The sequence below is a fragment of the Sulfurimonas sediminis genome, assembly GCF_014905115.1.
In the GTDB taxonomy this organism is placed as follows: Bacteria; Campylobacterota; Campylobacteria; order Campylobacterales; family Sulfurimonadaceae; genus Sulfurimonas; species Sulfurimonas sediminis.
The window spans coordinates 2,240,707-2,298,252 of sequence record NZ_CP041235.1; the positions used below are offsets into that span (position 1 = coordinate 2,240,707).

60 protein-coding genes, 1 tRNA gene and 3 rRNA genes (2 of these 64 cut by a window edge) are annotated in these 57,546 nt (G+C 38.4%); 26 read left to right on the plus strand and 38 right to left on the minus strand.

Annotation, left to right across the window (positions count from 1 at the left end; all coding sequences use genetic code 11):
• The 4 genes from FJR45_RS11910 to FJR45_RS11925 form a co-directional block, all read right to left on the minus strand.
• Window positions 1–583, minus strand: the 5' portion of a protein-coding gene (locus tag FJR45_RS11910; RefSeq protein WP_193150717.1) for a TrmH family RNA methyltransferase. 194 nt of this gene lie to the left of the window's left edge; only the first 583 of its 777 coding nucleotides appear in the window; its start codon is at window positions 581–583; its stop codon lies beyond the left edge, outside the window.
• 23 nt (window positions 584–606) lie between these two features.
• Window positions 607–1,206 (minus strand): 2OG-Fe(II) oxygenase, encoded by a 600-nt coding sequence (locus FJR45_RS11915; protein ID WP_193150718.1) that lies wholly within the window; start codon window positions 1,204–1,206, stop codon window positions 607–609.
• A 56-nt stretch (window positions 1,207–1,262) separates the two neighbouring features.
• Window positions 1,263–2,243 (minus strand): iron-sulfur cluster assembly scaffold protein, encoded by a 981-nt coding sequence (locus FJR45_RS11920; protein ID WP_193150719.1) that lies wholly within the window; start codon window positions 2,241–2,243, stop codon window positions 1,263–1,265.
• A gap of 254 nt (window positions 2,244–2,497) precedes the next feature.
• Window positions 2,498–3,721 (minus strand): NifS family cysteine desulfurase, encoded by a 1,224-nt coding sequence (locus tag FJR45_RS11925; protein WP_193150720.1) that lies wholly within the window; start codon window positions 3,719–3,721, stop codon window positions 2,498–2,500.
• Between the two features lie 178 nt (window positions 3,722–3,899).
• On the opposite strand from FJR45_RS11925, the gene FJR45_RS11930 reads away from it, so the two are divergent.
• The 16 genes from FJR45_RS11930 to FJR45_RS12005 all read left to right on the plus strand — a co-directional run bounded on the left by FJR45_RS11930 (window position 3,900) and on the right by FJR45_RS12005 (window position 15,209).
• Window positions 3,900–4,403, plus strand: coding sequence for a hypothetical protein (locus tag FJR45_RS11930; protein WP_193150721.1), 504 nt, complete (start codon window positions 3,900–3,902; stop codon window positions 4,401–4,403).
• Window positions 4,404–4,478: 75 nt separating this feature from the next.
• Window positions 4,479–5,738: a 3-isopropylmalate dehydratase large subunit gene (gene leuC / locus FJR45_RS11935; protein WP_193150722.1), complete on the plus strand. Its 1,260-nt coding sequence runs from the start codon at window positions 4,479–4,481 to the stop codon at window positions 5,736–5,738.
• Window positions 5,739–6,320, plus strand: coding sequence for a molybdenum cofactor guanylyltransferase MobA (mobA, locus tag FJR45_RS11940; RefSeq protein WP_193150723.1), 582 nt, complete (start codon window positions 5,739–5,741; stop codon window positions 6,318–6,320).
• A gap of 53 nt (window positions 6,321–6,373) precedes the next feature.
• A complete protein-coding gene (gene moaC, locus FJR45_RS11945) occupies window positions 6,374–6,844 on the plus strand; it encodes a cyclic pyranopterin monophosphate synthase MoaC (protein ID WP_193150724.1) in 471 nt (156 codons plus the stop codon).
• A complete protein-coding gene (locus FJR45_RS11950; protein WP_193150725.1) occupies window positions 6,825–7,100 on the plus strand; it encodes an HP0495 family protein in 276 nt (91 codons plus the stop codon). The genes moaC and FJR45_RS11950 overlap by 20 nt, the downstream gene beginning before the upstream one ends.
• Before the next feature lie 9 nt (window positions 7,101–7,109).
• Window positions 7,110–8,093: a DUF6781 family protein gene (locus FJR45_RS11955; protein ID WP_193150726.1), complete on the plus strand. Its 984-nt coding sequence runs from the start codon at window positions 7,110–7,112 to the stop codon at window positions 8,091–8,093.
• A 95-nt stretch (window positions 8,094–8,188) separates the two neighbouring features.
• Window positions 8,189–8,791: a DUF2231 domain-containing protein gene (locus FJR45_RS11960; protein WP_193150727.1), complete on the plus strand. Its 603-nt coding sequence runs from the start codon at window positions 8,189–8,191 to the stop codon at window positions 8,789–8,791.
• A 3-nt stretch (window positions 8,792–8,794) separates the two neighbouring features.
• Window positions 8,795–8,932: a hypothetical protein gene (locus tag FJR45_RS11965; RefSeq protein ID WP_193150728.1), complete on the plus strand. Its 138-nt coding sequence runs from the start codon at window positions 8,795–8,797 to the stop codon at window positions 8,930–8,932.
• Entirely contained in the window at window positions 8,932–9,201 is a 270-nt protein-coding gene (locus FJR45_RS11970; RefSeq protein WP_193150729.1) for a hypothetical protein, read from the plus strand. The genes FJR45_RS11965 and FJR45_RS11970 overlap by 1 nt, the downstream gene beginning before the upstream one ends.
• A 277-nt stretch (window positions 9,202–9,478) precedes the next feature.
• Window positions 9,479–10,855 carry a sulfite dehydrogenase gene (soxC, locus tag FJR45_RS11975; protein ID WP_193150730.1) on the plus strand — a complete coding sequence of 459 codons (1,377 nt, stop codon included), beginning with the start codon at window positions 9,479–9,481 and terminating at the stop codon, window positions 10,853–10,855.
• The gene (locus tag FJR45_RS11980) at window positions 10,855–12,012 is read left to right on the plus strand and encodes a c-type cytochrome (RefSeq protein WP_226966435.1); all 1,158 of its coding nucleotides are present in this window, start codon (window positions 10,855–10,857) and stop codon (window positions 12,010–12,012) included. The genes soxC and FJR45_RS11980 overlap by 1 nt, the downstream gene beginning before the upstream one ends.
• A 17-nt stretch (window positions 12,013–12,029) precedes the next feature.
• A complete protein-coding gene (locus tag FJR45_RS11985) occupies window positions 12,030–12,482 on the plus strand; it encodes a thiosulfate oxidation carrier protein SoxY (protein ID WP_193150731.1) in 453 nt (150 codons plus the stop codon).
• 48 nt (window positions 12,483–12,530) lie between these two features.
• Window positions 12,531–12,845, plus strand: coding sequence for a thiosulfate oxidation carrier complex protein SoxZ (gene soxZ, locus FJR45_RS11990; protein WP_193150732.1), 315 nt, complete (start codon window positions 12,531–12,533; stop codon window positions 12,843–12,845).
• A 97-nt stretch (window positions 12,846–12,942) separates the two neighbouring features.
• The gene (locus FJR45_RS11995) at window positions 12,943–13,386 is read left to right on the plus strand and encodes an MOSC domain-containing protein (RefSeq protein WP_193150733.1); all 444 of its coding nucleotides are present in this window, start codon (window positions 12,943–12,945) and stop codon (window positions 13,384–13,386) included.
• 91 nt (window positions 13,387–13,477) lie between these two features.
• Window positions 13,478–14,446: a DUF302 domain-containing protein gene (locus FJR45_RS12000; RefSeq protein WP_193150734.1), complete on the plus strand. Its 969-nt coding sequence runs from the start codon at window positions 13,478–13,480 to the stop codon at window positions 14,444–14,446.
• A gap of 22 nt (window positions 14,447–14,468) precedes the next feature.
• Entirely contained in the window at window positions 14,469–15,209 is a 741-nt protein-coding gene (locus tag FJR45_RS12005; protein WP_193150735.1) for a DUF4395 domain-containing protein, read from the plus strand.
• A 3-nt stretch (window positions 15,210–15,212) separates the two neighbouring features.
• On the opposite strand, the gene aroC is transcribed toward FJR45_RS12005, so the two are convergent.
• From aroC to FJR45_RS12065, 12 genes are all read right to left on the minus strand, one after another.
• Complete coding sequence (gene aroC, locus FJR45_RS12010) at window positions 15,213–16,286, minus strand: chorismate synthase (RefSeq protein WP_193150736.1); 1,074 nt, start codon at window positions 16,284–16,286, stop codon at window positions 15,213–15,215.
• Window positions 16,283–16,966, minus strand: coding sequence for a ribonuclease III (gene rnc / locus FJR45_RS12015; protein WP_151899297.1), 684 nt, complete (start codon window positions 16,964–16,966; stop codon window positions 16,283–16,285). The genes aroC and rnc overlap by 4 nt, the downstream gene beginning before the upstream one ends.
• 16 nt (window positions 16,967–16,982) lie before the next feature.
• On the minus strand, window positions 16,983–17,414 hold the full coding sequence (gene rnhA, locus FJR45_RS12020; protein ID WP_193150737.1) for a ribonuclease HI: 432 nt from the start codon (window positions 17,412–17,414) through the stop codon (window positions 16,983–16,985).
• A complete protein-coding gene (locus FJR45_RS12025; RefSeq protein WP_193150738.1) occupies window positions 17,389–18,435 on the minus strand; it encodes a tetratricopeptide repeat protein in 1,047 nt (348 codons plus the stop codon). Before FJR45_RS12025 ends, rnhA begins: the two co-directional genes overlap by 26 nt.
• Entirely contained in the window at window positions 18,432–18,902 is a 471-nt protein-coding gene (locus FJR45_RS12030) for a hypothetical protein (RefSeq protein WP_193150739.1), read from the minus strand. The genes FJR45_RS12025 and FJR45_RS12030 overlap by 4 nt, the downstream gene beginning before the upstream one ends.
• A gap of 94 nt (window positions 18,903–18,996) precedes the next feature.
• Complete coding sequence (locus FJR45_RS12035) at window positions 18,997–20,061, minus strand: YeiH family protein (RefSeq protein ID WP_193150740.1); 1,065 nt, start codon at window positions 20,059–20,061, stop codon at window positions 18,997–18,999.
• Between the two features lie 134 nt (window positions 20,062–20,195).
• A complete protein-coding gene (gene ccoG / locus FJR45_RS12040; RefSeq protein ID WP_193150741.1) occupies window positions 20,196–21,641 on the minus strand; it encodes a cytochrome c oxidase accessory protein CcoG in 1,446 nt (481 codons plus the stop codon).
• 16 nt (window positions 21,642–21,657) lie between these two features.
• Window positions 21,658–22,293, minus strand: a complete 636-nt coding sequence (locus FJR45_RS12045) for a recombinase family protein (RefSeq protein ID WP_193150742.1) — start codon at window positions 22,291–22,293, stop codon at window positions 21,658–21,660.
• A 112-nt stretch (window positions 22,294–22,405) separates the two neighbouring features.
• Complete coding sequence (locus tag FJR45_RS12050) at window positions 22,406–23,605, minus strand: PorV/PorQ family protein (RefSeq protein WP_193150743.1); 1,200 nt, start codon at window positions 23,603–23,605, stop codon at window positions 22,406–22,408.
• A 13-nt stretch (window positions 23,606–23,618) separates the two neighbouring features.
• The gene (locus FJR45_RS12055; protein ID WP_193150744.1) at window positions 23,619–24,704 is read right to left on the minus strand and encodes a hypothetical protein; all 1,086 of its coding nucleotides are present in this window, start codon (window positions 24,702–24,704) and stop codon (window positions 23,619–23,621) included.
• A 105-nt stretch (window positions 24,705–24,809) separates the two neighbouring features.
• Entirely contained in the window at window positions 24,810–25,391 is a 582-nt protein-coding gene (locus tag FJR45_RS12060; protein WP_347402233.1) for a transposase, read from the minus strand.
• Complete coding sequence (locus FJR45_RS12065) at window positions 25,372–25,974, minus strand: ISAs1 family transposase (protein ID WP_193149934.1); 603 nt, start codon at window positions 25,972–25,974, stop codon at window positions 25,372–25,374. Before FJR45_RS12065 ends, FJR45_RS12060 begins: the two co-directional genes overlap by 20 nt.
• Window positions 25,975–26,139: 165 nt before the next feature.
• Here FJR45_RS12065 and metH point away from each other — a divergent pair, with 165 nt between their 5' ends.
• Entirely contained in the window at window positions 26,140–29,628 is a 3,489-nt protein-coding gene (gene metH, locus FJR45_RS12070) for a methionine synthase (RefSeq protein ID WP_193150745.1), read from the plus strand.
• A gap of 90 nt (window positions 29,629–29,718) precedes the next feature.
• Here the strand turns inward: metH and FJR45_RS12075 are convergent, their stop codons facing one another.
• The 9 genes from FJR45_RS12075 to glmM form a co-directional block, all read right to left on the minus strand.
• Complete coding sequence (locus FJR45_RS12075) at window positions 29,719–30,402, minus strand: glucosaminidase domain-containing protein (RefSeq protein ID WP_226966436.1); 684 nt, start codon at window positions 30,400–30,402, stop codon at window positions 29,719–29,721.
• Window positions 30,399–30,650 (minus strand): hypothetical protein, encoded by a 252-nt coding sequence (locus FJR45_RS12080; RefSeq protein WP_193150746.1) that lies wholly within the window; start codon window positions 30,648–30,650, stop codon window positions 30,399–30,401. Before FJR45_RS12080 ends, FJR45_RS12075 begins: the two co-directional genes overlap by 4 nt.
• 101 nt (window positions 30,651–30,751) lie before the next feature.
• The gene (locus FJR45_RS12085) at window positions 30,752–32,260 is read right to left on the minus strand and encodes a YifB family Mg chelatase-like AAA ATPase (RefSeq protein ID WP_193150747.1); all 1,509 of its coding nucleotides are present in this window, start codon (window positions 32,258–32,260) and stop codon (window positions 30,752–30,754) included.
• Between the two features lie 77 nt (window positions 32,261–32,337).
• Entirely contained in the window at window positions 32,338–32,862 is a 525-nt protein-coding gene (gene def, locus FJR45_RS12090) for a peptide deformylase (protein WP_193150748.1), read from the minus strand.
• 22 nt (window positions 32,863–32,884) lie between these two features.
• Window positions 32,885–33,922: a GGDEF domain-containing protein gene (locus FJR45_RS12095; protein WP_193150749.1), complete on the minus strand. Its 1,038-nt coding sequence runs from the start codon at window positions 33,920–33,922 to the stop codon at window positions 32,885–32,887.
• A gap of 9 nt (window positions 33,923–33,931) precedes the next feature.
• Window positions 33,932–34,522 carry an ATP-dependent Clp endopeptidase proteolytic subunit ClpP gene (gene clpP, locus FJR45_RS12100; RefSeq protein ID WP_193150750.1) on the minus strand — a complete coding sequence of 197 codons (591 nt, stop codon included), beginning with the start codon at window positions 34,520–34,522 and terminating at the stop codon, window positions 33,932–33,934.
• A gap of 3 nt (window positions 34,523–34,525) precedes the next feature.
• Window positions 34,526–35,824, minus strand: a complete 1,299-nt coding sequence (gene tig / locus FJR45_RS12105) for a trigger factor (protein ID WP_193150751.1) — start codon at window positions 35,822–35,824, stop codon at window positions 34,526–34,528.
• 72 nt (window positions 35,825–35,896) lie between these two features.
• Complete coding sequence (lspA, locus tag FJR45_RS12110; RefSeq protein ID WP_193150752.1) at window positions 35,897–36,358, minus strand: signal peptidase II; 462 nt, start codon at window positions 36,356–36,358, stop codon at window positions 35,897–35,899.
• A complete protein-coding gene (gene glmM / locus FJR45_RS12115) occupies window positions 36,351–37,691 on the minus strand; it encodes a phosphoglucosamine mutase (RefSeq protein ID WP_193150753.1) in 1,341 nt (446 codons plus the stop codon). The genes lspA and glmM overlap by 8 nt, the downstream gene beginning before the upstream one ends.
• 226 nt (window positions 37,692–37,917) lie before the next feature.
• Here glmM and rpsT point away from each other — a divergent pair, with 226 nt between their 5' ends.
• Window positions 37,918–38,178 (plus strand): 30S ribosomal protein S20, encoded by a 261-nt coding sequence (gene rpsT, locus FJR45_RS12120; RefSeq protein WP_151899280.1) that lies wholly within the window; start codon window positions 37,918–37,920, stop codon window positions 38,176–38,178.
• A 12-nt stretch (window positions 38,179–38,190) separates the two neighbouring features.
• On the plus strand, window positions 38,191–39,258 hold the full coding sequence (prfA, locus tag FJR45_RS12125; RefSeq protein WP_193150754.1) for a peptide chain release factor 1: 1,068 nt from the start codon (window positions 38,191–38,193) through the stop codon (window positions 39,256–39,258).
• Between the two features lie 6 nt (window positions 39,259–39,264).
• Here the strand turns inward: prfA and dapF are convergent, their stop codons facing one another.
• From dapF to FJR45_RS12140, 3 genes are read right to left on the minus strand one after another with little or no spacing between them, the layout of a single operon-like run.
• Complete coding sequence (dapF, locus tag FJR45_RS12130; RefSeq protein ID WP_193150755.1) at window positions 39,265–40,023, minus strand: diaminopimelate epimerase; 759 nt, start codon at window positions 40,021–40,023, stop codon at window positions 39,265–39,267.
• Window positions 40,020–40,616, minus strand: coding sequence for a dephospho-CoA kinase (gene coaE / locus FJR45_RS12135; protein ID WP_193150756.1), 597 nt, complete (start codon window positions 40,614–40,616; stop codon window positions 40,020–40,022). The genes dapF and coaE overlap by 4 nt, the downstream gene beginning before the upstream one ends.
• On the minus strand, window positions 40,616–41,167 hold the full coding sequence (locus tag FJR45_RS12140) for a spermine/spermidine synthase domain-containing protein (RefSeq protein ID WP_193150757.1): 552 nt from the start codon (window positions 41,165–41,167) through the stop codon (window positions 40,616–40,618). Before FJR45_RS12140 ends, coaE begins: the two co-directional genes overlap by 1 nt.
• A gap of 122 nt (window positions 41,168–41,289) precedes the next feature.
• On the opposite strand from FJR45_RS12140, the gene FJR45_RS12145 reads away from it, so the two are divergent.
• Both FJR45_RS12145 and purM read left to right on the plus strand, forming a co-directional pair.
• Window positions 41,290–41,490 carry a YgaP family membrane protein gene (locus FJR45_RS12145; protein WP_151899275.1) on the plus strand — a complete coding sequence of 67 codons (201 nt, stop codon included), beginning with the start codon at window positions 41,290–41,292 and terminating at the stop codon, window positions 41,488–41,490.
• Window positions 41,490–42,488: a phosphoribosylformylglycinamidine cyclo-ligase gene (gene purM, locus FJR45_RS12150; RefSeq protein ID WP_193150758.1), complete on the plus strand. Its 999-nt coding sequence runs from the start codon at window positions 41,490–41,492 to the stop codon at window positions 42,486–42,488. The genes FJR45_RS12145 and purM overlap by 1 nt, the downstream gene beginning before the upstream one ends.
• Before the next feature lie 270 nt (window positions 42,489–42,758).
• On the opposite strand, the gene FJR45_RS12155 is transcribed toward purM, so the two are convergent.
• The 5 genes from FJR45_RS12155 to FJR45_RS12175 form a co-directional block, all read right to left on the minus strand.
• Complete coding sequence (locus FJR45_RS12155; protein ID WP_193150759.1) at window positions 42,759–44,012, minus strand: OmpP1/FadL family transporter; 1,254 nt, start codon at window positions 44,010–44,012, stop codon at window positions 42,759–42,761.
• A 435-nt stretch (window positions 44,013–44,447) separates the two neighbouring features.
• Window positions 44,448–44,564: ribosomal RNA gene (gene rrf, locus FJR45_RS12160) — 5S ribosomal RNA — on the minus strand.
• 297 nt (window positions 44,565–44,861) lie between these two features.
• Window positions 44,862–47,755 (minus strand): 23S ribosomal RNA (locus FJR45_RS12165).
• 331 nt (window positions 47,756–48,086) lie between these two features.
• Window positions 48,087–48,163: transfer RNA gene (locus tag FJR45_RS12170), tRNA-Ile, on the minus strand.
• Between the two features lie 131 nt (window positions 48,164–48,294).
• A 16S ribosomal RNA gene (locus FJR45_RS12175) occupies window positions 48,295–49,815 on the minus strand.
• Together the 16S, 23S and 5S rRNA genes with 1 tRNA gene alongside form the textbook arrangement of a ribosomal RNA operon.
• A 695-nt stretch (window positions 49,816–50,510) precedes the next feature.
• Here FJR45_RS12175 and FJR45_RS12180 point away from each other — a divergent pair.
• Together FJR45_RS12180 and FJR45_RS12185 are read left to right on the plus strand one after the other, a co-directional pair.
• Window positions 50,511–51,209, plus strand: coding sequence for a Bax inhibitor-1/YccA family protein (locus FJR45_RS12180; RefSeq protein WP_193150760.1), 699 nt, complete (start codon window positions 50,511–50,513; stop codon window positions 51,207–51,209).
• Entirely contained in the window at window positions 51,199–51,606 is a 408-nt protein-coding gene (locus tag FJR45_RS12185) for a thiamine-phosphate pyrophosphorylase (protein ID WP_193150761.1), read from the plus strand. The genes FJR45_RS12180 and FJR45_RS12185 overlap by 11 nt, the downstream gene beginning before the upstream one ends.
• Here the strand turns inward: FJR45_RS12185 and FJR45_RS12190 are convergent.
• The 4 genes from FJR45_RS12190 to FJR45_RS12205 are packed head-to-tail and all read right to left on the minus strand — an operon-like array spanning window position 51,596 to window position 54,789.
• The gene (locus FJR45_RS12190) at window positions 51,596–52,276 is read right to left on the minus strand and encodes a methyltransferase domain-containing protein (RefSeq protein WP_193150762.1); all 681 of its coding nucleotides are present in this window, start codon (window positions 52,274–52,276) and stop codon (window positions 51,596–51,598) included. The two genes, FJR45_RS12185 and FJR45_RS12190, sit on opposite strands and share 11 nt — an antisense overlap.
• Before the next feature lie 10 nt (window positions 52,277–52,286).
• Window positions 52,287–53,084, minus strand: coding sequence for a metal ABC transporter permease (locus tag FJR45_RS12195; RefSeq protein WP_193150763.1), 798 nt, complete (start codon window positions 53,082–53,084; stop codon window positions 52,287–52,289).
• An 8-nt stretch (window positions 53,085–53,092) separates the two neighbouring features.
• Entirely contained in the window at window positions 53,093–53,857 is a 765-nt protein-coding gene (locus FJR45_RS12200) for a metal ABC transporter ATP-binding protein (RefSeq protein ID WP_193150764.1), read from the minus strand.
• On the minus strand, window positions 53,854–54,789 hold the full coding sequence (locus FJR45_RS12205; protein ID WP_193150765.1) for a metal ABC transporter substrate-binding protein: 936 nt from the start codon (window positions 54,787–54,789) through the stop codon (window positions 53,854–53,856). Before FJR45_RS12205 ends, FJR45_RS12200 begins: the two co-directional genes overlap by 4 nt.
• A 301-nt stretch (window positions 54,790–55,090) precedes the next feature.
• On the opposite strand from FJR45_RS12205, the gene secG reads away from it, so the two are divergent.
• The 3 genes from secG to pyrE are packed head-to-tail and all read left to right on the plus strand — an operon-like array spanning window position 55,091 to window position 56,612.
• Window positions 55,091–55,420, plus strand: coding sequence for a preprotein translocase subunit SecG (secG, locus tag FJR45_RS12210; protein WP_193150766.1), 330 nt, complete (start codon window positions 55,091–55,093; stop codon window positions 55,418–55,420).
• A 22-nt stretch (window positions 55,421–55,442) separates the two neighbouring features.
• Window positions 55,443–56,000 (plus strand): ribosome recycling factor, encoded by a 558-nt coding sequence (gene frr / locus FJR45_RS12215; protein WP_193150767.1) that lies wholly within the window; start codon window positions 55,443–55,445, stop codon window positions 55,998–56,000.
• 3 nt (window positions 56,001–56,003) lie between these two features.
• On the plus strand, window positions 56,004–56,612 hold the full coding sequence (gene pyrE, locus FJR45_RS12220; RefSeq protein ID WP_193150768.1) for an orotate phosphoribosyltransferase: 609 nt from the start codon (window positions 56,004–56,006) through the stop codon (window positions 56,610–56,612).
• 11 nt (window positions 56,613–56,623) lie between these two features.
• Here pyrE and FJR45_RS12225 read toward each other — a convergent pair whose 3' ends face one another.
• On the minus strand, window positions 56,624–57,546 hold the 3' portion of the coding sequence (locus FJR45_RS12225; RefSeq protein WP_193150769.1) for a cation:proton antiporter. The gene runs 700 nt beyond the window's last position; the window shows 923 of its 1,623 coding nt (coding positions 701–1,623); its start codon lies beyond the right edge, outside the window — the gene reads right to left on this strand; it ends in the stop codon at window positions 56,624–56,626.

Genomic DNA, 57,546 nt, shown 5'->3' on the forward strand with positions numbered 1-57,546 from the left:
AATCCTCCGTAACCTCTGCAGCATAGACTCGATAACCGGCAGATTTTAAAGCAGCAATCGTCTCAAAAATATCCTTATAGATATATATGCCCAGCCTGTGTGCATAGCCCATAGAGACCCGTAAGGCACGCCTGTTAAACGGGTGAGGGGAAGATTTTGGCAAAAAATAGCTCGTTACGCCAAGTGCAGCAGCACTTCTGGCAATCGAGCCTACATTTTCACTTGAAGTGATATTATCAAGCATAATGATACACTCACCTGCCCCCTCCAAAGCAATATCATCAGGGCGTATGCCGTGTGCCATGCAGTTATGGTGTATCTTATGTCCGACAATCCTACTCATCTCCTCTTTTGTTGTAAGATAAACTTTTGGAATATTTTTTGATTGGACCAAAGGCATGAACTCATCATAATACTCCTGCGTCGCAAGTATGCTTTTTATCTCTAAATCACTCTCAAGCAAAAGATTGACAACTTTTGGACTGTCGGCTATAAAACTTCTGTCACTTCGAAAAGCATTCTCTCTGAGTTCTTTGTAAATCTGTAGTTCGTCTGTATTAATATCATCAACTTTTATAATCATTTCATTATTTCTAAATAACCCACTCAAACACTCAACCCTTTTTCATCAACTCTAAACCAACCGGCAATAGAATACCTCTCTTTGTTGGAAATAAAAACTTCATGTGGAAACACTTCACTTAAAAATACAACCATGGTATTTATATGTGGAGTGATTTTTTGTATTTGTATATCGTTTTTATCATATATAACAAGCTCTCCCCCATCGCTATTTTCCCAATCCTCATTGAGATAGTACACAGTGGTCACAACACGATTTTTCGAGTTTTTAAAAGCATCAAGATGTTTTTCGTAAAAATCATTCGCTTCATACAATGCAAAATGCGACTCATAATATTTCAGTCCCAAATAAAGATGGCGGTTAAGATAATTTTGCAGTCCTTTTGTAAATGAAAGATACTTACATGTAACTGCATCATCTTCATTCAGCCAATAAATCTTATCTTTTCTTCGATTTCTATCTAAAGTCGATTTGTGGGAAATTCCAGCATTTTTATACTTTGTAATATTTTTTGATATTTGAGAGAGTTCTTGGCTTAATGCAGGTTCAAGAGCATTTTCTATAACAATATAACCATCTTCAACTAAAGCATCCGTTATTTTTGAATAAAGTTTATCATACATGTAGATATTGTAGCAAGAAGAAGACTCTCCGTCAAGAGGAGAGTCAAAGAAGAGAATTAGATAGGCAATACTCTTATTTTTTGTGAAAGTTTTTCTTTAAGTGTTGATTCAATTGCGTAAAGTGTCCCTGTAGCAGATGAGGCACAGCCATCACATGCACCAAGATAACGGATATAAATATCAATGTTGTCATCATTCTTTTTAATGTCTATAATTTCTACATTGCCGCCATCCATAATCAAGAACTGTCTTACGCTCTCATCAATGACAGCATCAACAGCTTTTATCTGCTGCACAAGTGTCATCTCTTCAAAATTTCCGCCACCGGCACTCATCGCATCCGCGGCTGCTTTCATTTTTTCTGCTTCCATCTCTTTACGAGTCTGCTCCAAAATGTCAACCAGATACCATTCTCTGTCTTCATGACCGCCCGGTTTGATACAAGATTTACAAAAACCGCCGGCTTTTGTATAATCTGTAATCTCTTCTACCGTTTTCAAGTCATTCAGCTTGATGACTTCCTGAATTGTTCCAAGTGAAACACGTGCACATTCACATACAATGATTTCATCTTCAAAACTCTCTTCATCAACACCAAGGTATAATGAAGCCGCTTTTTTGATAACATCATATGCCATTACCGAACAGTGCATTTTTTGCGGTGGAACAGCCGGAGTATCCGGATCATCACGCAGTGCTTTTTCCACATCAATATTTGTAATTTTTACCGCTTCTTGTACCGTTTTGCCGATACAAAGTTCTGTCATAACATCACTTGAAGCGATAGCAGTACCACATCCGAATGATTTAAATTTAGAGTTTACAATTTTGTCTGTTTTTGGATCAATTTCCCAGTAAAGTCTTACTGCATCTCCACAACTCTCCGCTCCAAAATCTGCAACGATGAGCTTGTTTCCGTGCGCTTCAGCTTCTTCTGGTGTAATTTCCCCTTGATGCTGGGGATTGTTCATTAATGTAGTTACTTTATTTGAATACGCGTCCCATAGAGACTCGCCTAACATATCTGCTTTTGCCATACTTTCTTTCCTTTTTTTTATTTCATAAAAATAAGGGAACCTTTTTTATTCCCTTTTTGTCACGCCAAAGGGAGTAATCCCTCTGGCTACGCTAACGCTTGGTTTCACCCTAGAGGGCACTTACGTCCTCAGCGCAAGGCTCGCGCAACTCGTTGCTTTACCATAATGTTTTTCTCTGTAAAATGGAGAGGCTCAGACCGTAGGGAGGATTCGCCCTCGGAATTTTATAGAGAAAAACATGGCAACACTACTTCTTAATGTGCCATATGGTGAGGAATGTGACACTCCCCTGCTTCACCGCCTGGAGTCGGTGCTACTTTTGCAAACGAACTCGATATGGCACGAAGTCTTGCCACCGCACTTTTAAAATGCTCTATGGTGTAGTCTATCTCTTCATCTGTTGTAAAACGCGAAAGAGATAATCTGATACCTGTGTGTGCAAGTTCATTGTCAGCACCGATTGCAAGCATAACAGAGTTCGCTTCCAAATCTTCAGAAGCACATGCTGAACCCGTAGATGCCCCGATTTGACCGTTATTTAAGTCCCAAAGCATACCTTCACCTTCAACACCTCTTATAGAGATAAGAATTGTATTTGGTGTACGGTTTTCACGGCTGCCGACAACAAAAGTATCACTGAGTTCCAAGAGTGCATCTTCAAGTCTGTCACGTTTTGCACGAATAGAAGCCATTGTCTCTTCAATGTTTGTTGTAGCGAGTTCGATAGCTTTTCCCATACCTACTATATAGGGAACATTCAATGTTCCCGAACGACGGTGACCCATCTGCTCTCCACCGTGAAACAGCGGAGTCAAAGGCTGTGAATCTTTAATATAAAGTGCTCCGACACCTTTTGGACCATGAAACTTGTGTGCAGACATACTTAAAAAATCTACATGGACATCTTGTAAGTCAACTGGAATTTTTCCGACTGCCTGAACAGCATCCGAATGAAAAAGAACCCCTTTTTCTTTACAAATCTCGCCAATCTCTTTAATAGGAAAAATCATCCCTGTCTCATTTGAAGCCCACATAACACTGACAAGTGCAGTTTTGTCTGTGATGAAACTTTTTACCGTATGTGCTTCAACAATTCCTTCTTCATTTACAGGAAGGTATGTCACTTTTACACCTTGCTCTTCAAGCCATCTACATGTAGCAAGCACTGATGGGTGTTCAACTTCTGTTGTAATAATATGGTCTTTTTCCCCATTGACAATTTTGTCAAAATAGATGGACTTTAATACCCAGTTGTTTGATTCTGTTGCACATGATGTGAATACGATGTCATCATTGTCACTCGCATTGAGTGCTGTATAAACCTGGTCGATTGCTTTTCTTAGGTATGGATGAGACGCTGTACCAAACTTGTGAAGTGAATTGGGATTTCCGTAAATTTCACTAAAGAATGGTTGCATTACTTCTACTACCTGCGGGTCACACATTGTAGTAGCGTTATTGTCTAAATAAACTTGCATATTTTTACCTCTTAATTGGGTTAAATTTTAAATCAGACTATTTTTGTCTTCTTTTACTTCTGACATCATAATAGTTTTGTTATTATGATTTGCTTAAGCCAAACTGAGTTTAGATTTCGTTTAAGAATTCAAACAGCCAATAATAATGCTATAATAACAAATTAACAAGGAAAAAACAATGTGTAACTTTAACAATCTAGACCAAAAGAAAAAAGAATTTTTACATCTTTTTTTAACAGATGCAGCCAAAAACATAGGTGGCGTAAACTATTTACTTGCACTCATTGAAGCCATGCGTGCAAAAAAACCGCATTCACTTATGCAAAAAAACTGCCAAATTGCTTCAAACAATACAATCATAAAATGGAATAAAGTAGTTTTCAAAGATAAAGTTGATCTGATTCAAAATATTCTCGTTGCACACAGAGAGGCTGAAGAAAAAAATTTCAATATCTTACACGGAGCAAATTCAAAAGTAAAAAAGAACATCATCAATATGTCACGGGCACTTGCACCTTTGAAGTTTGTCATCACTCCCCAAAATCCCAATGACGGAGAAGGTTTCAGTTTTACTGTTTTTGAAACACTTGAAGATGATGTTATCATCTTCAATCCTATTTTTATTGCTCTATTCTTCTGTTCAACCGAATTTACTAAAAAAGCTATTAAATATCAAATCTAGCATCTCCTGAAATATCATTTTAAATCTCTTATGCTATAATCACAAAATTAATTATATTATAAGAGGTTAACCATAATGGGTCAAACTATAACTGAAAAAATTTTTTCACAACATATCGGTCGCGAAGTAAAAGCGGGTGAAATTATCCGTTGTGATATCGATATGGTAATCGGTAACGACATTACTACGCCTATTTCTATTAAAGCGTTTGAAGAGAGTGGTGCTGAAAAATTGGCAAATCCAGATGGATTTTCTATTGTTTTAGACCATTTTATCCCTGCAAAGGATATCGCTTCAGCAAATCAGGCAAGAATTTCACGCGATTTTGCAAAAAAACATCAACTCAAAAACTATTTTGATGAAAAAGATATGGGCATCGAGCATGCTTTACTACCAGAAAAAGGATTAGTTGTCCCGGGTGATGTTATCATCGGTGCAGATTCACATACATGTACGCATGGGGCACTCGGTGCATTTTCGACAGGAATGGGTTCTACTGACCTTGCTTTTGCAATGATTACCGGCGGAAATTGGTTCAAAGTTCCAGAATCTATAAAAGTTATTCTTACAGGAAAACCTGGAAAATATACAACAGGCAAGGATATCATCCTGGAGATTATCCGTCTTATCGGTGTCGACGGTGCACTGTACAAAACCTTGGAGTTTACAGGAAGTACGATTAAACACCTAACGATAGATGACAGATTTTCTATGTGTAATATGGCGATTGAAGCCGGTGCAAAAAACGGTATCGTAGCTTATGATGAAATTACAGCAGAGTTTTTGGCAGACAAAAACCTCGCTCGTGAACCTCGCATTCACTACTCTGATGAAGATGCAGAGTATGTTCAGGTTTTAGAGATTGATGTTGCAAACCTTGACCCTGTTATTGCCTATCCTTTTTTGCCATCAAACGGTCACTCGGTCAAAAAAGCCGTCGAAGATAAAATCAAAGTGGACCAGTCCTTTATCGGAAGCTGTACAAACGGTCGACTTGCTGACCTCAAAGTAGCCGCTGAGATACTCAAAGGACAAAAAGTCCATCCTGATGTTCGTCTTATTGTCACACCGGGAACACAAAAAATCCTGCGTGAAGCAAACCATTTGGGATATATTGACATCATTGTCGATGCCGGAGGTGTTGTAAGCAATCCGACATGCGGAGCCTGTCTTGGTGGATATATGGGTATTTTAGGGGATGAAGAAGTAGCCATCAGCACAACAAACAGAAACTTTGTCGGTCGTATGGGAAGTCGTTCTTCAAAAGTCTACCTGGCCAACTCAGCCGTTGCCGCAGCATCTGCAATTACAGGCTATATTACAGATCCAAGATAGATGATAGACATGCCCTGTGTCATCTTTGCAGGTGGCAAAAGCAGCAGAATGGGAAAGAACAAAGCACTTCTCCCTTTTGCCGGTTTTAATACACTTGCAGAGTATCAATACAAAAGACTCTCTAAAATCTTCTCAAATGTTTCTATCTCCTGCAAAGACAAATCAGTTTTTTCTTTTGATGCAAACTTTATAGAAGATAAAAAAGTTTCTTCTGTTTTCGCTCCTACTCTTGGGTTTGTCACAGTATTTGATACACTCGGTACAGAAAAAATATTTGTTCTGAGTGTTGATACCCCCTTTGTCTCCCAAAGAGAAATAGAAAAAATCATACTTGCCGACAACGCTGCTGCTGATGCGGTTATTGCCAAAACAGATGAGGGTGTTCAGCCATTATGCGGTATCTACTCCAAAAATTTACAAGCAAAATTTTTACAGATGCTTCATGAAAACAATCATAAACTCGGCTATCTTTTAAAAAACTCCAAAACAACATATGTTTATTTTCCTGATTCAAAACCCTTTTTAAATATGAATCATCCAAAAGATTATCAAAAAGCTCTCAAAATTCTCACACATTATTAACAGCACTTTGCTATAATAGGCTAAAACAATTTAAAAAAAGAGAATTTTACCTTATGAATTTAACACATCTTGATGAAAACCAAAGACCTAAAATGGTTGACGTAAGTGATAAGAACAATACAACAAGAGTAGCAATAGCAAGCGGTATCATAAAAATGAGTCAAGATGCCTACGATGCTATAGTCAGCGAAAAGACAAAAAAAGGTCCTGTATTGCAAACAGCCGTTATTGCAGCTATTATGGGGACGAAAAAAACCAGCGAACTCATTCCTATGTGTCATCCTTTAAATTTAAGCGGCATTAACTGTGATGTAGAGGAATTGGCACAGCTTCCGGGATTTAAGCTTACAGTTACAGCGAAACTCACAGGACAGACAGGTGTTGAGATGGAAGCATTAACCGGAGTCAGCATCGGGCTTTTGACAATTTATGACATGGTAAAGGCTATCGACAAAGGAATGGTGATACAGAATGTTCAACTTGAATCTAAATCAGGAGGAAAAAGTGGAGACTTTAAACGATAAACTAAACGAAAAACAACTAGAACTTGAATATCCTTGCAACTGGTGCTACAAAGTCATTGCAAGTGAGAAAGAGGCTCTGCAAAATGCCATAAAAGAGGTCATTGATGAACGCTCACACAAACTTACAGACTCAAACAAGTCTAAAACAGGCAAATATGTCAGTATGAACCTTGATTTACTTGTTCATAACGAAGATGACAGAAAATTTATATATGATGCTTTGAAAAATCATCAAGATATTAAAATGGTACTTTAGGAGTAACCCATGAATCAAAATCAAACCCTGCAAACAAAACTCAAAAATATAAACCTTGATAATCTCTCTTTAGAGGAGATGAGAACATTCGTAAACAGTCTTATCGAGGAAGAAACGCACTCTTTAAAAGAAGATGTTGAAAAACTCTTAGAACAAAAAGAAACTATCGAAAGAGCTTTGCATAAAAAATCAGAAGAGCTGCAAATAGCAAAATATGAGGTTTTCAATGCTATTGAAGAGCAACTCAAAGATGACAAAGCTGTTCATATGCTCCATCAAATCAAACTGCAGTCCATTGATCTGTATGATATGCTCAGCGAAATGGTGGAATCAGCCATTATTACAGCATTGGAAAAAGATACATACGGTGATGTAAACGAATCAATCAAAGAGGTTATAAAAGATATTACCTTTGAGTCTATAAAAGAAGGTTCTCTCAATACAATACGTGTGAGAAAAATCCTCTCCACAATTCTTGCAACAACTATAGAAGTTGCAGAAGCAACACCGACAAGAGCCGAAGAGATTCTCTCTGCCACACTCAAAGGTATGCGAAGCGGATTGATCAAATCTATTGACAGATTTAAACAAAGAGTTGCCTTTATGCCTGTAGAAGCCAAACATATACTTATCGAAGATTATGATACTATCATAGAAGATTTGCATCAGACAGATACACTTTTTTCACAGATAATCATCACACAGGCTTCCCAAAGTTCACAATACATTAAAAAAATTCTTCTCGAACTTAACAAAGAGATGCGTTATGATCTCGAAGAGCTTATTCTTATTTCCAAAGAAACAGCTGAAGTTATCAAAGAAAAGTTTTCTACCTTTGCAAAAATTGCAGCCAAGAAAGCAGACAGTGCCCTGCATTCGCCAAAGGCTCAAGAAGCCAAAAAAATGGGAATACAGGCATGGGAAGTTGCCCGGGCAGCACTTGGCAGTGCAATAAAGTCAGCAAAAGATGCGATGGAAAAAAAAGATAGATAAATTCCATCTTAAGATAATATATTATTATAATTAACTAAAAAATAAATTTGAATGTTGTAATATAATTTTCTAAACTCAAATACAAAGGATTTACTATGATGTTACACCCTGCGACCGTACACTTTGCGATGGCTTTACCTGTAGTTGCTTCCGTTTTTGGACTTGTTTATCTTTACAGCAAAAGTGAAATGATGTCGAAAACTTCTCTTATAATGACAATTGCAGCAGCACTTGCAATGACAGTAGCCTGGTATACAGGAAATCAAGCCGGACCGGAAATTTTTGATTATCTGAGTAAAGCAGGCAAAGAAGAACTGCTCGAACACAAAGAACTTGGTCTGTATCTGGCAATAGCAACAGGTATTATCGCATTGGTACAGATAGTCGGATATAAAATGAAAAAATTTGCTGTACAGGCATTGGCTATTCTTCTTTTACTTGCAGCAACAGCAACAACACTTTTGCAAGGAAAACACGGTGGAGAAATAGTTTACAACTACGGTATGCCTTTTAAAGCCTATATGATAGAAGATTCTCTTCATGAAGCAACAGCTAATGCTGAAGCCACTGAGGACTGTGATGAAAAAGTGGAAGCATATGAAGATGCCATAGATGAGATCAGTTCACTTTCAGAAGAAGTAGATGCCATTTATGGCAATACACCAAAAACCCAAGAAGAAGAAGATGATGACGAGTAGATAATGCAAAAAATCAATGAAGATGCAAAAAAAAAGATGCAAGAGGCATTTGAAAAGTACAAACAGGACAAGAACTCTGTAAAAGAGTTCTATCCTTGCACACAAAAACTTTCAAACTGGCTCAAAGAAAAGGCCAAATAATGCAAATACTGTGCACTGACCTGTTTGAAAAACAGCTACAGGATATTTTGCAAGAACTTGCAAAAGAAGATTTTAATGCAACAAAAAACTTTAAAATCTATTTGGACACTGTCATAATCAATATTCCGACAAAAGCACAAAAATACAAACAGTCTGTCTATTTTAATGATGAAAATATAAAAGACCTTGAACACCAGGGATTTGTAATACCGTTTTTCATTGACAAAGCCTCTGAAACCTATCTTGTGCTGGGTATAGTTGAAAAATAATTTTTATTATCTAATAAGTTTATGTTATTCTAAAAATAACCTGTGTAAATATTATTTTTAGTTATATATAGAGAGTGTTTCAATAAGTAACCAATTAGTGCATTTTAGGTGCTAATATCACATTTTTGTCTCATTTTTTTGTATAATATCTTTTGCTATGTATTTATAATTTAAGCATACAATGGCATAATACAAATCAGCAATTATTTGTATTGCCTGGAAATTAATGAGATATTAAAAGTATTAAACAGAATAACAACTTACCAAGGAGAACATTGTGGATATAAAAAAATCTCAACAAGATGTAGAGTCTGCTACTGACAACAGTAAAGACTCAAGTCTTGGCAGAAGAGACTTTTTCAGAAAAACAGCTGCATTATCTGTAACTGCACTTGCTGGAACTTCTCTGCTGGCATCAGAAGAAGCAGGCGATCCTGCCATTTTAGAACCTACACCGTGGGGAACAAAATGGGGAGATCCTGTAACAAAAAATCTTTACGGAATGCCATCTAAGTATGAGCACAACGTAACAAGAAGATACACGAAGCTCCTTGCCTCGGGTAACTTCAGAGCATCTATTGCGGTTACACCTTTACAAGAGTCAAGCGGAATCATCACACCAAACGGCCTCTTTTTCAGTCGTTGTCACGGTGGTGTAGCACATATTGACCCGAATGAGCACAGACTTATGATTACCGGTCTGGTTGAAAAGCCTCTGGTTCTTACTATGAAGCAGCTTAAGCGCTACCCAAGTGTAACACGCACTCACTTTATTGAGTGTCCTGCAAACGGCGGTCAAGAATGGAGAGGTCCACAATACAATTCTTTACAGTTTGCAAAAGGCTTTATGTCTTGCGCGGAATGGACAGGTGTTTACATTAAAGACATCCTCAAAGACTTGGGTGTAAAAAAAGAAGCACTTTGGATGCTTGCAGAAGGCGGAGATTCCTCAAAAATGGGTCGAACCATTCCAATGGAAAAAGTCTGGGATGATGCCATGATTGTATGGGGTCAAAATGGTGAAGCATTACGTCCAGAACAAGGATATCCGATTCGCTTACTTGTTCCGGGCTGGGAAGGAAACCTCTGTGTGAAATGGCTAAGACGCTTAGATTTTGCAAGTGAACCTTGGTACTGTAAAGAAGAAACTTCGAAATACACAGTCTTGAAACCAACAGGAAAGGCCATCCAACACTTCTATGCAAATGAAGTAAACTCAACAGTGACTTCTCCGTCTCCGGAAATTGACTGGACAGACCTGGAAGATGGTGACATTGTAGAGATAGAAGGTCTTGCATGGTCTGGAATGGGAACAATTACAGGTGTAGACCTCTCTTTTGATGGTGGAAAAAACTATGTTGAAGCGAAACTCAAAGGTTTGGTTCTTCCTAAATGCTGGACACGCTGGAGCTATATGCATACATACAAAAAAGGGCAGGAACTCTTCCTTACTTCTCGTGCAAGAGATGATGCAGGATACATCCAACCGACAGTTGATCAAGAAATTCTTACTGTAGGTGTAGAAGCTGTGTACCATAGAAATGCAGTGGAAACATGGAAAGTTGAAAAAGACGGAAAAATAACTCACGTTGAAGTGCGTTCTCAATTAGGGCGTAAAGCTAATGGCGAGTTAGTAATAGAAGGAAAAGCGTAATGATGTTTACATTAAATAAAAAATTATTAATTTCAATTTCTACTGCAGCTGTATTGTCACTGGGACTTTCTGCATGTATGGAAAATGCTTCACCTGCAGGTTCAAATGTGCCTACAAAAGCTTCTATTGACGGTGGAGTGGATTATCCGGTTGTAAACGGAAAAACAGGACCATATTATGTAAATACAAATGCACATAATGCAGATGTAAAATATGGCCGTACTCCGACAAAAGCGGAATATGACGAATGGAATTCTGATGTCATGGCTGATGGTACAGGTTTACCCGAAGGGCAAGGAAGCGTCGAAGAAGGTGAAGAAATTTACGAAGCAAAGTGTGTCATGTGTCATGGTGACTTTGGTTCAGGCGGTGGTGGTTATCCGGCACTTGCAAAAGGAAATGCCTATGAATTGCATGAAACACTGAAATACCAAAGAATCAAACCTGATACTGACGGTCCTGTACGTGTTTTTGGTACGTACTGGCCACAGGCAAGTACTCTATGGTGGTACATTAAAGATGCGATGCCTCATCCGTTAACTGACAGTCTCAGTGATGATGAAGTGTATGCTTTGGTTGCATATATATTAAATGCAAATGAAATGGAAATAGACGGCGTGGAAGTTGATGATGAGTATGTACTTAATCGTGAAAAATTTCTAAAAATAAAAATGCCAAACAGAGACGGATTTGAACCGGATATCGCTGGTCCGAATGGTCCTGAAAATGTACGTAAGTATTATGCAAATGCAAAAAACTTTGGCGGACAGAAATATGATGTCAAAAATCCTGCATCAAGATGTATGAAAAACTGCCAGGAACCGACTGCGAAAGTTGTTTATATAAAAGGTGCCGGTATCAGTGACTTTCATCCACCTTTGTCTGCAGTAAGAGATCTTCCAAAAGAGAAAGAAGAAAGCAGTTTTGATGCGAAAAAAGCATATGCTGCAAACTGTGCAATGTGCCATGATACAGGTGCTGCTCCAGCACCTGGAGACAAGTCTGCATGGGCACCGTTACTTGCAAAAGGAATGGATAAAGTATATAAAAACGGTTTAAAAGGGACTGATACAGGAATGCCTCCCAAAGGTGGTGCATCGCTCTCTGACAAACAATTCAAATCAGTTGTTGACTACATAGTCAATCAAAGTAAATAAACAAAAAGGATAAAATGATGGAAAGAAGAAAATTTTTAAGCATGACTTTAGGTGCATTGGCGTTAGCTGTTGTACCTGCTAGTGTAAGAGCAGAAGACTATAGAAAACTTAAACCGAGTGTATGGACAGCACATACTGTTGAGGATGCAATAAAAGCAATGTATGGTTCAAATGCATTAACAATGGAAGGCGTGAAACTTACTGCTCCTGATGTCGCAAGTAACGGTGGTGCAATTCCGGTTGATTTTTCAACTGACAAAGATGTAAAAACAATTTCTGTATTTCAAGATGCAAATCCGGAAGCAGCAGTACTTGTTGTAGAAACAAACAAGTACAGTGTAAACAAATATTCTATTAAAATCAAAATGGCTAAATCCGGTACGATAACAATCGTTGCTGAGGGTAAAGACGGCAAACTATACGCTGCTAAGAAAACTCTTGATGTTGCTCTTGGTGGATGTGAAGGATAATTCCTTCTCATTTCGATACAGAAAAAATAAAATAAATAAGGAAATACAATGGCTGGAATTAAAGTAAAAGCAAAATTAAAAGGCGGTGTTGTTAAAGTTAAAGCAATGGTAAAACACCCAATGATGACTTACAATATGGCAGAAAAGAAAACAGGGAGCAGAGATAATGCAAACTTTGTTACTCATTTAACTGCTACAGTCAACGGCGAGACTGTTTTAGATATGTCTACTTCACAGTTCTTATCGAAAAACCCTATTTTCAAATTTCAATTTAAAGGAATTGGTAAAAAAGGTGATAAGGTTGAAATGTTAGCAGTTGACCTTAAAGGTAAAACTTACAAAGGCAAAGGTAAAATTAAATAATTTTACCCTCTTTTTTAAGAGCCAATGACTACATTGGCTCTCATACTCTCAATTTTTTACAATAACTACAACAAATACAAATAATGAGCAAAAACAGATGAAGAAAAACCTGCAAGGTAAAGTTCTGAAATTATTCATCACAAAAAATGATACTGATAAAACAAGAATAAGCACCTCTCATATAGATGCCGACGAATACGGAATTCTAAATGATAAATTTTACAATAAAAATGTTCAAAGAGCTATTTTAATTACCTCTATCCAAAGCTACAATATGGCATCTGAGACAAATATAAACCTTTCAGACGGAGCACTGGGCGAAAATATTTTAATTGATATCAACCCCTACCATTTAAATGCAGGGGACACCTTTGTAATAGGTGATACCACATTGGAAATAACACAAAACTGCACGCTATGTAAAGGTTTGTCCATCATAAATCCAAAGTTACCTAAACTGCTAAAAAACGACAGAGGTATATTTGCAAAAATAATAAGTGGTCCTTGCGTAATTAAAGTCGGAGATACAGTAAGTATTTGACTCTATTAATATTATTTATATAACAATAATGATAAAGTTACACAGTAGAAATTTAATCCGTATTATGCAATAGAAAACTCAAGGAGACTAAGTGAAAAAGATATACACTCTGATAATGGTTGTTTTAGCAACGCTGTCTATAAACGGCTGTAACGGTACATATGCCTCAACACCTTCCAAACCTGTCCAAATTCAGGATGTGCAGGTTTTTACAACACACAATACAAACAAAAAGGTTACTCCCAAAACAATAGAAGCTGCTTTTGATGCCATTGGACTGAGTGTTCCCGGAAACAATGATATGAATAAGCCGTTTAAAACCAGATTTGGCAAAGTGCATTATAAAATTTACAATCTTGCTATGTATATTAACAGTGAACTCACATATAAAATTATTAGGAAGTATCCTAAATTTGGTGCATTGACACCTTTAACTATGTCTATCTGGGAAGACAAAGACGGCAATATGAATATAGCAACCCTGACACTCAACGGAATGTCAAGAGCGACAGGTGTTCCCAAATATGATCCGGATCTCGTAAAATATGCTGCTTTGATACAAACAGGACTGAAAAAAGCAATGCCAGACGGACATTTTAAAGACTTAAATCACACTGTAAAATTTCCAAAAAAATCATTTGCAATCGACTTGGTAATGGAAGTAGATCCTGAAGTTTCAATGGAAGATTTTATAGAAGACTTTGAAGCAGAATTTGAAGGTGAATTAGAGCCTTTGGGATTTTTATTTCCAAACTATACAAATCTGCAAGAAGAAATATTTGATGATTACGATTTTCATGCATATGATTTTTTTCATACATATTCTATTTGCAAATTTGATGTAATATACCCTGTTTCAAAACTGCATCCCGAAGCAGGTGCCTGGGCACCGTGCTCTTTCTATCTTTACAAGAAAAAAAATGAAACAAAGATGTATATGGGATTTTTGGGTGTTGAAAACTGGATAAATACACTCGACATACAAGACGAAGAATCTATACGTCCGTTAAAAGAAGCCCAGGGGATGATTGTCAAAATTTTAAAAGAAATGACAGAATAATTATTACAACGAAAGGTATTTTATGAATTTAAAAAGTTTTTTACTAGACTACGGAGAAAGAGTTCCGGGTTATGATGTAACCGTCATTAACGAGCGTGAGGCAAGAGCTGCCGCTGGTATACTTGGCTTGCTGGGAATGCTTGTAATTTTTATAGGAATAGGATTTGGACATGTCATCGTAGCAAGAGTCTACTTGACATTTTTATTTATTGACTTTACAGCAAGAATGATTTCTCCCAAATACTCGCCCTCTTTACTGCTGGGTAAACTGGCTGTACAAAATCAAAAACCGGAATATGTAGGCGGACTCCAAAAACGCTTTGCCTGGACTCTTGGCTGGCTCATATCGTTGCCTATGATGCAATGGTTTGTACTCAACTGGGATATTACTTTTTACAAAGTGCTCATCTGCGTACTGTGTCTTGCATTAATGTTTCTCGAAAGTGCTTTTTCGATATGTGTAGGCTGTATGATTTACAAATTTATAACAAGAAAAAGTCCAACACTCTGCCCGGGCGGAACCTGTGAAATGCGAATAAAAGAGCCTATACAAAGATTTAATCCTATACAAAAAGCAGTAGCAGGTATAACTATTATTGCCCTTATCAGCGGTATTTATCTTGCTTTGGCAAAATTAGAACCAAAGACATTTTTCGGTGCGTTTCTTCATGAAGCCGTCTTAACAAAACAACAGCTCCAAAAAGAAGAAGAATTAAAGTATCAAAAAGCAATGGAAAAAGAATTTGGAGATGATGATTTTTAAATATTATTTATAATATTTAATGACACCATCCATTTTTGAACCCATATTGAGCAGTATCATATCAGCTATAACCAAAGCGGCCATTGATTCACATACAACAGTACCGCGAATAGCAACACAGGGATCATGCCTGCCTTTGAGTGAAAAATCAACTTCCTCATTTGCCGTTGTAACAGTATGCTGCTCTTTGAAAATAGATGGCGTAGGTTTAAAATAGACATTAAGCACTATATCTTCCCCGTTACTGATACCACCGAGTATTCCACCCGAATGATTGGATTCAAATCCGTTTGCACGTATCTGATCATTGTTTTGAGAACCGTGTACCTTGGCACTCAATACCCCATCCCCAATCTCAACAGCTTTTACAGCATTGATACCCATCATAGCATCAGCTAAAACAGCGTCTAGTTTATAGTAAAGAGGCTGTCCCAAACCTACGGGTGTGCCTTTGATGACAACACGCGAAACACCACCGACAGAATCATGCGCCTCTTTTGCTTTGAGTATTGCTGCTTTTTGTGCTTCTTCTTTATTGACATCAAGTGCATAAATTACACTTTTCTTCGCACCTTCATAATTAAAATCTTCTGCCTGTATGCCTGCAACTTCACTGATACCGCTAAGCACTGTAATGCCAAGTTCTTGAAGCATTAGCTTTGCAATAGCCCCTGCTGCTACTCTTGCAGCAGTTTCTCTCGCAGAGCTGCGCCCTCCGCCTCTGTAGTCTCGTATACCATATTTGTGAAAATAGGTAAAATCTGCATGTCCGGGACGAAACACATCTTTGATATTTGTATAGTCTTTGGATTTTTGGTTTGTATTGTAGATAACCATTGCAATTGGAGTACCTGTACTTTTCCCCTCAAACACACCGCTTAAGATTTCAACCTTATCTGCTTCTTTTCTGGCGGTTTCAAATTTACTCTTTCCGGGTTTTCTTCTGTCAAGTTCACTTTGAATATATTCTTCATCAATATTCAAGCCCGCGGGAACACCATCCAAAAGACAACCTAATGCTTTTCCATGAGACTCTCCAAATGTTGAAAATCGTAATTTCATTCCAAAACTGTTCACTTTTTTTCCTTATTTAGCATATCTACAGCAACTCTCGCAGCCTCTTGTTGCGCAATTTTTTTACTCTTTCCCTTTGCTCTGGCATACTCTTTGTCTTCTATAAATACACCCACTTCAAATTCTTTTTGATGATCAGGACCGCGTGATGCCAAAACTTTATACTCCGGCGTTATCCCGAAGCGGGCCTGTGTCAATTCCTGAAGTGTTGTTTTAAAATCACGAAACAAAGAATCCAAAGAGATCTCATCATGATTTTTTTCTATTAAATCAATGGCTATTCTTCGCACTTCTGCCAAACCGGCTTCCAAATATATTGCACCCATTATAGCTTCAAAAGCATTTGAAAGCAGAGAAGATTTTTCACGCCCGCCATTATTGTCTTCAGCATTTGAAAGCAGTATGTAATCACCCAGATTCAAAGCCCGTGCCAGTTTGTCAAAACCTGTTTCATTGACCAGTGATGCCCGGATTTTGGAGAGTTTTCCTTCATCAGATGTCCGAAACTTTTTAAAAAGATACTCTCCGACCACAAGGTCCAGTACGGCATCACCCAAAAACTCCAATCGCTCATTATCGTAGGGCTGCTTATAGCTTTTATGTGTCAGCGCTTCGATAATGAGCTTTTTGTCACGAAACTCATATCCTAATTTTTCTTCCAATGTCTTTATATTTTTATGCATAAATACCTTCTCCTCATTATGTTAAAGCTTCTTTGGCTTTTTGCGCCGCTTCTTTCGCCAATACATCGCATCGCTCATTTTCTTCATGACCGTCATGTCCCCGTACCCATATGGCATGAATCTTATGCGGTTTGGCCACTTCTATATATTCTTTCCACAAATCAGGGTTCTTGACTTTTTTAAAATCTCTTTTAATCCAGTTTTGCAACCACTCATTGATTCCTTTTACCACATAAGAGGAATCAGAAATTATATCGACCTCACAAGGCTCTTTTAGAGCACGAAGTCCTTCTATTGCACCTTTGAGTTCCATTCTGTTATTTGTAGTATGAAGTTCCGAGCCTGAAAGCTCTTTTTCACTTGTACCATATCGCAAAATAACGCCATAACCTCCCGGCCCTGGATTTCCCAAGGCACTGCCGTCACTGAAAAGAGTTATTTTCTTCACTGAATTCCTTACCGTAATCTTTACTTAAACTGTATTCCACTCTTGCTGTATCTATCGCATGGCATGAACTGCAACGGCTAAAAGCAAAAGGATATGTCCCTTTGCAGTTATCACACACATACTCAAAACTGAGTGTTGCATTTGATTTTCCCTCAAGTTTTATCAGCACATCAAGCTCAAATATACTGCTGTTGTATGCAAGTTTCACATCACCTCTTGCAGTATAAAGTTCCCGCAGATAGCCATTGTCTGTAATTATATCCAAATTCAAATCTTTTGAATCACATCGCCAGAAGAGTTCTGTCAAAAGTTCACTTTTAGAGATGTCAATATTTTCCCAGGCAAGTTGCGGATTTACTTGAAAAATATAATCAAATATCAAATAAGCCAGACGATGAGCATTTTTATAGATCTCCAACAACTTTTGGACTTTTTCTTCTTTTGTCATATTCGGCGAATCAAGAGCTTCCAAAACATGTAGATACGCACGTTCAAGAATAACATCTTCTTGAAGTTCATCCAATGGCTCTAAAACTTCCAAAGCAGATTTGTAATCTTTCATATATTCATATACAAGAAGCAAATAATGTAAAGCTTCCGGTGTACGAGGATTCTTTTTCAAAATTTCTAAAAAAACATGCTTGGAACGTTCTAAAAACCCTGCTTTAAAATATGTTTTTCCAAGTAAAAACATTGTTTCTCTCGTATTTCTTTTATTTCCAAGTTTTAATATTTCATTATATATCTCTATACTTTTTTCATAATCACCGTTTTTATAGTATGCACTTGCAAGAAGCAGCCATGATTTTTCAGACAGCCCTCCTTCAGCTATTAAAATTTTCAATTCGTTATGTGATGGCAAGGTACGAAACTGTTCCAAAAATTTACTTATCTGTTTAGAGTCCTCTTTTCTTTTATATCTCCCCCACCAATAAGAAAAAAAAGTAATTATAAATATAATGGTAAAGAAAATAATAATGGAAAAAAGAGGGTCTCGAAACTCTATAAAAAAAGTATTCATGAATTATATACCACCAATCCGTAATCATTTTTCAAATTATAAAATGTTGCATCCGAAGATATTTCCAAATCCTTGATTTTCCCTAACTGTACAATGGAGTTTTTATTGACTTTAATGCCATATTCTCTGAAAAATCTTTTTACATTTACAAATTTTACATCTTCGACAAACTTATACTCAAACTCTGTATGAAGTGCCATTTTGTTGCTTACGAACAAGTGTTCATTTACATGTAACTGATCTGATGCATATTTGATTGGCAAATAACCCGAAAGATCTGTCAGAATGTTTTCAACATATTCATGTTTTTTTGGAAGTGTCTGTTTTTGAATAAAAATATATTTATTATTCAGCTTTAGTGTTGGAGTGTTTTTCCAATATTTATAGGCAGGATTAGAAATCCCCAGTTTTACATAAACCTCTTTCCAAAGCCAAAAAGAGTTTAATGTATTTGGAATATAGGACAAAATTAAACTCCTTTGTGAACTAGTATAAATATTATATAATATTTATTTAAATAGATTTATTAAGAAGCTTAAAGTGCCAAATCTGTAACAGCTCCTACAGAGCAGCTGTTACAAACTTCGTCACCACAAAACCACCTATAACCAGCCATGCAAACATCGCACCGGCAGTATACAGCGGTGCCAAACCAAGACCTTTGAATTTGGAAAAGATTGTTCCCATACCCAGTGCTGTCATTGCCATCGTTAAAAGAAAAGTATCAATTGTATTGATAGTATCAACAATAGCATGCGGTACCAAATCTAAAGAGTTAAATCCGGCCATACCTATAAAATATACTGCAAACCAAGGGATAACAAGCTGTAATTTACCACCGGATTTTCCCTCTTTTTTTGCCTGCATAGACAAATAAATTCCCAAAACAATAAGCATTGGCGCAATCATAATAACACGAGTCATTTTAACAATCACTGCAGAGTTTGCCATAATTTCAGGTGCACCCGGAATAGAAGCAGGTACAGCCACAACCTGTGCCACTTCATGAATAGTCCCGCCCGTATAGATACCAAACTGTTCCGGAGTCATATGCAAAAATCCTGTTGCCGGCTCAATAATTGATGCATACAACACAGGATACAAAAACATAGAAATTGTACCAAAGAGCACAACCATTGAAACCGCTACAGCAGTTTTATACCCTTCTGCTTTTAAAACAGGCTCTGTTGCAAGAACTGCCGCAGCACCACAGACAGAGGCACCTGCTGCTGTAAGCATTGATGTGTCTTTATCCATTTTAAACGCTTTTATACCTAAATATGTTCCCAGTAAAAAAGTCGTGGAAAGCATAATGAGTGAGACAGTAAAACCACTGAGTCCCACATCCATAATCTGCTGAAATGTTATGCGAAAACCATAAAATACGATTGCGAAACGAAGAATCTTTTTGCCTGAAAACGTAATACCGGTTCCCCATGCGCTTGGAATATGGTTATGTAAAGTATTTGCATAAAAAATACCTAATACTATACCGATAACAAGAGGAGAGATGCCAAGTGATTTGACAAATGCAATTTGCGCTATTGATGTTGCAGCAGCTGCAAATATTGCAACAAAGATGATACCTGAAACAGTACCTTTTCTATTTTCTTTTGAGAATGCCATAGTTATTACCTTTTATTATAAATTTATAAATAGAGGCGAATTATAGCAAATTTTATGCTGATGAGAAAACAAATTATTTATTTGTGAAGAATTTGATAGAAATCACACCATGGTGTGATTTCTTATTATTAAATTTATTTTGAGCCTAAAAGGACATTCTCTTTAGGAAAGACGAAGATTGTATGTCTCATTACAGAAATAAGTTTACTTGGCTTTCCGTCTTTATCCAAAGCATATGCATGAATAGTAATAGGAATAATAGTATCCTTGCGTTTGTCATCAGCCAACATTTCTGTTGTTCTGAGTGTTACAATTTTTTTCTTTTTAACACCAGGAACCACTCTAAAAGGTTTTGACGGTTTTACTATTTGAATTTTCCCTTCCATTCCTTTTGGAGGAATAACTTCAAAGAAAAATTTCATTGGTTCGTTCTCAGTATTTTGCAATAAAAAGACATAAGAATTTTCAACTGCAAATTTATTATTTGCAAGATGTTTGACAGCATAAAGTCTTGTCTCTTTGTTGATATTTAAAAGCATATGCTCTTTCGTCGTACTCATATATCCAAGTGCGAACATAAGACCCACAAGTAAAACCATATATGCTATGATTTTTGGACGAAAATATTTTGTTTTTCCTTTTTTCTCAGCTATTTCATACTCACTTGACCATGTCACGAGTGATGGTTTTCCAAGTTTGCCCATAACTGTTGTACAGGCATCAACACATTCCAGACAGTTTATACATTCAAGTTGCAGTCCCTCACGAATATCGATGTGTGTAGGACAGACAGTGACACATTTTTCACATGTCGTACATTCGGCATTTGGCTCTACTGTTTGCAACTCTTTTTGTTTTTCAAATTTTTTATGGTGATGCTCGTCGTAGATATGTCCGCCTCTGTTAAAGTCATATATCGCCATAACTGTGTGTTCATCATAGAGTACTGACTGTACACGAGAGTATGGACAGACATAAATACAAAAATTTTCTTTTAAAAATACAATGTCATAAATCAAAAATGCTGCAATCCCTACAACAAAACCAATCATTGTCAAATGCTCTCCAGGATTGCTTAGATACTGGAAAAAGGTCTCCGGCGGGACAAAATACCACATAAAATCGGCTCCTGCAATCAATGCAAGCACTGTCCATATCATAATAGCGATCGCTTTTTTGACTTTGTTTTCAGGTTTTGACATATCCGGTTCTTGTTGCTTGTTTCCGATACGCTTGCGTAAATGCAATAACTTTGTTTCAATCAAGTCACGGTAAATGACACGAAACACAGTTTGCGGACATACCCATCCACAAAAAACACGACCACCTAAAACTGTCATACCAAATATAGTAATAAAAAGAAGCATCAATAAAAATGGCATCAAATACAACTCTTGCATATCAAACTGCACAAAAGCAAGGTCCAGTTTCATTTTGTCAAAACTCAATAAAAAGAAGTGGTGTCCATTGACTTTAATCCATGGCAGCACCAAAGCCACTATTGTCGCCAACGCATAAACATAATAGCGTTTAATTCTCCAAGGGGTAGGTATCTCTATACTTTTTTTCTTTTCACTCATTTTTTCTCCTTTGATATCATTCTGGACAAATGATAGTATTAATCACTTGTTCTTCTGCATTCTCTTTGGCTTCTGGTACTAATGAACCAAATGCAACCTGTTTTAACTCTCTTGATTCTATATAATCTTTTAACGAACTTCTACTTACATTTAAAAGCCGAGCCATAGAACTCACACTCTTTCCCTCTTTTAAATACTGTAAAATTTCGTTAATGTATTTATCAAATTTAGAGCTTGACCTACTCCCTTTGGGACGACCAATCATTCGTTTTGCATCAGCTTGGATTTTTTGGCGCAACTGATCCATAAGGCCTAAAATCAACATTGCACTGCTCTCTTTGGACATTATAACGGAATGTTTAATAAAGTGTACTTTATAGTTATTTTTCATTAGGCAGCTTACCATCTGAATTAAATCTTCCATATTTGTACTCAAAACCCAAACATCATATATCAACAGTATCGCTTCTTTTTTTGATTGGAAATAAGAGGTTACATTTGTACGTTTATCTAAGCGTTTATTTTGGGAAGTTTGATCTACAAATTCTTCATTTATTGTAATCTGCTTACTAAGAGCGTAGGCATTAATATGCTGTAATTGTTCATGTGCCGCAAGAAAATTTTTATCTGGGCGGATGTATGCTATTGTCATTCGACGATAAAACCTCACTATCTTTTTAATTTCATCGCCATTATACTCTTTTTTGACGAACAAAGTCAATGATAAAATTGATTTTTTCGTCAAAAAGTTAAAAATTTATACTTTACCAGCCAATTCCAACCACCAGCATATAGCGTCTGTCTTCAATTTGTCCAATTGTCGAACCTAGCTGTTCTTGGTATGTTGCAGCCTGAAGTTTAAAAATTGCAAGCTGCATATCAAAACCTGCAGTATAAGAGCCTTTGTACAAGCCGCCGTTAAGAGTCATCATAAACCAGGAATTATCAACAAGCCCCAAACTGGCACCAATTCTTAAATGCTGCAAAAGTTCATACTCTATATTGGCATTGTCATATTGATCTTGGGAACGGTATGGGTTGTAGTTTCTCACTCTCATTTGTTGGGCGTTGAAAAGGTCTATATAGTCTACTCCTACTTTTAAATCATCAAACCATGGAATTTTCGGAGAAATGGAGACCCCGAGGTTTACCGATAAAGGCTGTGCGCCATACGCATCTTCAAAATCAAGTGTGCCTATATTCATCACACTCAAGCCCACTGCCGGATTCCATTTTTCATTGTTAAATTCGTATAAAAAGCCAACATCCAGTCCAAAACCAGAATTATCAACCTCATATGTATCTTGAAGATATTGTGCCAAATCATCTTTATTATTAACTACTTCGCCAAGATCCAATCCAGCTTCATAAGATTTTTGTGTTATATATTTAGCAGTAACACCTACAGTTAAAGAACCGTCAAGCTTATTCCCAAGTAAGGGAAGTTTTATACCCGTGTATTTTTTTGCACCTGATAAAAAAATCCCGCCATAGGCTCTGGAATGTGTCTCCAGCACTCCATTTGCACCACTGTTCGTATGTGGCATAAAGTTTGCATCTACTGCTGCCAAAATACCAAGTGAGTATGCTATGTCATTTTGTGTATGGTATGAGACAGAACTATAGTTAGAAGCAGAGGCATTAAAAGCATCCCCTGAATATTTATCCAAAGTATTAATAACCTCGCTATCTTTAGAATTACTCAAATCATCTATAAAAGTCTTTGTCTTTTCAGAAGAAGTGATACCCAAGCCTAAAAGTTCAACCTCAACACCATGACTTTTTTTAATTTTAATAAGCCCTGCAGGATTATAAAAAACAGCAGTGGAATAACCGCCAACGGCAGTATTTACTCCGCCCATTCCCATAATACGGGGATCTTTATATAAAAAAGGCTGTATTGACATATCTGCATAAACCAATGTACTTAAAGCAATAAGTGATAATGATACTATTTTTTTCATGTTCTTACTCTCCCTAGTTCCCGTTTAGATAGTTGATGATATCATCAACTGTAATATTGACATCATTACCATTGGTAATATCTTGTTTAAATTCTCTAATACTGTCTGTAATATCAGGATCATCTATAATAGCTGTGATGCTTTCCGTACCATTGTTGAATGTATCCACCAGAAGTTTTACAACATCTTCAGTTGCTCCATTCCCATCAAAGTCAACAGGACACGCATAACAACTTAAAGCTGCCGGATTTGTTATATCAATAGAACCATCTGTTTTTTCAATACCTTCACAGGCTGTTCTGTTCCCGTCACTGTCACAATAGCCATCTGTCAATACAGTTGAATTGTTTGCATCTCTTGTCGTGCTTTTGCCAAGTCTGTAAAAAAGACCATTGGTACCATAATTCACTATTACATGTGCATAGCTTTTATTACTGATGTTTACATCCTGTGCTGTTATATTCCCTTCGTTTGGTGTAAAATTACTATCAATAAGCCAAGCAAGCGCATCCATACTTGCTTTCATATCATAGGGTGTTGTATTTGTATTATTGAGTGATTCAACCAGCTTGTCAACATCGCCTGTCAGATATGTTACCGTATTTGTCGCTTTTACCGCATCATTAAAACTGATATAAAGGCATGCGTTTTCCAATCTTGAATCATTACGCAAATCTAAATTGCTTCTTGAACAAAGTTCTGAAACAGAACTGTTTGTATCTAATGATATTGCTGCAAGATAGTATTGCTGTGCCTTTGTCAAAAGCGGCAAAGAATCTGGATTTCTCTTTTTGCTTACACTTGAGATAAAAGTAGAAAAGGCATCATTCTGTGTATCGTTAGAATTTATGAGCATATCTGCAATATCGCTGACACTGTAACCGGATTTTCCCATATATACTGATGCAAGGTTCATATTAAGGTCACTTTGCGTATATGCTGTTCTGCATTCCCCTTCTAACAAAGAAATAGCCACATCGTAATTTCCGTCATCAATAGCATTTTGCACATCAATTCTACATGTAGTATCACTCCCCCCGCACCCGGACAATAACAATGCAGTTGCTATCAAAGAACTCGATAAAACTTTTTTATACATTTTAACACTCCTACTAATAAATTTCTTCATTATAACAAATTTTTTTTAAAAGCTTTACTTTTAACAAGATTTATGAAAAATTAGATCCCAGAACACCACAATCCTCTAAAAACTCAATTTTAATATTTGAGCGATAGAGTCATCCAAATCCCATCTATTGTTGATGAGTTGTTCTTGTATAGATTTTGCACCATTAAGGTGTAAAATATTCAAAATCATACTTCTAAGAATAGTCATTAAAAATGGATTTAAATGACAATTATGAGCATCTTCTAAAAGTGAATTATCTTTGTATTGATGCATGGTTTCCACTTTCCAATGGTGTAAAATTTTATTGTGAAAGAATTCTGCACTTTCATGAAAATTTGCAATACAGAATTGAATTCTAGTGCTATTAGTAATCTCGCCAGTTTTATGATTTGTTGACTCTACTTTTTTTATAACTTTTATTATTGAGCGAATATGAGTTATGCCATTATGATAAAAAGTAGTTGGTTGATATACAAACACCTTCCTATTAATCCATTCATTAGATTGTTGGACAGGTTTAGCCTTGTAAATATTTGTCGGTTTTATATCTCTTGAAATTTCATCTATTTTATCAAGTAAGGTTTTTTGATTATCTTTTACCTTGGCAATATATTTTGAACCACTATTTTCGATAGCATCAAGAGTTTTTTTGGGTATTCATTGCATCAAAAGTAAAGATAAATTCATCTCCCAATTCCCCTATCATAGCCTGAAGGGCAGGTATTTCATTCGACTTCTCTGCTATTTGTTGATGAGCAATTATTACCCCTATCTCAGATAAAACAGCACCAACTACTTCTATTGATCTCTTATCTTTGTATTTGCTGCCATTCATAACCTTGCCATCTACGCTCAGGTGCTTTCCTCTTGTATCGACATAGGTTCTTATCCATTTCCTAAAAACAACTTCAACTTCTTGGCTATCAACTTTCGCTAACACATCAGAAACCAAACTTTTCTTTGGTGTTAATATAAACTCTACACCTAATAATCTTTTAACTTGTTCTTTTTGAATATGCTTCTCTATCCAAATAGATATTTGCTTATAGTCAGTTGCTCCCATCAATCCAGCCAATACTGAAAGATATAAAATATGTTCTAGTCGGTGTCTTTTACCTTGAGGTTTCCGATAGTCTGTCACCTCTGAAAACAATTTTAAAAGTTGATTTGATTGGGCTTGATCTGCATACCCTCTTATAGAACGCTTTTTCGCTAATTTTTCTCTTGTTTTTGTTGCCATATGTAATCACTTTAGTTTTTTAGAGTTCAAGCAATTATTGTTCTTCTTTTAAATTCCTGTTTTTTTAGGATTGGGGTGATCCCAGAATTCAACAAATCAACAAAGAGTTCTTTATGCTCTTGTTTGTTACAATATAAGAATTAATTTTCTATAAAGATTTTATATATGACAACAAAACAATACATCTTGGAAACTATCAAAAAACGCCCGCTTATCATCGATGGGGCAATGGGTACACAACTGCAGCAGCGTGATGACCAAATTCCAAAAGAGGCATGGAAAGGCAACGAAGGCTGTAATGAACTCTTAAATGTGACAGCTCCTGAAATTATGAATGATATTTTTCATGCCTATCTGACTGCCGGGGCTGATTTCATCACAACCAATACCTTTGGTTCATTTTCCTGGGTTTTGGATGAATACAACATTGGTCACCGTGCGTATGAACTGACACGTGCCGGAGCAGAACTGGTAAAAAAGCAGTGTGAAGCTTTTTCAACACCGGAGCATCCCCGTTTTTGTTTGGGTTCCATAGGACCGGGAACCAAACTTCCTTCTCTTGGTCACATCACCTATGATGAGATGTATGCAGGCTATACTGAATTTTGTCTTGCCCTGATTGATGGAGGAGTTGATGTATTTCTCATTGAAACGGCGCAGGACCCACTGCAGATAAAGGCTGCCCTGCATGCTATACAAGAAGCCTGCAGACAAAAAGAGGTAGAGATTCCCATTATGGTTTCTGTAACCATCGAGCTCAGCGGAACAATGCTTATAGGGACAGATGCTGAGACAATTGCAACCATTATGGAACCCTTTGACATTCTCTCTCTTGGTTTCAACTGTGGAACAGGACCCGAACAGGTACTCAAACATGTCAAAACACTCAGTGAACTTTGGGGCAAACCAATCAGTGTGCATGCCAATGCCGGTCTGCCACAAAACCGCGGAGGCTACACTTACTACCCGATGGGACCTGATGAGTTTGTTGCACAACAGGAGAAGTTTTTAGAGTATGACGGTGTGAGCTTTTTAGGAGGATGCTGCGGAACAACACCTCAGCATATTCGCGCACTTGTTGATAAAGTCACAACAGTTACACCTAAAACACCATCAGGTTCTCAGCAAAATTCCATCGCTTCACTTTTTAACACCGTTCCTCTTATGCAAGAACCCGCACCGCTGCTTGTAGGTGAGCGTTCCAATGCAACCGGTTCAAAGGCATTCCGTGAACTGCTTTTGGCAGAAGATTATGAAGGCACCCTCTCCGTTGCCCAGCAGCAGGTTCGCGCAGGTGCGCATGTGCTTGATGTCAATGTCGGGTTTGCCGGGCGCGATGAAACAAAAGATATGACAGAAGTCATGGCAATGTACGCCCAAAAAATCGCCCTGCCCCTTATGCCTGACTCTACTCAGACCAAAGGACTTGAAACTGCCCTCAAACATATCGGAGGCAAACCGATTCTCAACTCTGTCAACCTTGAAGACGGCGAGCCGAAATTTGACGCCGTGTGTCAGTTGGCCAAAAAATTTGGTGCCAGTCTTGTCTGTCTGACGATTGATGAAAAAGGGATGGCAAAAACCGTCGAAGACAAAATCAGAGTAGCAGAGCGCATTATCGACCTCGCAACCAACCGTCACGGCATCAAAAAAGAGGACCTTGTATTTGATGTTTTGACCTTTACATTGGGCTCAGGTGATGAAGAGTATTTTGATGCGGGTATCAATACTATTGAAGCTATTCGCCAACTTCGTCAAAAACATCCGGAAGTCGGTGCAATTTTAGGGCTTTCAAATATCTCTTTCGGACTTGACAAAGATGCAAGACCCTACCTCAACTCTATGTTTTTGCATCATTGTGTCGAGGCAGGACTTACCTCGGTTATCATCAATGTCAAGCATATCATTCCACTGAATAAAATTCCAAAAGAAGATCAGGAAATTTGTGATGATTTGATTTTCAACCGCAAACCAAACGGAGAAGCGCTTTTTACCTTTATAGAACATTTTTCTTCCAAAGAGGCCGTAGACAATGATGCTGTGGATGAAGCCTATCTCAAAATGAGTGACGAAGAGAAAATCGCCAAACTCCTGATGGACGGAGACAAAGACAGAATGATTCCTCTTGTGGAGGAGGCTCGTCACAAAATTGCTCCTGAAAAAATAGTCAATGAGATTCTCATTGATGCCATGAAAGTTGTCGGTGAACTTTTCGGTTCAGGGCAGATGCAGCTTCCTTTTGTATTACAGTCAGCAGAAACCATGAAAAAAGCAGTTGACCATCTCAAACCCTATCTGCCAAAAATTGAAAAAGAGACAGATACCACACTGATACTGGGAACCGTTAAAGGCGATGTTCATGATGTCGGGAAAAATCTTGTGGATATTATTCTCTCAAACAACGGGTATAAAGTTATCAATCTTGGTATAAAAGTAGAACTTGACAGCTTTCTTGAAACATTGGAAAAATCAAACGCACAGGCTCTTGGTATGAGTGGTCTTTTGGTAAAATCGACACAGGTGATGCTTGAAAACTTGAATATTTTACAGGAAAAAGGCATTAAAATTCCGATTCTTTTGGGTGGTGCAGCTCTTACACGTGCTTTTATAGATGATTTTTGCCGACCTGCCTATGACGGCCCTATTTTTTACTGCAAAGATGCTTTTGACGGTGTCACCGCCATGAGCCGCATAGAAGCCGGTAATTTTGATACAAACCTGCATCCTGATGCACCTGAAATAGAGCGAAAAGAAGTCAAAGAGGTTATTATCCCGCCGTTGTCTGAAATCAAAATGCCCTCACGGGATGTACCCGTACCGACACCGCCGTTTTGGGGCAGACGCGAAATTAAACTTACCTCACAGCAAATTGAAATGGCTTTTGAATGGATTAACCATAAAATACTTTTCAAATCCCGCTGGGGCTACTCCTCAAAAGGCATGACAAAAGAAGCCTACCAAAAACAGCTTGATGAAGTTGTATGGCCCGCCTATGAAAAACTCAAAAAGCGTTTTATAGAAGAAAAACTTTTTGAGCCGACCATACTCTACGGCTACTGGCCGTGCAGAAGCGATGATACCTCCCTTTTGATTTTTGATGAAAGCGAAGGCTGGTTCAAAGAAGAAGATATCAACCGTGAACCGCTTGAACACATTATAGGACGCGCCAAAGAAGTTTTTACCTTTCCGCGTCAGAGAAAAAAACCACACCGCGCACTCAGTGACTTTTTTCATAACGACAGACATGATGTCATTGCCCTTACCTGTGTGAGTGCCGGCAGTAAAATCAGTGATGCAGAACGCGAAATCTATGAAAGAGGCGACTATACGGAGTATTATCAGTTTCATGGACTCGGGGTTGAACTTGCTGAAGCACTTGCCGAAATTGCCCATAAACAAATACGCCTTGATCTCAACATAGCAAAAGATGAAGGAAACACTCTAGCCGATGTACGCATGAACAGATATCAGGGAAGCCGCTACTCTTTTGGCTATGCCGCCTGCCCTGACTTGGAACTCAACCGTCCTTTGTTCAACCTTTTAAAACCCGAAGAGTTTGGAATTGAATTAAGTGAAACATTTCAAATTCATCCTGAGCAGTCAACTTCGGCTCTTGTCGTTTATCATCCTGAAGCTACATATTATAATGTGTAGCCAAAAACATCTGTAATTTTTCGCAACAGTGCAGCTGGTGGAAAAGGCAAATCGGTCAATTTATGTTGCATAAAAAATAAAAATAATACTTTAACGATCATATTTCGTTAAATGATTAAACTTAATCACCTGGTTTAACACTTTTGTGTAGTCCTCTCCCATTTCAGAATACTTATCCAGACCCTGCGTTATTTTATAGGGATCATCATACTCTAAACGCAGTTGACGAAACTTGTTATATGCCTTTCCTGTTGCAATCATTTCAAAATAGGCACGTATAGCATCTTCCAGTGTATCAAATTTTCTTAGCCATATCGTTTGTGCACCACCTCTTTTTTTACCTGCGGCAATACGTTTTTCATTTGCATTAGAACTCCACATTCCAAAAACATTGTTTGCCTCTTTGAAAAACCTCGAAGTAGCCCATGCGCTTTCCACAGCAGCCTGGGCCAATGTAATGCTTACAGGGTGCGGTTTCAAACGTGCCAACAAATCCTCATCACTTGTCGCCTTATATTTTTTTTTCAAGAACTCAATCTCTTCTCTGTTTTCTTTATTCGCGATATCTTTTGCAATTCGTTCATATCTTTGCATCAGTTCATTATGCACTTTACGCACAACAGGAACCAGCAACATCAAAAATCTCTTTTTTTTCTCTTTTACCGACAGCTGATGTGTAGCTGTTTTCTTCTTGCTCTTTTTGATGACAAGACACTCATCACTCAAGACAAGTAAAGATGAGCTTAGGCATAACATAAATACAAATTTTATCACTTCTCTTTTTTTCCAAAATATTCATAGTCCATATATTTTATCCGATTTTTAATTTCAAAGTATCTGGCAAAAAATTTTATTATGGCAAATATACTGACAATTGTTATAATCAACACTGTAATATTTACCGATACTCCCATTGTAACTGCCAACAGATAAAAGAAATAGCTTGCAAAGAAAAATGCTGTTATCTGCAAAAATAAAAAAAAGATCGGTAATATTTTTGATTTTTTTCTTCTGTCATGCATATTTCTTTTCTCCTCTTCATTTTAAGCACACTACATGTAATACCAATCCCAACCATTGTAACTGAATGCAAATAAAAGATATATAAATATCTTTTACTAACCTACCTTCTTCTGTATGAAAGAGCCTCAAGCATATGTTCTTTTTCAATCAAAACGGATTGAGACAAATCTGCTATTGTCCGAGCAACTTTTTGAATTTTTTTTATACTTCTAAATGACAAGGCAAATCTTTCTATGGCAGTCTGAAGTATTGTATTGGATGCATTGTCCATTTTGCAAAATCTCTCCAGATCCTTATCTGAAAGATGCGCATTAAACTCTTTTTGCCCACGTTTTTGGCAAAATATATGTGCTTCAATAACCGTTTTGTGCATTTCTTTTGATGAAAAGCTTGGACGATCATTTGCATTTACATGTTGCATGACCACATTTAAATCTATTCTGTCCAAAAATGGTTCAGAGAGACGATTTTTGTATTTTTGTATTTCCAAATCACTGCACCTGCACTCTTTGTGTGAATCTAATAAATTTCCGCATGGGCAAGGATTCATGGCGCCTATAAATAAAAATTTGGCAGGATACTCCACTTTAGAATTCACTCTTGAAATTCTTATTTTTCCATCCTGCATTGGCTCTCTGAGTGATTCCAAAACAGCTTTTGAAAAATGTGGTAATTCATCAAAAAACAGTATACCGTTGTTTGCAAGCCCTACCTCTCCAATCTTAGCCTTATGACTGCCCCCGCCAAAAATGCTTGCCGGTGTAGAACTGTGATGTGGATTTTTTAGTGTTCTGTGAGGTTTGAATTGTGGCTCATACCCCTCTAAAACTTCAAGCTTGGCAACATCCAGAATTTCATTCTCTGTCATGGGCGGAAGAATATAACGGAGTCTGTTTGCAATCATACTCTTCCCGCATCCGGGGCTGCCTTCAAAAATAATATTATGGAACCCTGCCGCAGCTATTAAAGCCGCTCTTTTGGCAATTTCCTGTCCTTTGACATCAATAAAATCTTCTGCATACTCTTTTGTATAATAAAACCTTTGTGCCTCTAACTGATAATACGGATAGCCAATTTCACTTTGTTCTATATTTGGCGTTGCATTCTCCTGATTTTTCAAAAGACTGACAGCCTCATTGAGACTTTTGACTCCGTAAAATGAAACATTTGGAATTTTTGACAGCTTTTGCAGTGATTCATACGGCACAACAGCTTGCGATATAAGCCCCTGATTTGCCAAAGAAAGAATTAAAGGGTAGAGCTGAATATTTTCTTTTACCTTTCCGTCAAGCCCCAGTTCACCAAAAACAAACCAGCCGTTCAAGTCCGCATCACTCTCATTCAAAAGTATAAGCAGAGCCATACTCAAATCGAACTGTGAACCCGATTTTGCAAGTTCAGACGGAGCCAGAAGAAAAGTAATTCTTTTGGGAGGAAAAGAAAAATCATTGCTCAGGAGTGCAGATTTTACCCGCTCTTTTGATTCTGTAATAGCAGTAGATGCCATCCCTACTATAGAAAACGACGGCAGCCCTTTCGTCAAGGTTGATTCCACATCAACGACTTTGGCATCTATTCCCTCATATGTTGCACAGCGAACTTTTTTCATTGAATCAACCTTCTTCTAGTTGTTTCTATCTTAGCTGAATACTTTACATGTAAGGAATAATATGACAAATTGTCATTTTATTTGCTGTTTTTTCTCTCTTTTTGCATTTTTTTATACTCTTTTTCAAACTTCTTTCGTCTTGCATAGGAGAGCTTGTCTATAAATAAAATACCTTCAAGGTGATCCATCTCATGCTGAATGGCTATAGCCAAAAGCCCATCTGCTTCGAGTGTTTTTGTGTTCCCATATCTGTCTTGATAATTTATAATAATATTTTCATATCGCTTAATATCTTCATAGAACTGGGGAACACTCAAGCAACCCTCTTGATAGGTTGTTTCTCCACTTTTATGCGTCATAACCGGATTGATAATTTCAAGCAGGTTTTCAGGGGGCTGTTCACCCTCTTCATCAGGAATATTTAAAATAAGAGCTCGAATCGGATGGCCTACCTGAATCGCCGCAAGACCTATACCGTTTGTGCTTATCATCAAAGGGTTCATGGCATCAAGCAATTCATGTAAAGAATCATCAAACTCTTTGACTTCGCAAGATTTTTCTCTCAGTCTTTTATCCGGATATTCTACTATAGTTAACTTCATCTCTTAAAAATTTTCCTGCTTTTTATGATCTTAATGAGACAGCATAATCACTGTTTTTATCTTCATACGCTTTTTGGATACCATCCATTGCACTTACTACAATCTCTTCAACAGAATTTTCAGGATTTACATCTGTCACACCGATAGAAATTTTTAGATGGATTTCTCTGTCTGCTAAAAAGAAATTAGAGTTTGAAACCAAATCACTCAGTCGCTCACTTGCCTTTTGGGCACTCTCTATATCTGTATGCTTGAGCAGCATTGCAAAGACTCCGTTCCCGTAATGTGCCACAATGTCGCTGCGTCTTGAAGTTTTTAAAAGCAGTCTTGCAATTGTTCTGGTCATCAGCAAAATTGCCTTATCATTGTTGACACTTTTCTTGAGCTCACGAGAAAGTTCTATCATAATAAGGGAACTCTTATGATTAAACTCTTTAATAAGCCCAATTTCCTGCTCAATTTTTGTAAGCAGATACCGTTTGTTATAAACTCCGAATTGATTGTCAAATATTGTCTCATTCTCAACATTTTTAACAATTTTAGCTGTATCATCATAGATTGTTTTCATTTGAGAACTTTGTGTTTTTAAAATAGAATTTAGTTTGGAAACATCCCCCTCTAAAATGCCAATTATATTCACAGCCTCTTTTTCGCTAGGTACATTACTGAGCTCTTTTTTTCTTTTTTCTAAAATTTTTATCATTAAAGACATATTTTTGTACAGGTTGGCTGTTACAGTAAGAATATGCTTGATGGAACTAAAACCCTGTTTAAGATTTTGTTCCAAAACAATAGTATTTTCATCATCATTGTTTTCTTCAAGTTCCAAAATAGAGTGTATCTGCTTGCGAAGGTTTTCACTTTTATCTTCTAGAAGTCTGTCAAAATAGAGTGAAAAGTTATTGGGAGTAGGCGGTAAATTGTCTGCAATAAGTGCGTTTAAAACCTCTTTTGCATAAATTTCGATATCACTCGAAGAACTCTCAAGATCCAGTTTTTTTATGACAGTTGTCTTTGCATTAGAGTTTTTCTGTACTTTTGATTTTAATCCACCTGCCATATTTTCTCCCTATTCTTTGTCGTTTTTCACTAAAACTTCATCAATCATGCCATACTCTTTTGCTTCTGCAGCACTCATAAAGTTATCACGATCTGTATCTTGTTCAACTGTTTCAATGCTTTGCCCGGTATTTTTTGCCAATATTGCATTGAGCTCTTTTTTCATGCGAAGAATCTCTTCTGCCTGAATTGCGATATCAGTTGCCTGACCCTGCGCACCGCCTAAAGGCTGGTGTATCATAATTCTTGCATGAGGGAGTGCATAGCGTTTGCCTTTTTCACCACTCGAGAGCAAGAATGCACCCATGGACGCAGCCTGTCCGATACAGATAGTGGCCACATGCGGACGAATATAGTTCATCGTATCAAAAATAGCCATTCCCGCAGTTACAACTCCGCCGGGAGAGTTAATATAAAAATAGATGTCTTTTTCAGGATCTTCTGCTTCAAGAAACAAAAACTGTGCAACTATAGTAGAGGCCACAGCATCATTTACCTCTCCGCTGAGCATAACAATTCTGTCTTTTAAAAGACGGGAAAAAATATCATAAGAACGCTCACCGCGTCCTGTTTTTTCCACTACATAAGGAATATAGCTCATGGCTTACGCTTCTGACTTTTCATTCAAGAGAGCAGTCAACACTTTGTCTTCCACCATTGACATTTGAATTGCCGGAAGATAGCCTGCCTCTTTATAATGCTCATAAGCCTTTTGAGGATCTTGACCCATTTGCATTGCTTCATAGTAAATAGTCTGCATAACTTCCTGCTCTTCTACTTTTATACCCATTTCCTGCGCCAATGCGTCTATAATAAATGTCGCTTTGACGCTTTTTATTGCATCATCGCGAAAACTTTCACGAAGCTCGTTGAGTTTTTCAGGGTTTTCACGCAGTTCTTTAATTTCATCTTCACTCATCTGCGATGCTTTTTTGTTGACAGCCATATCAATTTCCTGATCAACAACAAATTCAGGTAAATCAAAATCAATTTTTTCTACTAAAGTCTCAAGCAGCTTTGGTTTTAGTTCGTCATTATAAAGTTTTGCAAGTTTTTCCTGCTCAAGTGCTTTTTTTACTTCTTCTTTTAATTTTTCCAAAGTTGCATCTTCTTCACCGGGAAGCAGTTTTTTTGCAAGCTCATCATCTATAACAACCTCATCTTTTACTTTAACACCGTTTACTTTTACTTTAAATTCGGCATCTTTTCCTGCAAGTGTGTCTGAACCGTAGTTTTCAGGAAAAGTCACATTGATTGTAACTTCTTCATCTCTTTTTACACCAATCAACTGATCTTCAAATCCCGGGATAAACTGTCCCGAACCGAGTTTAAGCTCAAAATTCTCTGCAGCACCGCCTTCAAAAGCTTTTCCGTCTATAAAACCTTCAAAGTCAATAACAGCAGTATCACCCTCTTTCATTTTACGGTTACGCTTGATGTCAACCAAAGGCGCCTGATTTTCAGCGATTTCTTTAATTCTCTCTTCAACCTCTTCATCTGTCACTTCAGGTTTTTCAAAATCAGGAACAAAAGATTTTACATTCTCCAAATTTATTTCAGGACGCATAGCTACTTTTACGGCTACCTCAATCTTATCATCACTTTTTTCAAATTTAGAAATGGTCGGCTCACCAATCAAAGATACACTGTCAATGTTTAACTCTGTCAAGCCTTTTGCAAGCACTTCACGAAGTGCTTCCGCCTCAGCATCTTCAACAAGTTTTTCACCGTATTGCTTTTTGATAATAGCAACAGGAACTTTCCCTTTACGGAAACCTTGAACATTCGCAGTTTTAGAGAGTTGTTTCGCAATTTTTTCTGTCTTTTCATTCAGCTCATCTCTTGAGATTGTTGCTTCAATTTGAGCATTTGCACCATTAATTTTGTTTGCTTTGATTTCCATCAATTTCCTTTTATCTGTATTATATACACCATTATTTTGGGCAATCATACCAAAAATGTGCTTTTTTTGCGATTAATTTTTGCATAAATTTGGTTTGAAATTTAAAATAAGCAGCCATAAAACGGCAAAATCTATCATCACATCTGCAAAATTGAAAACAGCAAAATTAAATCCACAGTGCCAATAGACCATATCTACAACACCCTCATGAACAAATCTGTCATAAATATTGGAAAATGCCCCTCCAAGAAGTATTCCTGCGGGTAAAGCGTAACATAGCTTTTTGAGGTATAGTACATATGCCAAAACACCACTTACAAGCAAAAGCTGAATATACTTTAAATACTCGTTCAAAAATGCAAACATTGAAAATGCAACACCCTTGTTGTAAACAAGTATCAGATCTATACACTCAGTATAGTAACGAAAGCCCTCAACAAAGAGACTTTTAATATTTTGATCGATGATAAATACACCTGCGAGACTAAAGAGCAATATCGCTGAGAGGCGTAACATTTTATTACTGTTATTCATTGAGCACTTTTTTAAAAAATTCTACTATTTCATTCATTTTTTCATTCATGATATCAGCCTCTTTACATTCCAAAAGAACCCGCAGTTTATTTTCTGTCCCTGAATAGCGAATCAAATGCCGTATTCCTTTCGCTTCTAAAGCAAGCAACTTTTCATCCAAAGAAGCTATTTCGCTTAAAGGCTTTTTTTTCTTTACATGTAAGTTCACAAGTTTTTGCGGATATAAAGGGAATGGCCGTAAAAGCTCTGAAGCTTTTTTATTTTTATCAATCAATAAAGCAAGCACCTGAAGTGTTGCTACAAGTCCGTCTCCGGTTTTTGCGAAATCACTAAATATAATATGTCCGCTTTGTTCCCCGCCAAAGTTAATTCCCTGCTTTTTCATAATTTCCAAAACATGTTTGTCTCCGACATCTGATCGAAAAAGTTTCAAACCATTTTCTGACATGTAATCTTCAAGCCCCTGATTACTCATAACGGTAGTTACTACTCCTCCACCTTTAAGCTTGTTTTGCTCATGGAGGTAAACGCCAAGTGCTCCCAGAAGATGGTCACCATCTACTGCTTCTCCTGTTTCATCTACGACCACAAGCCTGTCAGCATCACCGTCAAGCGCTATTCCCAGATCAGCTCTATATCTAACAACACTCTTGCATAAATCTTTTGTATGCAAAGCACCACAGTCTTCGTTAATGTTAAAACCGTTTGGTTTGTCATGCAGTACTATTACCTCAGCACCAAGTTCTTCCAAAACAGTCGGGCCTACTTTATAAGCTGCACCGTTTGCCGTGTCAAGCACTATACGCATTCCCTGCAATGTCATATGCACAGGAAAAGAGTTCTTCAGTTGTACTATATATCGTCCTATGACATCATCAATACGCTTTGCCTTGCCTATTGCTTTTCCCGTGACTTGTGACTTGTTTATAAGCTTTTCGTTAAAATAGATGTTTTCTATCTCTATTTCTGTCTCACATGAAAATTTATCTCCGTGTGCGTTAAAAAACTTAATCCCGTTATCTTCAAAAGAGTTGTGTGAAGCCGAAATCATAATCCCGGCATCACAGCGCATATTTTCTGTAATGTATGCTATGGCCGGTGTAGGCATAGGACCAACCTGAATGACATCATACCCAATAGCCGTCAATCCGCTCACAATAGCATTCTCTATCATGTAGCCGCTTCTGCGTGTATCTTTTCCTACAAGTATTTTATTGGTCACTGCCGATGATTTCAAATAAATCCCCGCAGCCATAGCCACTTTCATAGCAACCGAAGCGCTTAAAAAAGAACCTGCCTCACCTCTTACGCCGTCTGTACCAAATAGTTTCATATACTATATTTCCTCTGCTTTTCTCACAAAATATTATAATTTCAGGGCTGTAGTTTACATAAAGAGATGAAGGAAGAGACTCAGACCAACGGGAGGATTTGCTCTCTTCTTTTAGCTCTTTATGTAAACGGTAACCAAGACTTTGTGCATTTTACCACCCTTTAACTTAATTTTAATTATTTTTAAGGTAATATTTCGCACTTAAATTCCAAAAAGGACTCATTAAATGGCAAATCACAAGTCATCAATTAAGAGAATTCGCCAGACACTCGTTCGTACTGAACGTAATCGTTTCTACAGAACTCGTCTTAAAAATATCGTAAAAGCAGTTAGTTCAGCAGTTGAAGCTGGTAACAAAGAAGAAGCACAGGCAGCATTTAAAGTTGCAAACCAGCAAATTCACAAATTTGTAAGCAAAGGTATCTTAAAAAAAGAGACTGCTGCAAGAAAAGTAAGCCGTCTACACAAATCTGTAAACGCAATATAAGGCTAGCAACAAATGTTAGCAGATAAACTTACACCGTTTATCAACCGCTATAACGAACTTAGCGAACTGCTAAGTTCACCTGACATCACTTCTGACATCAAACGGATGACAGAACTTTCCAAAGAACAGTCTTCCCTTTTACCGATCGTTGAAAAAACAAAAGAGTACAAAGCGCTTTTAGAAGAAATCAGTGACTCAAAAGAGATGCTCTCAGACCCGGAAATGGGTGATATGGCAAAAGAAGAACTTAAAGAGCTTGAACCACAGGTCTCCGTTTTGGAAGAAGAGATAAAAATGCTCCTTCTTCCAAAAGACCCGAATGATGACAGAAATATCATCGTAGAACTTCGTGCCGGTGCCGGTGGAGATGAAGCGGCAATCTTTGTCGGAGACCTGTTTGATGCCTATACACGCTATGCAGATTTAAAAGGCTGGAAAATAGAACTGATGAGTACTTCTCCTTCAGATGCAGGCGGATACAAAGAGGTTATAGCCCTTATCAAAGGGGAACAGGTTTACAGCAGGTTGAAATACGAAGGCGGTACACACAGAGTACAACGCGTACCACAGACAGAAAGTCAGGGTCGTGTGCATACTTCGGCTATTACCGTTGCAGTTATGGCTGAGGTTGATGATGTTGAAATTGAGATTAACGAGAATGATCTAAAAATTGATGTGATGCGTTCGTCAGGTTGTGGAGGGCAGTCTGTCAACACTACCGACTCCGCTGTTCGCATTACGCACCTGCCGACAGGCCTTGTTGTCACAAACCAGGATCAAAAATCACAGCATAAAAACAGAGAAAAAGCAATGAAAGTTCTAAAAGCAAGACTTTATGATTTACAAATGCAAGAAGCTCAAGCCGAAGATGCCGCACAGCGTGCCGCACAGGTAGGTACCGGCGACAGAAGCGGAAGAATCAGAACCTATAACTATCCGCAAAACCGTATCAGTGACCATAGAATCAATTTGACTCTCTATCGGTTAAATGAAATTATGAGTGGTGGACTGCTTGATGAAATTATCGAACCACTCATAGCAGACCATCAGGCAAAAATTGTAGAAGCAGCAGGACTGTAAAAAGTCTTACGCTTCCCACTCTGTTTCAAAAGTTTTTTTCACACGCCCTTTAAAAGTGATAGTTTTATCATTAACACCCAGATAAAGTGTATCACCACTTGTCGGATAAACTTCAATATTGTTTTTCACAGCACCCTCTCTGTAGGCTCTGTAAAAGCAGGCAGCCATTCCTGTCCCACAGGCCAAAGTTTCATCTTCTACACCACGCTCATATGTTCGAACTCGTAAATTTCCGTCCTCTATATGCATTACATTTACATTTGCATTATAAACATAGCGAAGTTCACGTGCTTCTTCTGTGTCAAAATTTTCTATAGAGTCGGTATATCGTACCAAGTGCGGCACACCCGTATTTATCAGCCACCAGAAGTGTCCGCCAAATTCTATGTCAGTTTCAAGAATTTCAGGCGCTGTCAGTTCACTTGTCACCATAGCACTTTTGGGAGTATTTTCTTCGACCTCTGCGCCAATAACACCGGCTCCTGTCATAAACTGCATTTTTGCAGAGGCAAGATTATGATTATATGCATAATGTGCACATGCCCGACTACCATTTCCGCACATATCCGCATGACTTCCGTCAGAATTATAAAATTCCCATTCAAAATCATACTTTTCATGAGGCACGATGACGATCAGTCCGTCTGCTCCGATGCCCTCTTGACGATGGCATAAAGCTTTTGCAAGCTCATTGCGCTCTTGTTTTTTGTCATCATGAAATATTACAAAATCATTTCCGTTCGCACTGTATTTGCTTATTTTCATTTTTTGTATATCTCCTTTATCTTTTCTACAAATTGCTCTACCTCATTTTGCAGATGTTTGAGATTTTTTGAGTTGTCTATAATCCAGGTCGCTTTCTCTTTTTTCTTATCAATCGGCATTTGTGAAGCAATTCGCTTCAAAGACTCCTCTTTTGAGTAACCGTTACGTTTCACAAAACGCTCAAGCTGAATATCTTCAGGAGTATATACTACAACGCTCTCTTTTATAGGATAATTGGAGTTTTCAAAAAAAAGTGGAATATCTATAAGGTAGGGGAATTGAAATTCATCCTGCTTTTCACTGCGCTTTTGTATTTCAGCCTGTATTTTAGGATGCAGATACTCTTCAAGTGTTTTTTTCGCTGCAGGATGAGAAAAAATATAACTTCCTAACTTTGTTCTGTCTACTTTTGTACCGTTTACATACTCACTTCCAAAAGTTTCTCTCACCCATTCTACAGAGTCATCGAGAATTTCATGCGAAATCGTATCTGCATCAATAACCCGCATTCCGTTAAGTGCCAAAAGCGAGGCTACCGTACTTTTTCCCGTAGCAATACCCCCTGTCAGCGCAATAGCATACTCATAAGCCATTAGTTTTTAATAATGCCCAAATACTCTTTTCGAATATTATTTCCCGTAGCAAAAGCAGCAGGGTGAATATCGCAGTTGTAATACTCTAAACCGTCAAGCAGGTCTGATCTTTGCAAAATGATATCTGCTGTGGGATGATACTCTTTTGATGCTAAAAGAGCAGTTTTGCCATTGCCCAGGTTGTATGGCATGATGATTTTTGCGTACTTTCCTAAAATCTGCATGATTTTTTTGTTTTCTGCAACATCATCCAAAGACGGATGCAGCGTTACCAAAAGACCTTCTTCGTTCAATACACGGTTAAAATGTGCCAGCACAGCAGCGTCAGTATCAAGCTCTGAAATCACTACATCATACTTGTCATCAGCTACTTCACGAAGTAGATTAATATCTGCCGAAATTACATCACAGTTAATATCATCATATTTATACTTTTGTATCTCTTGCACAAAACCTGCCGAGTTTGAACTGATGATCAAAACATTGTTTGGTTCTTTATGTGTACACAATGGTACATGTACCATCATTTCGTTATATATAAAATCTTTCATTCTTAAATTCCTGTTGTGGGTCCTGCCCGTAGATTAATTAAAAGCGATTTTAGCATATTTGGATTAATTTTACTTAATATCGCTATAATTACATAATATTTATAAAAACTTAAAGGTATAAAATGGATTATAACAAAATTAGAAAGTTTTGCAGGGTGTTTCGCATTGCACTTGGTCTTGCTCTCATTATTGCAGGCTTAATCACAGGCATAGTATGGTTCTATCTTGGACTTATTCCTCTCATTGCGGGCTTGACTAACTTCTGTCCACTTTGTATCATTTCAAAAAAATGTGATTTACCTCAAGATTCGGAGTCTAAATAATGAGTAAAATTTCATATAAAGATGCAGGTGTAGATATAGATGCAGGCAATAGTTTTGTAGAAAATATAAAACCTCTTGTAAAAAGTACAAAAGTGCCTGGTGTACTTGGTGGTATCGGCTCTTTTGCCGGTGCTTTTGAACTGCCAAAAGGTTTTAAAGAACCTGTAATGCTTGCTGCGACTGACGGTGTCGGCACAAAACTAAAACTGGCAATTGACAGCGGTATACACAATACTGTCGGTATTGATTTGGTTGCAATGTGTGTCAATGATCTCATCTGCAACTTTGGAACACCGAGTTTCTTTCTTGATTACTATGCCACGGGAAAACTTGACGTCAATGTTGCTACAAATGTCGTTGCAGGCATAGCAGAAGGATGTAAACGTAGTGAATGTGCCCTTATAGGCGGCGAAACAGCAGAAATGCCTGGAATGTACTCTGAAGATGATTATGATTTGGCAGGTTTTGCCGTAGGTATTGCCGAAAAATCTGAAATGGACAGAGTAAGCCTTGTTCGTGCTGGTCATAAACTTATAGCGTTGCCAAGCTCAGGTTTACACTCAAATGGTTTTTCACTTGCAAGAAAAGTGCTCTTTGAAAAAATGAAACTTAACTTTGATGACGACTTTAACGGCAAGCCGCTGATAAAAACTCTCTTAGAACCGACAAATATCTATGTAAAAACATTTAAAGCACTCAAAAATGAAATAGTAGCTATGGCACACATCACAGGCGGAGGCATCGTAGAAAATTTACCTCGTGTACTACCTGAAAATTTAATGGCAGAAGTACAACGCGATGCCATCAAAGTACTGCCGATATTTGAACTGATGAGTGAACATATAGCGAGAGATGAAATGTTTAGAGCATTCAACATGGGTGTAGGCATGATACTTGTCGTTGAAGAAGCAAATGTAGAAAAAGTACTCAATACTGCACAAGACTCCTACCTCATAGGAGAAATAAAAGAAGGCAAACGCGAAGCCAAGTTAGTATAGCTTTTTTCACTTTTTAAACCAGTATGCTTTCCTCGGAATCGGTACTTCAGTGCCGACTCATGCAACTTTTTCCAGCCCGTACTGAAGTACAGATTCTGAGAAGCCGTTGAGTTTAATGGAATTGAAGTTTTGCATTGGGTACTAATTCTCAAATATATACAAACACATCAGAAAATAAGATTAAAAAAAGCCAAACATAGTAGAAGGAAAAAAGGAAAAAGAACCACCGCCAAAAGGCGATGTGAAAAAAGAATTATTAATTTTCTTTTTCTAGAAATTATAGTTAAGTTGTACACTTACACCATCTTGAGAGTGTTTTGTTGTAATATCTTGAGCTGCAAAGTTTTTATAAGTATTTGTTACTTCAGGTGCATATGTATATGCTACATCTACTGATGCTTTATTACTTATATCATAAGAAGCACCAATTGCATAGTGAGATTCAACAATACCTGGAAAGCCAAGTAAATTAAATGTATTTACTGTACCTGGCTGTAGCCCAGCACTATTTGGAATATCAGTTGCAGGATTCACAACGGTTTTTTCACTGATAGGACTTGATGCATAATTATAACCTAAACGCACTGCCCAACCTTTTGTATTATACTCATAACCTAAAGCAATTACATTTTGATCATCCCATTCGAAATCTTTATACCCTTTCGCATCAGACCATTTAATTTGCTTATAATCAACAGCTACAGTATGCTCACCCATATTATAACTTGCACCAATACCAATCTCAGCTGGCGTAGAAAGCTTATTATTGTTATATCCAGTTGCAGTGAAAGGGCTAACAACTGTATCAAATCCCTTATATTCCATATCAATTCTAGATTTATAAATTGCACCAAATGTAAAACCAGACATAGTATAAGCTAAGCCTATATTGTAACCAAATTTTAAATCTTGAGCAACACCCATTCCGATTGTATCTCCCGCAGCATTTGGATCTAAAGGATTAGGACTACCTGGATACTCATAATTAATGTCCAAAGAACCATATTGTAAAATTGGTGTTACAGCTACACTAAAACCATTTGTAGTATATGCTAATGGTACACCAAACTGCATCAATTGAAGATTAGTAACCATTTGCATTTGAGTGCCACCGGCTAATACAGAGTTAGCATCACGATAGTCAACACCCATACCTCCAGTTCCCCACATACCAATACCAACATAAAAATTATCATTAATCTTAGTTGCTAAAGAAACCTCTGGAATTACATTTAAATTAGCATCACTGTCAAATGATGAAGCACCAAAACCAATATTATTTTCATTTTTTACATTTGGCATAAAAATTGTACCACCAAACGAAATCTCAGTCCCTTTCACAGAAGTAATTAAAGCAGGATTAGAAAGAGCAGATTCTGCACCATGACTTATACCAATACTCGTTCCTGCCATACCACGAGATTTTGCACCCGTACCGATTAATGTTGCACCATTTGTTGCAAATGCAGAAGTTGCACCTAAAGCTAATGCAGCTACTACTGCTAATTTAATTGTTTTTTTCATTTTCTCTCCTTAAGAGTATGTCAAATTTTTGAGATAGCCAAAGCTATTTCGACTGAAAGTATTATATGAGATAAAAAATTAATTGCATCTTAAGAAGAGAGACATAAGTATTATAAAAACTTATAGGTTTAATCATTACAGTTCATTTTATAATAAAAATCACTGAGGAACATAATAAAAAATTATAAAAATGGAAGAAATAGAGAAAATATCAGCTGTATTAATAGTAAATATCACTATAAGACAAAAAAGATAAAAATCTAGATATGTGATAAAAAAATAACAATGTGCATATTTGTAACATTTATATCACATATTAAAATATATAAGTATTGTACAAAAGAAATGTAAAAATAAAGTAAATAGAAATATACCGAAGAAAAATTTTATAAATTGATTAAAAATTTGATAGTTTTTGAAGTAAAAATCTGATCAACTAGGCAGCGACCTACATTCCCACAAGTGAAACCTGCAGTATTATCAGCGATGAGAGGCTTAGCTTCTGGGTTCGGAATGGGGGCCAGGCGTTTCCCTCTCTCTATAGCCACCTAGACAAGATCAGATATAAAGACATGAGTTACATGTATTTATATCTAATCTCATAAGGATCAGTTGAGTGAGTAATGAGTAAAAACTCATTAAGTTAAAATTGGTAAAATCAACAACAGTTAAATTAAATAACCTGACAAATCTTTCTCTTATTTAATGTGTTTATTAATCTGCTTCGTAAGAAGCTAGCTTTAGTCGCCTCAGCGGCGCAAGCGAGTAAAAGGGACAAGTTCCTTTTACGGACTAACAAATATATACACTAAATAAGGTAGTGAAGCAATTGTGTTCACTTAAGAACTTGGTAAAAAGACAAACGTACTATTAGTACTGGTCAGCTAAACACATTACTGTGCGTACACATCCAGCCTATCAAGCTTGTAGTCTTCAAGCGTACTTCAGGGAACGTTCATCTTGGAGTTGGCTTCCCGCTTAGATGCTTTCAGCGGTTATCTCATCCGTGCGTAGCTACCCAGCTATGCCCTTGGCAGGACAACTGGTGCACCAGTGGCACGTCCAACCCGGTCCTCTCGTACTAGGGTCAGCTCTCCTCAACGTTCCTACGCCCACGGAAGATAGGGACCGAACTGTCTCACGACGTTCTGAACCCAGCTCGCGTACCGCTTTAAATGGCGAACAGCCATACCCTTGGGACCTGCTCCAGCCCCAGGATGCGATGAGCCGACATCGAGGTGCCAAACCTCCCCGTCGATGTGAGCTCTTGGGGGAGATCAGCCTGTTATCCCCGGCGTACCTTTTATCCTTTGAGCGATGGCCCTTCCACACAGAACCACCGGATCACTATGACCGTCTTTCGACTCTGCTCGACTTGTATGTCTCACAGTCAGTCCGGCTTATGCCATTATACTCTACGAAGGATTTCCAACCCTTCTGAGCCGAACTTTGTAAGCCTCCGTTACTTTTTAGGAGGCGACCGCCCCAGTCAAACTACCCACCAGACATTGTCCTCGCACGGGATAACCGTACGGAGTTAGCTATCAGAATATTCAAGGGTGGTATCTCAAGGATGCCTCCCCTGGAACTGGCGTCCCAGGTTCAACGGCTCCCACCTATCCTGCACATGAATATCCCAATAGCAGTGTCAAGCTATAGTAAAGGTGCACGGGGTCTTTCCGTCTTTCCGCGGGTAGGAGGAATTTTCACCTCCACTACAATTTCACTGGATCCCTTGTTGAGACAGCTCCCATCTCGTTACGCCATTCATGCAGGTCGGTATTTAACCGACAAGGAATTTCGCTACCTTAGGACCGTTATAGTTACGGCCGCCGTTTACTCGGGCTTCAATTCATGCCTTCGCTAATGCTAAGCAATCCTTTTAACCTTCGAGCACCGGGCAGGCGTCACACCCTATACATCCACTTACGTGTTAGCAGAGTGCTGTGTTTTTGGTAAACAGTCGGGAGGGACTCTTTGCTGCGACCTATAAGTGCTTTGAGAAGCAAGTTCTCTAACACTACAGGCACACCTTATACCGAAGATACGGTGCTAGTTTGCAGAGTTCCTTAACAAGGGTTCATCCACGCGCCTTAGAATACTCATCTCACCCACCTGTGTCGGTTTACGGTACGGGCAACATTACATCTCGTTTAGAGGCTTTTCTCGGCACGACAGTATCAAGGGTTCTGGTCGCTCTCCGAAAAGATTGACCAGCCTGTCAGATCTCGGTCGCTTGACACACGGATTTGCCTATGTGTCGACCTACGTCCTTCGAGCCACAATTTCCATCAGTGACCCCCTTTAACTCTATGCGTCCCCCCATCACTCAAACGATGTAATGTCGGTATCGGAATATTAACCGATTTGCCATCGTCTACCCCTTTCGGACTCGACTTAGGTCCCGACTAACCCTACGATGACGAGCATCGCGTAGGAAACCTTGGGTTTACGGCGAAGAAGATTCTCACTTCTTTTCTCGCTACTCATGCCTGCATGCTCACTTCCATCCGCTCCAGTACTCCTTACCGGTATACCTTCAGCGCTGAATGGAACGCTCTCCTACCACTTACAGTAAACTGTAAATCTAAAGCTTCGGTGTTTATCTTAGCCCCGTTATATTTTCGGCGCAGAATCGCTAGACCAGTGAGCTGTTACGCTTTCTTTAAAGGATGGCTGCTTCTAAGCCAACCTCCTGGTTGTCACAGCAACTCCACATCCTTTTCCACTTAGATAAAACTTTGGGACCTTAGCTGTTAGTCTGGGTTGTTCCCCTCTCGACATAGGATTTTATCACCCTACGCCTGACTCCCGAGGTTACACGTATAGTATTCGGAGTTTGATAGGGTTTGGTACCGCGGTAAGCAGCCCTAGCCCTGTCAGTGCTCTACCCCTATACGCTAATGCTCGAGGCTATACCTAAATATATTTCGGAGAGAACCAGCTATCACTGAGTTTGATTGGCCTTTCACCCCTATCCACAAGTCATCCCAAGAATTTTCAACTTCTACGGGTTCGGTCCTCCACTGGCTCTTACACCAGCTTCAACCTGCTCATGGATAGATCACTCAGTTTCGGGTCTGCAGCATCTGACTATGTCGCCCTATTAAGACTCGCTTTCGCTACGGCTTCTCGTTCGATTAACCTTGCCAGATACCACAACTCGCAGGCTCATTATGCAAAAGGCAGTCCGTCACACTTATTTAATAGTGCTCCGAATGATTGTAAGCCATAGGTTTCAGGTTCTATTTCACTCCGCTCACCGCGGTCCTTTTCACCTTTCCCTCACGGTACTTGTTCGCTATCGGTCTAGTAGTAGTATTTAGGGTTGGAGGGTGGTCCCCCCATATTCAGTCAAGATAACACGTGTCCCGACCTACTCGTTCCATACCTTAGTTCCACACATATGTTTTCGCTTACGGGAGTATCACCCTCTATGCTCATCCTTTCCAGAATGTTCTGCTAACAAATGTGCTAAATGTATGCGCCCTATTCCAATTTCGCTCGCCGCTACTCTCGGAATCTCGTTTGATTTCTCTTCCTCTAGGTACTGAGATGTTTCACTTCCCTAGGTTCGCCCCACCCGAAGGTGGTAACGTGATTCGCACCACGTTGGGTCGCCCCATTCAGAAATTCCCGGATCAAAGCTTCTTGGCAGCTCCCCGAGACTTTTCGCAGCCTAGTACGTCTTTCATCGCCTCTACTAGCCAAGGCATCCACCTATGGCCCTTAATATCTTTTTATGTTATTAGCACGCAATCTGAACAAAGTCCAGATTACTACGTTAGACACTAGGTCACTAAAGTACAAAAAAGCTTTCGGCTTTTTCATAAAAAAGTTCTCTAATCTCCAACTAACTAATTATTCTATGTTGCGTTCACTACCTTATTTAATGTACTAATACACTAAACAAGATGAATGATCTGTTATTGTAGTTATTTAATTTATAATAAATCTCTTTATTATAGTTGTTGACTTTAACAATTGTAATTTAATGAACAAGACTAATATAAATAAAAGTCTAATTTAAATTCTAAACACTTAGAACTTAAATTAAATTTTTACTTTTAGTAATGGTGGGCCTAGGAGGACTTGAACCTCCGACCTCACCCTTATCAGGGGTGCACTCTAACCAGCTGAGCTATAGGCCCGGATAAGTAATATAATACACAGATCACTGAAAACTAAGCAAGTAAGACTTAGAAGATGACCAATAAACTATTTCTCTTGTGAGATTTTCTTGTGTTGAGCCAATCAAACGAATGATTGCTCTTTACTCTAGAAAGGAGGTGATCCAACCGCAGGTTCTCCTACGGTTACCTTGTTACGACTTCACCCCAGTCGCTAATTCCACCGTAAGCGGTAGCCCCCCGAAGGTTGGCTTCCCGATTTCGGGTGAAATCAACTCCCATGGTGTGACGGGCGGTGAGTACAAGACCCGGGAACGTATTCACCGTAGCATTGCTGATCTACGATTACTAGTGATTCCAGCTTCATGGAGTCGAGTTGCAGACTCCAATCCGAACTGAGAGACGCTTTAAGTGATTAGCTCCACCTCGCGGTATCGCAACACTCTGTACGCCCCATTGTAGCACGTGTGTAGCCCTAGCCATAAGGGCCATGATGACTTGACGTCGTCCTCACCTTCCTCCTCCTTACGAAGGCAGTCTCCTTAGAGTGCTCAGCTTAACCTGCTAGCAACTAAGGACGAGGGTTGCGCTCGTTGCGGGACTTAACCCAACATCTCACGACACGAGCTGACGACAGCCGTGCAGCACCTGTTTTCGAGCTCCCCGAAGGGCACCCCGCCATCTCTGGCAGGTTCTCTCAATGTCAAGGCTAGGTAAGGTTCTTCGCGTATCTTCGAATTAAACCACATGCTCCACCACTTGTGCGGGTCCCCGTCTATTCCTTTGAGTTTTAATCTTGCGACCGTACTCCCCAGGCGGTTCACTTAATCTGTTAAGTGCATCACCGCCCTGACTAGCAGAGCGACGACTAGTGAACATCGTTTAGGGCGTGGACTACCAGGGTATCTAATCCTGTTTGCTCCCCACGCTTTCACGCCTTAGCGTCAGTTATGTTCCAGGAGATCGCCTTCGCTTTCGGTATTCCTAGTGATATCTACGGATTTTACCCCTACACCACTAATTCCATCTCCCCCTCCCATACTCTAGGTCGGCAGTTTCAAATGCAGTTCTACAGTTAAGCTGTAGGATTTCACATCTGACTTGCCAACCCGCCTACGCGTCCTTTACGCCCAGTGATTCCGAATAACGCTTGCACCCTCCGTATTACCGCGGCTGCTGGCACGGAGTTAGCCGGTGCTTATTCATATGCTACCGTCATTTTCTTGACATATAAAAGGAGTTTACACACCGAAATGCGTCATCCTCCACGCGGCGTTGCTGCATCAGGGTTTCCCCCATTGTGCAATATTCCTCACTGCTGCCTCCCGTAGGAGTCTGGTCCGTGTCTCAGTACCAGTGTGGCGGATCATCCTCTCAAACCCGCTACCCGTCATCGTCTTGGTAGTCTCTTACACTACCAACTAACTGATGGGATATAGACCGATCCCTTGGCGGAATCCATTTCCCGACTACTCTTATGAGCAGAAGGAGTATCCGGTATTAATCATCGTTTCCAATGGCTATCCCGGTCCAAGGGGCACATTATCTATATATTACTCACCCGTGCGCCACTCGTCAGCATAGTAGCAAGCTACTATCTGTTACCGTTCGACTTGCATGTGTTAAGCACGCCGCCAGCGTTCATTCTGAGCCAGGATCAAACTCTCCATAATTGGTCGGTGTCGGAAGTAATTCCGTCACCTACGCTAACGCTTGGTTTCGCTCAGCGCGAGGCTCGAAGCACTGCTGCTTCTTGTCTTTTGCTTATTGAACTCTACTTTACTATTAACTTTTATGAAAAGATAAATAAATTTAATTACTGATCTTTTGCCCAAGATTATTAAATCATTGGCTTTGTTATTTTAAGTCTTAATAAAACTGCTTAAGGTCTTATTACTAGACTGTATAGTTATCTATTACTATTAAGGGAACCATTCAGGTAAACCTGTATGGATTTCAAAATAGAATAGACGGTTGTTGTTTATTAGTTATTTCTAAGTAATTTATCTCTTTAACTCTAAAGTTAAAAAGTCTCTTACTTGCTTAGTTTTCAATGATCTCAAACATATTCAGCGGCTTCAACTCGAAGTCTCTTTAGGCCTTTTAAACAAGGTCTCTCTGTTTGTGGATGGGAATTATAGGAGATTTTGACTTTAATGTCAATAGTATTTGAGAGAAATTTTAAATTTCTTTTGGGTCTGTTTCGTTTAGAATTAGTTTTGCTTATTTTAGTATAGTTTGTTCACTGATATATATTATAGTGTAAGCATTCTTCTTCTCTTATGTTGCCTTCCATTAACTTTTTATCTATAGAATTCACTAAAATAAAAAAATATCTTATGGATAGATATTGAAAAAGGAAAAAATTATGGGACTATATGATCGTGATTACGCAAGAGGTAATACTTATGCTTCACATGTAGAGAGTCGCAGCGAAGCGCAGATAGTCTCTTTTGTAAAAGAGACATATAAGCTTTTCGCTGCATCAATGCTTGCAGGAGCTGCTGGAGCTTATGTAGGTGTGCCTTTGGCTGCAAGTATTTCAGGTTTGATCTGGCCGCTCTTCTTTTTGGAAATCGGTCTTTTAATCGGGTTACAGTTTGTAAAAAACAAACCAGGTATCAATCTGCTTGTAATGTTTGCTTTTGTCTTTGTGACAGGACTTACAACAGCACCGTTATTGGCTTATACACTTGGAATGAACGGTGGTGGCGCAATAGTCGGTAATGCTTTTGCAATGACAGCTGTAGTATTTGGTGCAATGAGCTTTTTTGCTATAAAAAGCACAAAGGATTTTACAGGATACGGAAAACCTTTAATGATTGCTCTTTTTGTAATCATCGGATTTTCAATAATAAACATATTTCTTGGTAATCCGATGTTTCAAATTATCATTGCCGGAGCAGTAGTCATACTCTTTAGCATTCTGGTAATTTATGATACGCAAAATATTATGAAAGGAGCGTACCAAACTCCTATTGACGGTGCCATTGCACTCTATTTAGACTTTTTAAATATCTTTATAGCACTGTTACAACTTTTTGGTATCTTTGGAAATGAAGACTAACTCTCTTTCACCCGAACTTTTTCGGGTGATTGATGCCAACATAAACCGCCTCAAAGAAGGCATACGCGTTGTTGAAGATATACTTCGATATAAAGACAACAACAAAGAACTCTCCTCCAGACTCAAATCACTCCGACACAAAGCACAGATTCAAGAAACAAAAGAGCTGCTTAAAAACAGAGACAGCATAAATGATGTCTTGCGACCCTCTACAAAAAGTGAACAAAACCGTTCTTCACTTGAAGATATTCTGACTGCCAACTTTAAACGTGCGCAGGAATCTGCCAGGGTTTTAGAAGAGTTGTTTAAGCTAGACAACATAGACTACAGTGAAAATTTTAAAACTCTGCGTTATGAACTCTATACTTTAGAAAAAGAAGTTCTGCTCAATAGATAAAGGCTACTTCAAACTCCAAATAGCTTAGGGGATACTCCTGCATCAGTTTTTTCATCTCTTTGTAGCTTAAAACATTGCGGGAGGCACTGACTCCGCTCTTTTTTATATAACGGAACATATCTCTCACATTATCAAAGTCCAGCTTATACCGTACTACTTCAAATCGGGCATTAAAATACTTTCTTTGCAGAGACTCAAGTTTACATGTATCTATAAGCAGTGGTTCCAATCCTGCTGTTACATGTAAGGTTTTAAATGTATTTGCCGTAAAAACTGCGAGTGCAACAGGGGTATGAAAAGCTTGCAGTTGTTGGAATGTTTTTTCCATATCATCTGCCCATTGCAATGCCGAAGCAGAGAAAATATAATCAAAATTGTATTCTCTGAGCATTTCAAAAAGATTTACATCATTAAAGTTTCCGTAAATGCACTCTATCTTTTGAGACTTTGGATGCAATTCCAACATTCCCGGAGCAAAATCAACCGCCATCAGTTTATCATACTGCCAATTTATTTTTCTTGCCAAAGTGCCGCTTCCGCAACCAAGGTCCAAAATATTTTTTGGTTGTGAGGTGATCAGAGAGAGGAGTTTATCCGCCACTTTTTGCTGAATAACATTATAGGAACCATAATGCATTGCATACTTGGAAAATTCAGAACTTATCTTCATCTGTTCTCTATCATTTCTTGTTTATTATCAGTGAAACAATAAAAATAACTATAATTGAGAGTACTATAGTAGCCCCGGAAGGTAAAGAATAGTAGTAGGAAAGACTCATCCCAAATATAACACTGAAAAGGGCAAAAAAGAGTGAAATAAGCATTGTACTTCTAAAGCCCACTCTGTACTGCAAGGCAGCAACAGTCGGAATCACCATCAAAGCTCCGATAAGCAGACTTCCCACAACCCGAATCGAAAGTGCAATAATAACAGCCACTACGGTAACAAGTAAAAAGTTTAAAAACTTTACTTTGATACCGCTTGTTTGAGCCACTTCTTCGTCATAAGCAATAAAATAAAGTTCTTTTGAAAAAAGCAGTAAAAAGAGTAAAGAGAGACTCCCCACCGTGACTATTGTCATTACATCCTCATTTGTCACCGATAAAATAGAACCAAACAGATAAGAAAAAAGAGAGTTGTTAAAAGCACCGCCCAAAGAGACAATAATCACAGCAATTGCCAGTGAACCTGAAAGGATTATAGCCAATATGGCGTCGCTGTAAAGTGAAAATGCACTTCGCAGATATTCTATCAACCATGCCGAAGCAATCGCAACACCAACAGCAACCCATAAAGGATTATATCCTGCCACAAGTCCTACAGCAACCCCGACAAGCGCCGAATGTGCCAGAGTCTCGCTCATAAGAGAGTAACGGCGAAGCACTACAAAATTTCCGCTTACAGAAGCCAGCACGGCTATAAAAAGTCCTGCAACAAAGGCTCTTTGCATAAAATCATATTCAAACATTTCAAACATAGGAATCCTTAATGCTCATGCTTATGGTGATGAAGTGCATGAGCATCTATGCCGTACAAATCACTCACCTCTTCACAAGAAAGCATCTTTTTTGGGTCATTACAAATTGTCGCTTTTTGGTTTATCGTGAATAAACGTCCGATATCATCAGCTATAACACCGATATCATGCGTGATAAACAAAATGGTTATCTTTTCTTCTTTATTCAACTTTGCCAACAATGTGTAAAATCTTTGCTGAGACACCATATCTACACCGGTATTTGGTTCGTCAAGAATCAGAATTTTTGGGCAAGAGGCCAGAGCTCTTGCTATCATGACCCGTTGACGCTGACCACCCGAGAGTGTACCAACCATTTTATCTCTTAAATTAAGAATATCCATTTTTATCATGGCATCTTCTACCATCTCTTTATCTTCTCTGCTGATGCCGGCCAGTATTCCTCTTTTTGCGATACGTCCCATTTTTACAATATCTTCAACAGTCGCCGGAAAGTTTTCGTCTACGAGCGTTGCGCGCTGTGGCACATAGCCTATTTTATACCACTCTTTAAACTCTTTTAGCTTTTTGCCAAATATCCTGATTTCCCCGGATGTAGGCTGTTCGAGCCCAAGCAGCATACGAATAAGTGTTGTTTTTCCACCACCGTTTGGTCCGATAATGGCGATGTATTCTCCCTCGAAAATTTCAAAGGAAATATCCTGGAGGATTGTCTGCCCACGAACAATAAAATTAAGCTTTTTTACATCAAAGATGGGAACTTTGAATTTCATCTGCACATAAGCGCCTTTGAAAGTTTTTTAAGATTTTTTTGCATAATTGTCCGGTATGTCATACCCGCCTTGGCTTCATCTGCTGTGATATTGCCCAAAGGCTGAAAAACATCAACAGTGATATTGGCGTCCTTTGCTATTGTTTTGGTTACCTTGTCATTTACAAAATTTTCATAAAAAATTGTCTGTATGCCTTTTTTGCGTATATCCTGAAAAACTCTTTTCATTGCTTTGGCACTCGGCTGGGCTTCAGGAGAGAGTCCCGTCAATGATTCCACTCCAAATCCGTACCTGTCTGCAACATAGCCAAGAGCATTATGTGTAACAACAACACTTTTTTGCCTACAGTTTGCAAGTCTTTGTTTGTATTCCTGCTCAAGTCCATCCAACATCTTTATATAACTGTCTCTGTTTTTGATGTAAAATTCTTTATATTGAGGCTGCAGTGCAATAAGCTCTTTTGTTATTACTTTTGCGGCTTTTTTCATATTGTCAAAATCAAGCCAGTAGTGAGGGTCTACGCCTTCATGATGGTGATGCCCGGCATGTTCCTCTTCTTCGTTTTCATCCGTATCTGCAAGTTCCCGTAATTTTACATACCTGCTGATATTTACAGCTTTTTGTTTAAATGCAAATCCGTGCACCCATGGTTCCAATCCCGCGCCGCTGTAAAAAACCAAGGCACTTTTTTCTATATTGCCCATAAGCTTGGGAGTTGGCTCAAAACTGTGAGGGTCAACACCAAAAGGCAAAATATTAACGACATCAAGAGTATCACCTGCAATATGCTTTGCAATGTCATAAAGGGCAAATGTGGTTACCCCGACTATCGGTTTTGTATTTGTTTGAGGTTTTTTTTCATTTTCTATAACAAGAAACAGACTTGCCATAAGCAAAATAAGAATCAATGCAATAATTTTTATATTTTTCACTGCCCACCCTTCGAAATAATTTTTATTTAATAATTAGACTTCTTGCAAAACCCAGATATACCTCAGAGGGTAAACAAGTAGTAACCTAGCACAAAAAGAAGAGCTTTACTCTGCGTTAGATAACCCCAACCGTAGCTACAGCTACGCTTGAGAACATCTGCCTTGATTAAAACTCTTCTTTTTGTGCTGAGGCATATCTGGGTTTTGCAAGAAGTCTATTGTAATTATACCCTCTTTTTTAGAGTTTGATAATATAAGGTTTTTTAGATATAATTCTCCACTTTATAATTTAGGAAAATATATGACAACCAGTCTTTTACTTATAATTCAAATCGTCTTGGTCATCATCTTGGTCATAGCTGTGCTGTTGCAAAAAAGCTCAAGTATAGGCCTTGGTGCTTACAGTGGTTCAAATGAATCAGTTTTTGGTGCAAAAGGACCAAGCAGTTTCTTGGCAAAAACGACATTTACCATCGGCTTTTTGTTTGTTGTCAATACCATTACACTGGGATACATGTATTCTCAGTCTGCACAGTCTTCTGTGATAGACGAAATGGTTCCGACAACAAATGTCGCTGCTCCTGCAGTACCGGCGGCTTCGACTGCAAAACCGGAAACACCAAAAAAATAATCTTTTCAAGGAGAAAAACAGAATGTTGAACGAAATATTTAATGAATGTGAAACAAAAATGCAAGGCAGCATTGAACATATGCAAAGAGATTTCAAAACGCTTAGAACAGGTAAGGTCACAACTGCCGTACTGGACAATGTAAAAATTGACTATTACGGTACGCCTACACCTCTTGATCAGGTGGGTTCTGTTTTGGCAACCGATGCCACAACAATTGTCATTAATCCTTGGGAGAAAAATCTTTTATCAGATATCGAATCTGCCATCAATGCGGCCAATATCGGCGTAAATCCTAATAATGACGGAGAACAGATTAAACTTTTCTTTCCTGCCATGACAGTGGAGCAGCGTCAGGAATCTGTAAAAAAAATGAAAACTATGGGTGAAAATGCCAAAGTATCCATCAGAAATGACAGACGTGATGCCAACGACAAAATCAAAAAGCTTGAAAAAGAAAAAGAGATTACGCAGGATGAATCAAAATCCGCTCAGGACAATGTACAAAAGATTACAGACAAATATATCTCCAAAGTTGACAGCATCTTAAAAGAGAAAGAAGCTGAAATACTAAAGGTCTGATTCGTGGACATAAAAAAAATATATATGGATGCCGATGCTCTTTTAGAGGGACATTTCAAACTGAGCTCCGGCAATCATTCACAATTTTATCTTCAGTCTGCAAAAGTCCTGGAAGACCCTAAAACAGCAAAACTTTTAGCAGATGAACTTGCCAAGCAGATTAAAGCGAGCGGCCTGCAGGTTGATACTGTCTGCGCTCCGGCTCTTGGTGGTTTGATTGCAGGTTTTGCGCTTGCTACGGCACTTGATGTAAGAAGTATATTTGCTGAGCGGGTTGACGGCAAGATGACTGTTCGCCGTGGTTTTGAAATAAAACCGGGCGAAAAAGTTTTAATGTGTGAGGATATCATAACAACCGGTGGAAGTGCTATGGAAGCAGCAGCCGTTGTCAAAGAACTCGGCGGTGAAATAGTGGGTGTTGCGGCACTGGCCAACCGTGGCTTTTGCCACAGAGAGGGCAGTGATCTGCAGACAAAACCAAACTGCAAACTGCCTCAGGACATTCCGTTTTTTGCACTTGCGGATTTCACCTTTGAAATGTACGCACCCGATGCCTGTCCTCTTTGCAAAGACGGCAGCCAAGCCATTAAACCTGGCTCACGAGGAAACTAGTTTAATGACTGCTAGCGATATTTGAGCTGGCAGGTTAACATTCTCTCAACCAAAACACGTGCCACCTCTACTTTTCCATCGACTATATTTGTTATCTTGAGATCTGAAAGCTTCTCTTTTTCTTCCAGCGAGACCACTTTTACAATCAGATTTGCATTTCTTGAATGATTGAGTACCGCTTCGCATATAAGACGTTTCTTCGCTATATTGTCCAGTGTCACAATAATTGCAGCCGCTTTTTCGATATGAAGCGCTTGCAAAATAGCTGTTTTGGAGGCATCTCCGAGATAGGCTTCTCTTCCTTCTTCCAGTGCTTCTTGCACATGTTTGTTTGAATTGTCAATGATAACATAGGGAACATCAAGTTCTTCAAGATACTGTGTCACAAATTTACCGACCACGCTGTATCCGCACACAACCACATGATTTTCTCGTCCTTTGAGTGCAGACATATCTGTAACGATATCTTTTTCTTTTATCAGCCTGGTGGTTATAGCATTAATGAAAGGAACAAAAAACGGTGTCACTATCATGGAAAAAATCACTATCAGAACCAACAAAGAAGCCAACTGCTCATCAATAATGTGTCCTGATGCTGCGAGTGCAAAAATCACAAATGAAAATTCGCCTACCTGAGAAAGGAAAAGCGCCGTTTTTAAGGAAGTTGCACTGCTTGAGCTTAACCGTAAAACCAAAAACATAAGAAGCGACTTTATAATAAAAATCAATAAAAACAGACCGATAATAAGCCCGATATTGTCAAGGAACAAGAAGATATCAATTTTCATACCGACAACAACAAAGAAGGTTCCCAAAAGAATATCTTTAAACGGTGCGATATCTGATTCTACCTTATGATGGTATTTCGTTTCGGCGATAATCATACCGGCCACAAATGCGCCTAAAGAGTAGGTAAAACCCATATAGTAGGCAA

What these genes read in the sequence shown, in the direction of transcription:
- FJR45_RS12200 (WP_193150764.1), bottom strand. Translation starts at nt 53,857, where the DNA reads ATGAAATTCAAAGTTCCCATCTTTGATGTAAAAAAGCTTAATTTTATT.
- secG (WP_193150766.1), top strand. Translation starts at nt 55,091, where the DNA reads ATGACAACCAGTCTTTTACTTATAATTCAAATCGTCTTGGTCATCATC.
- glmM (WP_193150753.1), bottom strand. Translation starts at nt 37,691, where the DNA reads ATGAAACTATTTGGTACAGACGGCGTAAGAGGTGAGGCAGGTTCTTTT.
- FJR45_RS11980 (WP_226966435.1), top strand. Translation starts at nt 10,855, where the DNA reads ATGATGTTTACATTAAATAAAAAATTATTAATTTCAATTTCTACTGCA.
- prfA (WP_193150754.1), top strand. Translation starts at nt 38,191, where the DNA reads ATGTTAGCAGATAAACTTACACCGTTTATCAACCGCTATAACGAACTT.
- FJR45_RS12055 (WP_193150744.1), bottom strand. Translation starts at nt 24,704, where the DNA reads ATGTATAAAAAAGTTTTATCGAGTTCTTTGATAGCAACTGCATTGTTA.
- soxZ (WP_193150732.1), top strand. Translation starts at nt 12,531, where the DNA reads ATGGCTGGAATTAAAGTAAAAGCAAAATTAAAAGGCGGTGTTGTTAAA.
- FJR45_RS12155 (WP_193150759.1), bottom strand. Translation starts at nt 44,012, where the DNA reads ATGAAAAAAACAATTAAATTAGCAGTAGTAGCTGCATTAGCTTTAGGT.
- FJR45_RS11920 (WP_193150719.1), bottom strand. Translation starts at nt 2,243, where the DNA reads ATGGCAAAAGCAGATATGTTAGGCGAGTCTCTATGGGACGCGTATTCA.
- FJR45_RS11965 (WP_193150728.1), top strand. Translation starts at nt 8,795, where the DNA reads ATGCAAAAAATCAATGAAGATGCAAAAAAAAAGATGCAAGAGGCATTT.
- FJR45_RS12035 (WP_193150740.1), bottom strand. Translation starts at nt 20,061, where the DNA reads ATGGCATTCTCAAAAGAAAATAGAAAAGGTACTGTTTCAGGTATCATC.
- lspA (WP_193150752.1), bottom strand. Translation starts at nt 36,358, where the DNA reads ATGAATAACAGTAATAAAATGTTACGCCTCTCAGCGATATTGCTCTTT.
- FJR45_RS11985 (WP_193150731.1), top strand. Translation starts at nt 12,030, where the DNA reads ATGGAAAGAAGAAAATTTTTAAGCATGACTTTAGGTGCATTGGCGTTA.
- FJR45_RS12195 (WP_193150763.1), bottom strand. Translation starts at nt 53,084, where the DNA reads ATGTTTGAAATGTTTGAATATGATTTTATGCAAAGAGCCTTTGTTGCA.
- FJR45_RS11960 (WP_193150727.1), top strand. Translation starts at nt 8,189, where the DNA reads ATGATGTTACACCCTGCGACCGTACACTTTGCGATGGCTTTACCTGTA.
- mobA (WP_193150723.1), top strand. Translation starts at nt 5,739, where the DNA reads ATGATAGACATGCCCTGTGTCATCTTTGCAGGTGGCAAAAGCAGCAGA.
- frr (WP_193150767.1), top strand. Translation starts at nt 55,443, where the DNA reads ATGTTGAACGAAATATTTAATGAATGTGAAACAAAAATGCAAGGCAGC.
- coaE (WP_193150756.1), bottom strand. Translation starts at nt 40,616, where the DNA reads ATGGCTTATGAGTATGCTATTGCGCTGACAGGGGGTATTGCTACGGGA.
- FJR45_RS11930 (WP_193150721.1), top strand. Translation starts at nt 3,900, where the DNA reads ATGTGTAACTTTAACAATCTAGACCAAAAGAAAAAAGAATTTTTACAT.
- FJR45_RS12145 (WP_151899275.1), top strand. Translation starts at nt 41,290, where the DNA reads ATGGATTATAACAAAATTAGAAAGTTTTGCAGGGTGTTTCGCATTGCA.
- FJR45_RS11995 (WP_193150733.1), top strand. Translation starts at nt 12,943, where the DNA reads ATGAAGAAAAACCTGCAAGGTAAAGTTCTGAAATTATTCATCACAAAA.
- FJR45_RS12065 (WP_193149934.1), bottom strand. Translation starts at nt 25,974, where the DNA reads ATGGCAACAAAAACAAGAGAAAAATTAGCGAAAAAGCGTTCTATAAGA.
- tig (WP_193150751.1), bottom strand. Translation starts at nt 35,824, where the DNA reads ATGGAAATCAAAGCAAACAAAATTAATGGTGCAAATGCTCAAATTGAA.
- FJR45_RS12185 (WP_193150761.1), top strand. Translation starts at nt 51,199, where the DNA reads ATGAAGACTAACTCTCTTTCACCCGAACTTTTTCGGGTGATTGATGCC.
- FJR45_RS12190 (WP_193150762.1), bottom strand. Translation starts at nt 52,276, where the DNA reads ATGAAGATAAGTTCTGAATTTTCCAAGTATGCAATGCATTATGGTTCC.
- FJR45_RS12180 (WP_193150760.1), top strand. Translation starts at nt 50,511, where the DNA reads ATGGGACTATATGATCGTGATTACGCAAGAGGTAATACTTATGCTTCA.
- def (WP_193150748.1), bottom strand. Translation starts at nt 32,862, where the DNA reads ATGAAGTTAACTATAGTAGAATATCCGGATAAAAGACTGAGAGAAAAA.
- FJR45_RS12140 (WP_193150757.1), bottom strand. Translation starts at nt 41,167, where the DNA reads ATGAAAGATTTTATATATAACGAAATGATGGTACATGTACCATTGTGT.
- FJR45_RS12005 (WP_193150735.1), top strand. Translation starts at nt 14,469, where the DNA reads ATGAATTTAAAAAGTTTTTTACTAGACTACGGAGAAAGAGTTCCGGGT.
- rpsT (WP_151899280.1), top strand. Translation starts at nt 37,918, where the DNA reads ATGGCAAATCACAAGTCATCAATTAAGAGAATTCGCCAGACACTCGTT.
- FJR45_RS11970 (WP_193150729.1), top strand. Translation starts at nt 8,932, where the DNA reads ATGCAAATACTGTGCACTGACCTGTTTGAAAAACAGCTACAGGATATT.
- FJR45_RS12080 (WP_193150746.1), bottom strand. Translation starts at nt 30,650, where the DNA reads ATGCATGACAGAAGAAAAAAATCAAAAATATTACCGATCTTTTTTTTA.
- FJR45_RS11955 (WP_193150726.1), top strand. Translation starts at nt 7,110, where the DNA reads ATGAATCAAAATCAAACCCTGCAAACAAAACTCAAAAATATAAACCTT.
- ccoG (WP_193150741.1), bottom strand. Translation starts at nt 21,641, where the DNA reads ATGAGTGAAAAGAAAAAAAGTATAGAGATACCTACCCCTTGGAGAATT.
- metH (WP_193150745.1), top strand. Translation starts at nt 26,140, where the DNA reads ATGACAACAAAACAATACATCTTGGAAACTATCAAAAAACGCCCGCTT.
- FJR45_RS12085 (WP_193150747.1), bottom strand. Translation starts at nt 32,260, where the DNA reads ATGAAAAAAGTTCGCTGTGCAACATATGAGGGAATAGATGCCAAAGTC.
- rnc (WP_151899297.1), bottom strand. Translation starts at nt 16,966, where the DNA reads ATGCATAAAAATATAAAGACATTGGAAGAAAAATTAGGATATGAGTTT.
- leuC (WP_193150722.1), top strand. Translation starts at nt 4,479, where the DNA reads ATGGGTCAAACTATAACTGAAAAAATTTTTTCACAACATATCGGTCGC.
- FJR45_RS11925 (WP_193150720.1), bottom strand. Translation starts at nt 3,721, where the DNA reads ATGCAAGTTTATTTAGACAATAACGCTACTACAATGTGTGACCCGCAG.
- FJR45_RS11915 (WP_193150718.1), bottom strand. Translation starts at nt 1,206, where the DNA reads ATGTATGATAAACTTTATTCAAAAATAACGGATGCTTTAGTTGAAGAT.
- purM (WP_193150758.1), top strand. Translation starts at nt 41,490, where the DNA reads ATGAGTAAAATTTCATATAAAGATGCAGGTGTAGATATAGATGCAGGC.
- moaC (WP_193150724.1), top strand. Translation starts at nt 6,374, where the DNA reads ATGAATTTAACACATCTTGATGAAAACCAAAGACCTAAAATGGTTGAC.
- FJR45_RS12050 (WP_193150743.1), bottom strand. Translation starts at nt 23,605, where the DNA reads ATGAAAAAAATAGTATCATTATCACTTATTGCTTTAAGTACATTGGTT.
- FJR45_RS12045 (WP_193150742.1), bottom strand. Translation starts at nt 22,293, where the DNA reads ATGACAATAGCATACATCCGCCCAGATAAAAATTTTCTTGCGGCACAT.
- FJR45_RS12095 (WP_193150749.1), bottom strand. Translation starts at nt 33,922, where the DNA reads ATGGCAGGTGGATTAAAATCAAAAGTACAGAAAAACTCTAATGCAAAG.
- clpP (WP_193150750.1), bottom strand. Translation starts at nt 34,522, where the DNA reads ATGAGCTATATTCCTTATGTAGTGGAAAAAACAGGACGCGGTGAGCGT.
- dapF (WP_193150755.1), bottom strand. Translation starts at nt 40,023, where the DNA reads ATGAAAATAAGCAAATACAGTGCGAACGGAAATGATTTTGTAATATTT.
- FJR45_RS12025 (WP_193150738.1), bottom strand. Translation starts at nt 18,435, where the DNA reads ATGAATACTTTTTTTATAGAGTTTCGAGACCCTCTTTTTTCCATTATT.